55 protein-coding genes, 2 pseudogenes and 1 riboswitch (1 of these 58 running past the window's edge) are annotated in these 56,495 nt (G+C 67.1%); of the genes and pseudogenes, 32 read left to right on the top strand and 25 right to left on the bottom strand.

Annotated elements, in window-relative coordinates:
• The 3 genes and pseudogenes from TVH25_RS03060 to TVH25_RS03050 form a co-directional block, all read left to right on the top strand.
• Window positions 1–1,131, top strand: the 3' portion of a protein-coding gene (locus tag TVH25_RS03060) for a GMC oxidoreductase (protein ID WP_422423335.1). Its footprint begins 597 nt before the window's first position; the window shows 1,131 of its 1,728 coding nt (coding positions 598–1,728); its start codon lies beyond the left edge, outside the window; its stop codon occupies window positions 1,129–1,131.
• Between the two features lie 57 nt (window positions 1,132–1,188).
• The gene (gene guaA / locus TVH25_RS03055; protein ID WP_422423334.1) at window positions 1,189–2,760 is read left to right on the top strand and encodes a glutamine-hydrolyzing GMP synthase; all 1,572 of its coding nucleotides are present in this window, start codon (window positions 1,189–1,191) and stop codon (window positions 2,758–2,760) included.
• 161 nt (window positions 2,761–2,921) lie between these two features.
• Window positions 2,922–4,202, top strand: a pseudogene (locus TVH25_RS03050) (hemolysin family protein); the annotation flags it as partial.
• 310 nt (window positions 4,203–4,512) lie between these two features.
• On the opposite strand, the gene TVH25_RS03045 reads toward TVH25_RS03050, so the two are convergent.
• Entirely contained in the window at window positions 4,513–5,934 is a 1,422-nt protein-coding gene (locus TVH25_RS03045) for a PspC domain-containing protein (RefSeq protein ID WP_169619918.1), read from the bottom strand.
• A 130-nt stretch (window positions 5,935–6,064) separates the two neighbouring features.
• Between TVH25_RS03045 and TVH25_RS03040 the strand changes: the two genes are divergently transcribed.
• Entirely contained in the window at window positions 6,065–7,333 is a 1,269-nt protein-coding gene (locus TVH25_RS03040; RefSeq protein ID WP_296551772.1) for an ATP-binding protein, read from the top strand.
• Window positions 7,330–8,016 (top strand): response regulator, encoded by a 687-nt coding sequence (locus tag TVH25_RS03035; RefSeq protein WP_422423333.1) that lies wholly within the window; start codon window positions 7,330–7,332, stop codon window positions 8,014–8,016. The genes TVH25_RS03040 and TVH25_RS03035 overlap by 4 nt, the downstream gene beginning before the upstream one ends.
• A 7-nt stretch (window positions 8,017–8,023) precedes the next feature.
• Here TVH25_RS03035 and TVH25_RS03030 read toward each other — a convergent pair whose 3' ends face one another.
• Together TVH25_RS03030 and TVH25_RS03025 are read right to left on the bottom strand one after the other, a co-directional pair.
• Window positions 8,024–8,512 carry a hypothetical protein gene (locus tag TVH25_RS03030; RefSeq protein WP_422423332.1) on the bottom strand — a complete coding sequence of 163 codons (489 nt, stop codon included), beginning with the start codon at window positions 8,510–8,512 and terminating at the stop codon, window positions 8,024–8,026.
• 97 nt (window positions 8,513–8,609) lie between these two features.
• Complete coding sequence (locus TVH25_RS03025) at window positions 8,610–9,815, bottom strand: serine/threonine-protein kinase (RefSeq protein WP_169619915.1); 1,206 nt, start codon at window positions 9,813–9,815, stop codon at window positions 8,610–8,612.
• 204 nt (window positions 9,816–10,019) lie between these two features.
• On the opposite strand from TVH25_RS03025, the gene TVH25_RS03020 reads away from it, so the two are divergent.
• From TVH25_RS03020 to TVH25_RS02990, 7 genes are all read left to right on the top strand, one after another.
• Entirely contained in the window at window positions 10,020–10,790 is a 771-nt protein-coding gene (locus tag TVH25_RS03020) for a hypothetical protein (RefSeq protein WP_422423331.1), read from the top strand.
• Complete coding sequence (locus TVH25_RS03015; protein ID WP_422423330.1) at window positions 10,787–12,361, top strand: DNA polymerase Y family protein; 1,575 nt, start codon at window positions 10,787–10,789, stop codon at window positions 12,359–12,361. The genes TVH25_RS03020 and TVH25_RS03015 overlap by 4 nt, the downstream gene beginning before the upstream one ends.
• A 15-nt stretch (window positions 12,362–12,376) precedes the next feature.
• The gene (locus TVH25_RS03010; RefSeq protein WP_296551775.1) at window positions 12,377–13,138 is read left to right on the top strand and encodes an alpha/beta fold hydrolase; all 762 of its coding nucleotides are present in this window, start codon (window positions 12,377–12,379) and stop codon (window positions 13,136–13,138) included.
• Window positions 13,139–13,163: 25 nt separating this feature from the next.
• Complete coding sequence (locus TVH25_RS03005) at window positions 13,164–14,078, top strand: exodeoxyribonuclease III (RefSeq protein WP_422423329.1); 915 nt, start codon at window positions 13,164–13,166, stop codon at window positions 14,076–14,078.
• Window positions 14,079–14,798: 720 nt separating this feature from the next.
• Window positions 14,799–15,218: a MarR family winged helix-turn-helix transcriptional regulator gene (locus TVH25_RS03000; RefSeq protein WP_422423328.1), complete on the top strand. Its 420-nt coding sequence runs from the start codon at window positions 14,799–14,801 to the stop codon at window positions 15,216–15,218.
• Window positions 15,219–15,251: 33 nt separating this feature from the next.
• Window positions 15,252–15,707, top strand: a complete 456-nt coding sequence (locus TVH25_RS02995; protein ID WP_422423327.1) for a hypothetical protein — start codon at window positions 15,252–15,254, stop codon at window positions 15,705–15,707.
• Complete coding sequence (locus TVH25_RS02990) at window positions 15,704–15,970, top strand: hypothetical protein (protein ID WP_422423326.1); 267 nt, start codon at window positions 15,704–15,706, stop codon at window positions 15,968–15,970. Before TVH25_RS02995 ends, TVH25_RS02990 begins: the two co-directional genes overlap by 4 nt.
• Window positions 15,971–16,674: 704 nt before the next feature.
• Here TVH25_RS02990 and TVH25_RS02985 read toward each other — a convergent pair.
• Entirely contained in the window at window positions 16,675–16,938 is a 264-nt protein-coding gene (locus tag TVH25_RS02985; protein WP_422423325.1) for a hypothetical protein, read from the bottom strand.
• Window positions 16,939–17,060: 122 nt separating this feature from the next.
• Here TVH25_RS02985 and TVH25_RS02980 point away from each other — a divergent pair, with 122 nt between their 5' ends.
• The 4 genes from TVH25_RS02980 (at window position 17,061) to TVH25_RS02965 (ending at window position 19,492) form a co-directional block, all read left to right on the top strand.
• Entirely contained in the window at window positions 17,061–17,591 is a 531-nt protein-coding gene (locus TVH25_RS02980) for a hypothetical protein (RefSeq protein ID WP_422423324.1), read from the top strand.
• A gap of 59 nt (window positions 17,592–17,650) precedes the next feature.
• Window positions 17,651–18,547: a sucrase ferredoxin gene (locus tag TVH25_RS02975; protein ID WP_422423323.1), complete on the top strand. Its 897-nt coding sequence runs from the start codon at window positions 17,651–17,653 to the stop codon at window positions 18,545–18,547.
• An 88-nt stretch (window positions 18,548–18,635) separates the two neighbouring features.
• Window positions 18,636–18,998: an ArsR/SmtB family transcription factor gene (locus TVH25_RS02970; RefSeq protein ID WP_296551385.1), complete on the top strand. Its 363-nt coding sequence runs from the start codon at window positions 18,636–18,638 to the stop codon at window positions 18,996–18,998.
• The gene (locus tag TVH25_RS02965; RefSeq protein WP_169619903.1) at window positions 18,995–19,492 is read left to right on the top strand and encodes an SRPBCC family protein; all 498 of its coding nucleotides are present in this window, start codon (window positions 18,995–18,997) and stop codon (window positions 19,490–19,492) included. Before TVH25_RS02970 ends, TVH25_RS02965 begins: the two co-directional genes overlap by 4 nt.
• Before the next feature lie 41 nt (window positions 19,493–19,533).
• On the opposite strand, the gene TVH25_RS02960 is transcribed toward TVH25_RS02965, so the two are convergent.
• The 3 genes from TVH25_RS02960 to TVH25_RS02950 form a co-directional block, all read right to left on the bottom strand.
• Window positions 19,534–21,522 (bottom strand): SDR family oxidoreductase, encoded by a 1,989-nt coding sequence (locus TVH25_RS02960; RefSeq protein WP_422423322.1) that lies wholly within the window; start codon window positions 21,520–21,522, stop codon window positions 19,534–19,536.
• 54 nt (window positions 21,523–21,576) lie between these two features.
• Window positions 21,577–23,700, bottom strand: a complete 2,124-nt coding sequence (locus TVH25_RS02955) for an MMPL family transporter (protein ID WP_169619901.1) — start codon at window positions 23,698–23,700, stop codon at window positions 21,577–21,579.
• A gap of 309 nt (window positions 23,701–24,009) precedes the next feature.
• On the bottom strand, window positions 24,010–25,563 hold the full coding sequence (locus TVH25_RS02950) for a multicopper oxidase family protein (protein WP_422423338.1): 1,554 nt from the start codon (window positions 25,561–25,563) through the stop codon (window positions 24,010–24,012).
• A 128-nt stretch (window positions 25,564–25,691) separates the two neighbouring features.
• On the opposite strand from TVH25_RS02950, the gene TVH25_RS02945 reads away from it, so the two are divergent.
• Window positions 25,692–26,597, top strand: a complete 906-nt coding sequence (locus TVH25_RS02945) for a D-isomer specific 2-hydroxyacid dehydrogenase family protein (protein WP_422423320.1) — start codon at window positions 25,692–25,694, stop codon at window positions 26,595–26,597.
• 46 nt (window positions 26,598–26,643) lie between these two features.
• Here the strand turns inward: TVH25_RS02945 and TVH25_RS02940 are convergent, their stop codons facing one another.
• The 3 genes from TVH25_RS02940 to TVH25_RS02930 form a co-directional block, all read right to left on the bottom strand.
• On the bottom strand, window positions 26,644–27,012 hold the full coding sequence (locus tag TVH25_RS02940) for an ArsR/SmtB family transcription factor (RefSeq protein WP_169651646.1): 369 nt from the start codon (window positions 27,010–27,012) through the stop codon (window positions 26,644–26,646).
• Window positions 26,999–27,457, bottom strand: a complete 459-nt coding sequence (locus tag TVH25_RS02935) for an ATPase (protein WP_169619898.1) — start codon at window positions 27,455–27,457, stop codon at window positions 26,999–27,001. The genes TVH25_RS02940 and TVH25_RS02935 overlap by 14 nt, the downstream gene beginning before the upstream one ends.
• Window positions 27,458–27,556: 99 nt before the next feature.
• The gene (locus tag TVH25_RS02930; RefSeq protein ID WP_422423319.1) at window positions 27,557–28,090 is read right to left on the bottom strand and encodes a hypothetical protein; all 534 of its coding nucleotides are present in this window, start codon (window positions 28,088–28,090) and stop codon (window positions 27,557–27,559) included.
• A gap of 339 nt (window positions 28,091–28,429) precedes the next feature.
• On the opposite strand from TVH25_RS02930, the gene TVH25_RS02925 reads away from it, so the two are divergent.
• From TVH25_RS02925 to TVH25_RS02910, 4 genes are all read left to right on the top strand, one after another.
• On the top strand, window positions 28,430–28,867 hold the full coding sequence (locus TVH25_RS02925) for a tetratricopeptide repeat protein (RefSeq protein ID WP_422423318.1): 438 nt from the start codon (window positions 28,430–28,432) through the stop codon (window positions 28,865–28,867).
• A 137-nt stretch (window positions 28,868–29,004) separates the two neighbouring features.
• Window positions 29,005–29,649 carry a hypothetical protein gene (locus TVH25_RS02920; RefSeq protein ID WP_422423316.1) on the top strand — a complete coding sequence of 215 codons (645 nt, stop codon included), beginning with the start codon at window positions 29,005–29,007 and terminating at the stop codon, window positions 29,647–29,649.
• Window positions 29,650–29,811: 162 nt separating this feature from the next.
• The gene (locus tag TVH25_RS02915) at window positions 29,812–33,072 is read left to right on the top strand and encodes an error-prone DNA polymerase (protein ID WP_422423315.1); all 3,261 of its coding nucleotides are present in this window, start codon (window positions 29,812–29,814) and stop codon (window positions 33,070–33,072) included.
• A gap of 183 nt (window positions 33,073–33,255) precedes the next feature.
• On the top strand, window positions 33,256–33,564 hold the full coding sequence (locus tag TVH25_RS02910) for a rhodanese-like domain-containing protein (RefSeq protein ID WP_296550813.1): 309 nt from the start codon (window positions 33,256–33,258) through the stop codon (window positions 33,562–33,564).
• A gap of 177 nt (window positions 33,565–33,741) precedes the next feature.
• Here TVH25_RS02910 and TVH25_RS02905 read toward each other — a convergent pair whose 3' ends face one another.
• Both TVH25_RS02905 and TVH25_RS02900 read right to left on the bottom strand, forming a co-directional pair.
• Window positions 33,742–34,206, bottom strand: coding sequence for a tRNA (cytidine(34)-2'-O)-methyltransferase (locus tag TVH25_RS02905; RefSeq protein ID WP_422423314.1), 465 nt, complete (start codon window positions 34,204–34,206; stop codon window positions 33,742–33,744).
• Window positions 34,207–34,333: 127 nt separating this feature from the next.
• Window positions 34,334–34,474, bottom strand: coding sequence for a hypothetical protein (locus tag TVH25_RS02900; protein ID WP_169619887.1), 141 nt, complete (start codon window positions 34,472–34,474; stop codon window positions 34,334–34,336).
• Window positions 34,475–35,044: 570 nt separating this feature from the next.
• Here TVH25_RS02900 and TVH25_RS02895 point away from each other — a divergent pair.
• On the top strand, window positions 35,045–35,899 hold the full coding sequence (locus TVH25_RS02895; protein WP_169619886.1) for a bifunctional methylenetetrahydrofolate dehydrogenase/methenyltetrahydrofolate cyclohydrolase: 855 nt from the start codon (window positions 35,045–35,047) through the stop codon (window positions 35,897–35,899).
• Between the two features lie 20 nt (window positions 35,900–35,919).
• Window positions 35,920–36,204: a DUF3017 domain-containing protein gene (locus TVH25_RS02890; protein ID WP_169619885.1), complete on the top strand. Its 285-nt coding sequence runs from the start codon at window positions 35,920–35,922 to the stop codon at window positions 36,202–36,204.
• Between the two features lie 45 nt (window positions 36,205–36,249).
• Here TVH25_RS02890 and TVH25_RS02885 read toward each other — a convergent pair whose 3' ends face one another.
• Entirely contained in the window at window positions 36,250–37,575 is a 1,326-nt protein-coding gene (locus TVH25_RS02885) for an MFS transporter (RefSeq protein ID WP_169619884.1), read from the bottom strand.
• Between the two features lie 163 nt (window positions 37,576–37,738).
• On the opposite strand from TVH25_RS02885, the gene TVH25_RS02880 reads away from it, so the two are divergent.
• Complete coding sequence (locus tag TVH25_RS02880) at window positions 37,739–38,908, top strand: LLM class flavin-dependent oxidoreductase (RefSeq protein WP_422423313.1); 1,170 nt, start codon at window positions 37,739–37,741, stop codon at window positions 38,906–38,908.
• Window positions 38,909–38,916: 8 nt separating this feature from the next.
• Here the strand turns inward: TVH25_RS02880 and metX are convergent, their stop codons facing one another.
• Together metX and TVH25_RS02870 are read right to left on the bottom strand one after the other, a co-directional pair.
• Window positions 38,917–40,050 (bottom strand): homoserine O-acetyltransferase MetX, encoded by a 1,134-nt coding sequence (gene metX / locus TVH25_RS02875; protein ID WP_422423312.1) that lies wholly within the window; start codon window positions 40,048–40,050, stop codon window positions 38,917–38,919.
• Complete coding sequence (locus tag TVH25_RS02870) at window positions 40,047–40,208, bottom strand: hypothetical protein (RefSeq protein WP_422423311.1); 162 nt, start codon at window positions 40,206–40,208, stop codon at window positions 40,047–40,049. Before TVH25_RS02870 ends, metX begins: the two co-directional genes overlap by 4 nt.
• 11 nt (window positions 40,209–40,219) lie before the next feature.
• Window positions 40,220–40,331, bottom strand: a riboswitch (SAM riboswitch).
• A gap of 267 nt (window positions 40,332–40,598) precedes the next feature.
• On the opposite strand from TVH25_RS02870, the gene TVH25_RS02865 reads away from it, so the two are divergent.
• From TVH25_RS02865 to yhjD, 4 genes are all read left to right on the top strand, one after another.
• Window positions 40,599–41,816, top strand: a complete 1,218-nt coding sequence (locus tag TVH25_RS02865) for an NADP-dependent isocitrate dehydrogenase (protein ID WP_169619881.1) — start codon at window positions 40,599–40,601, stop codon at window positions 41,814–41,816.
• Between the two features lie 161 nt (window positions 41,817–41,977).
• A complete protein-coding gene (locus tag TVH25_RS02860; RefSeq protein ID WP_378527666.1) occupies window positions 41,978–42,799 on the top strand; it encodes an exodeoxyribonuclease III in 822 nt (273 codons plus the stop codon).
• Window positions 42,800–42,909: 110 nt separating this feature from the next.
• A complete protein-coding gene (gene trpS / locus TVH25_RS02855; protein ID WP_296548979.1) occupies window positions 42,910–43,950 on the top strand; it encodes a tryptophan--tRNA ligase in 1,041 nt (346 codons plus the stop codon).
• Window positions 43,951–43,966: 16 nt separating this feature from the next.
• Window positions 43,967–45,001 carry an inner membrane protein YhjD gene (yhjD, locus tag TVH25_RS02850; RefSeq protein ID WP_169651655.1) on the top strand — a complete coding sequence of 345 codons (1,035 nt, stop codon included), beginning with the start codon at window positions 43,967–43,969 and terminating at the stop codon, window positions 44,999–45,001.
• A 117-nt stretch (window positions 45,002–45,118) separates the two neighbouring features.
• On the opposite strand, the gene TVH25_RS02845 is transcribed toward yhjD, so the two are convergent.
• The 4 genes from TVH25_RS02845 to sdhC are packed head-to-tail and all read right to left on the bottom strand — an operon-like array spanning window position 45,119 to window position 48,514.
• Window positions 45,119–45,898: a succinate dehydrogenase iron-sulfur subunit gene (locus TVH25_RS02845; protein ID WP_169619877.1), complete on the bottom strand. Its 780-nt coding sequence runs from the start codon at window positions 45,896–45,898 to the stop codon at window positions 45,119–45,121.
• Window positions 45,898–47,649 (bottom strand): succinate dehydrogenase flavoprotein subunit, encoded by a 1,752-nt coding sequence (sdhA, locus tag TVH25_RS02840; RefSeq protein ID WP_296548981.1) that lies wholly within the window; start codon window positions 47,647–47,649, stop codon window positions 45,898–45,900. The genes TVH25_RS02845 and sdhA overlap by 1 nt, the downstream gene beginning before the upstream one ends.
• Window positions 47,650–47,664: 15 nt before the next feature.
• Window positions 47,665–48,105, bottom strand: a complete 441-nt coding sequence (locus TVH25_RS02835) for a succinate dehydrogenase hydrophobic membrane anchor subunit (RefSeq protein WP_169619875.1) — start codon at window positions 48,103–48,105, stop codon at window positions 47,665–47,667.
• 1 nt (window position 48,106) lies between these two features.
• Window positions 48,107–48,514, bottom strand: coding sequence for a succinate dehydrogenase, cytochrome b556 subunit (gene sdhC / locus TVH25_RS02830; RefSeq protein ID WP_169619874.1), 408 nt, complete (start codon window positions 48,512–48,514; stop codon window positions 48,107–48,109).
• Window positions 48,515–48,766: 252 nt separating this feature from the next.
• On the opposite strand from sdhC, the gene TVH25_RS02825 reads away from it, so the two are divergent.
• From TVH25_RS02825 to TVH25_RS02815, 3 genes are read left to right on the top strand one after another with little or no spacing between them, the layout of a single operon-like run.
• Window positions 48,767–49,186, top strand: coding sequence for a cytidine deaminase (locus tag TVH25_RS02825; RefSeq protein ID WP_296548984.1), 420 nt, complete (start codon window positions 48,767–48,769; stop codon window positions 49,184–49,186).
• A complete protein-coding gene (locus TVH25_RS02820) occupies window positions 49,179–50,462 on the top strand; it encodes a thymidine phosphorylase (RefSeq protein ID WP_296548985.1) in 1,284 nt (427 codons plus the stop codon). The genes TVH25_RS02825 and TVH25_RS02820 overlap by 8 nt, the downstream gene beginning before the upstream one ends.
• 46 nt (window positions 50,463–50,508) lie before the next feature.
• Window positions 50,509–51,591, top strand: a complete 1,083-nt coding sequence (locus TVH25_RS02815; RefSeq protein WP_422423337.1) for an adenosine deaminase — start codon at window positions 50,509–50,511, stop codon at window positions 51,589–51,591.
• Window positions 51,592–51,615: 24 nt separating this feature from the next.
• Here the strand turns inward: TVH25_RS02815 and TVH25_RS02810 are convergent, their stop codons facing one another.
• The 5 genes from TVH25_RS02810 to TVH25_RS02790 all read right to left on the bottom strand — a co-directional run bounded on the left by TVH25_RS02810 (window position 51,616) and on the right by TVH25_RS02790 (window position 54,976).
• Window positions 51,616–52,842 (bottom strand): primosomal protein, encoded by a 1,227-nt coding sequence (locus TVH25_RS02810; RefSeq protein WP_169651657.1) that lies wholly within the window; start codon window positions 52,840–52,842, stop codon window positions 51,616–51,618.
• 57 nt (window positions 52,843–52,899) lie between these two features.
• Window positions 52,900–53,199 carry a YbaB/EbfC family nucleoid-associated protein gene (locus tag TVH25_RS02805; RefSeq protein ID WP_169619870.1) on the bottom strand — a complete coding sequence of 100 codons (300 nt, stop codon included), beginning with the start codon at window positions 53,197–53,199 and terminating at the stop codon, window positions 52,900–52,902.
• 51 nt (window positions 53,200–53,250) lie between these two features.
• Window positions 53,251–53,556: a hypothetical protein gene (locus TVH25_RS02800; RefSeq protein ID WP_169619869.1), complete on the bottom strand. Its 306-nt coding sequence runs from the start codon at window positions 53,554–53,556 to the stop codon at window positions 53,251–53,253.
• Between the two features lie 71 nt (window positions 53,557–53,627).
• Window positions 53,628–54,605, bottom strand: a complete 978-nt coding sequence (locus TVH25_RS02795) for a C40 family peptidase (RefSeq protein WP_296548987.1) — start codon at window positions 54,603–54,605, stop codon at window positions 53,628–53,630.
• A complete protein-coding gene (locus tag TVH25_RS02790) occupies window positions 54,602–54,976 on the bottom strand; it encodes a type VII secretion target (RefSeq protein ID WP_422423309.1) in 375 nt (124 codons plus the stop codon). Before TVH25_RS02790 ends, TVH25_RS02795 begins: the two co-directional genes overlap by 4 nt.
• Window positions 54,977–55,120: 144 nt before the next feature.
• Here TVH25_RS02790 and upp point away from each other — a divergent pair, with 144 nt between their 5' ends.
• Complete coding sequence (upp, locus tag TVH25_RS02785; RefSeq protein ID WP_169619867.1) at window positions 55,121–55,744, top strand: uracil phosphoribosyltransferase; 624 nt, start codon at window positions 55,121–55,123, stop codon at window positions 55,742–55,744.
• 30 nt (window positions 55,745–55,774) lie between these two features.
• Here upp and TVH25_RS02780 read toward each other — a convergent pair.
• A pseudogene (locus TVH25_RS02780) lies at window positions 55,775–56,495 on the bottom strand (phospho-sugar mutase); the annotation flags it as partial.

Genomic DNA, 56,495 nt, shown 5'->3' with positions numbered 1-56,495 from the left:
TGCCGTCACGGCGCGAAGAACACCCTCGTCAAGAACTATCTCGGGCTCGCGGAAACCGCAGGAGCCGAGATCATTCCGCTGACCACCGTCACCGATCTCCGTGAGGCCGGCGACGGCACATGGGACGTGATCACCGAGCGCACCGGCGCGTGGCTGCGCAAGGGCCGCCGTACCTACACGGCCTCGCACGTCGTGCTCGCCGCCGGTACGTGGGGCACCCAGCACCTGCTGCACCACCTCAAGGACACCGGTGCGCTGCCCGCGCTCTCCGATCGCGTGGGCGAACTGACCCGCACCAACTCCGAATCGATCGTCGGCGCGGGCATGTACGAGGTGCATCCCGATCTGGACATCACGCAGGGCGTCGCGATCACGTCGTCGTTCCATCCGACGCCCGACACCCACATCGAGCCCGTGCGTTACGGCAAGGGCTCGAACGCGATGGGGTTGCTGCAGACCCTGATGACCGACGGCGACGGGCCCACTCCGCGCTGGATCAAGTTCCTCGGTCAGGTGGCGAAGAATCCGCGCAAGATGCTGCGGATGCTGTCGGTGCGGAACTGGAGCGAGCGGACGATCATCGCCCTCGTCATGCAGAACCTCGACAACTCGATCACCACCTACACGAAGAAGGGGCTCTTCGGCAGCCGGAAGGTCACCAGCAAGCAGGGCCACGGCCAGCCCAACCCCACGTGGATCCCCGCCGGAAACGAGGCGACCCGTCGCATCGCGGAGAAGATCGACGGAGTCGCCGGAGGTACGTGGGGTGAGATCTTCAACATTCCGCTCACCGCACACTTCCTCGGCGGCGCAGTCATCGGAACCGATCCCGAACACGGCGTGATCGACCCGTACCAGCGGGTGCACGGCTACCCCACCCTCAGTGTCGCGGACGGAGCGGCAGTATCGGCGAATCTCGGGGTGAACCCGTCGCTCACCATCGCAGCGCAGGCCGAACGTGCCGCGGCACTCTGGCCCAACAAGGGCGAGCAGGACCAGCGGCCGGCCCAGGGCGAGGCCTACCGCAGGCTGCAGCCGATCGCACCGAAGAACCCCGTGGTCCCCGAGGGTGCCCCCGGGGCGCTGCACCTGCCCATCGTCGGGATCACGGGCTCGACCGGGGCCGCCTGATCCTCCACCGGTCCGGCCGCGGCGGGGGCACCCGGCGCGGCCGCTTAGACTGTTCTGGTGTCGCAAACCCAGCAGTCCAGGCCGGTCCTCGTCGTCGACTTCGGAGCCCAGTACGCGCAGCTGATCGCACGGCGCGTCCGTGAGGCGAACGTGTACTCGGAGGTCGTGCCTCACACCACTGCCGTAGACGAGATCGCAGCGAAGGATCCGCTCGCAGTGGTGCTCTCCGGTGGTCCCTCCAGCGTCTACGAAGACGGCGCGCCCACACTCGACCCGAAGCTGTTCGATCTCGGCGTCCCGGTGTTCGGCATCTGCTACGGCTTCCAGGCGATGGCCCAGGCACTCGGCGGCACCGTCGGGCACACCGGCGCCCGTGAATACGGCCGCACCGAGCTCGAGGTCTCCGGCGGAGTTCTGCACGACGGTCTGCCCGCGACGCAGCCGGTATGGATGAGCCACGGGGACGGCGTCACCGCAGCTCCCGAGGGCTTCGAGGTCACCGCGACGAGCGCGGGTGCCCCGGTTGCCGCCTTCGAGGATCGCGCCCGGCGACTTGCGGGCGTCCAGTACCACCCCGAGGTCCTGCACTCACCGCACGGCCAGCAGGTCCTGAGCCGCTTCCTGCACGACATCGCGGGCATTCCCGGCAGCTGGACGGCAGCCAACATCGCCGAATCCCTCATCGAGCAGGTTCGGGCACAGGTCGGAGACGGACGCGCGATCTGCGGGCTGTCCGGCGGCGTGGACTCGGCAGTCGCGGCGGCGCTCGTGCAGCGCGCGATCGGTGACCGCCTCACCTGCGTTTTCGTCGACCACGGCCTGATGCGGGAGGGTGAGCGTCAGCAGGTGGAGAAGGACTTCGTCGCCGCCACCGGCGCCCGCCTCGTCACCGTGGACGCCTCGGACACCTTCCTCCGGGAGCTCTCCGGTGTCACCGACCCCGAGACCAAGCGCAAGATCATCGGCCGCGAATTCATCCGCAGTTTCGAAGGCGCGGTGTCCGAGGTGCTCGGCGAGGGCGCCGAGAAGGGCGAGACCGTCGAGTTCCTCGTGCAGGGCACGCTGTATCCCGATGTGGTCGAGTCGGGTGGCGGCTCCGGCACCGCCAACATCAAGAGCCACCACAACGTCGGTGGCCTCCCGGAAGATCTGCAGTTCGCACTCGTCGAACCGCTGCGCCTGCTGTTCAAGGACGAAGTGCGCGCCGTGGGACGTCAGCTCGGACTGCCCGAGGAGATCGTCGGCCGCCAGCCGTTCCCCGGCCCGGGCCTCGGTATCCGCATCATCGGTGAGGTCACCCGCGAGCGACTCGAGATTCTTCGTCGTGCCGACTCCATCGCGCGCGAGGAACTCACCTCTGCCGGGCTCGACGGCCAGATCTGGCAGTGCCCGGTCGTGCTGCTCGCCGACGTGCGGAGCGTGGGCGTGCAGGGTGACGGCCGCACCTACGGCCACCCCATCGTCCTGCGCCCGGTCTCGAGCGAAGATGCCATGACCGCGGACTGGACGCGACTGCCGTACGAGACGCTCGAGCGCATCTCCACGCGCATCACGAACGAGGTCACCGAGGTGAACCGCGTCGTGCTCGACGTGACGAGCAAGCCGCCGGGAACCATCGAATGGGAGTGAGTTCCCCGAACTCGTAGGACGCCCCGGGCCGGTCGAGCACCCTCGACCTGCTCCGGGACGCCGCGCCCTCCGCCTAGACTGAGAGGTCACCGGCGAGGAGCGCGGAACATGGACCACGGCCTGAGCTCTCAGTCCCGCCGCACCGGCAGCAGGTTGCCGACGTGACCGGCGGCACGCTCGTCAACGTGGTGGCGGTCCTCGTTTTCGTTCTGGTGGGCGGGGTGTTCGCCGCTACCGAAATGGCTCTGGTGTCGTTGCGTGAGAGCCAGATTCGGGAGTTGGCGCGGCGTGGGGGCCGGGGTCGCCGCACTGCCGCACTCGCGCGTGACCCGAACCGGTTTCTGTCGGCCGTCCAGATCGGCGTCACGGTCGCCGGGTTCTTCTCTGCCGCCTTCGGAGCGTCGACCCTCGCGCCCGATCTGGCACCGGTACTGCGGGGATGGGGTCTCGGGCCTGCCGCAGCCGATGCTGTCGCCCTGATCGGCACCACCCTGGTGATCGCCTACCTGTCACTGGTTCTCGGCGAACTGGTACCCAAGCGCATCGCGTTGCAGCGGTCGACGGGGATGGCGCTGGCCACGGCACCGGCCCTCGACCGGTTCGCCACCGTCATGCGGCCGGTCATCCGGTTGCTCTCGGTCTCGACCGATGCGCTGGTGCGCCTTCTCGGTTCCGACCCGTCACTCAAGAACGAGCAGATCACGCACGAGGAACTGCGCGACATGCTCGTCGGTCTCGAGGCGCTGTCCGAGGACGAACGCAGCGTGTTCACCGAGGTGTTCGACGTAGGTTCCCGGCATTTGGGGGAGGTGATGCGGCCCCGCACGGAAGTCGATTTCCTGCGGGCCGACACCACGATTCCCGACGCTCGCGCCCTCGCTCTCGGGCTGGGTCATACGAGATATCCCGTCATCGCGGACACTGCCGACCATGTGATCGGGTTCGTGCACCTGCGCGACCTGTTGCTGATCGATCGGCCCGACGGCACGGTCGCGGACCTGTGCCGGCCGATCGTGGCGTTGCCGGGATCGAAGCCGGCTCTTGCCGCTCTGACGGTGATGCGACGGGGCAATGCGCAGATCGCGTTGGTCGTCGACGAATACGGCGGCACCGCAGGCATCGTCACGGTCGAGGACATCGTGGAGGAGATCGTCGGCGAGATCGGTGACGAGTTCGATCCCGTCGACGGTGCGCCCGGTCCGGACGCGTCGGGCACGGGACGCCCGGCGTTGCGCGAAGACATCGACGGATTACTGCACGTCGAGGACTTCGCTCGGCGGACCGGTATCGCGCTACCCGAGGGCCCGTACGACACGGTCGCCGGCTTTGTCCTCTACCGGCTGGAGCACCTGCCGCAGGTGGGCGAAAGCCTCGCTCTCGACGGAAACCGGTTGACCGTCACCGAACTCGACGGTCGCCGCATCGCGCGCCTGCGCCTGACTCGCCCCCGGCACTCCGACCCGGACGACGCATCCCGGTCGCGAGCCTGCGACCGGTATGCGTCGGTGTCGGTGCCGCGTCTACTTGGAGCGCCTGTTCGGCAGGAACACCAGCACGGCACCGATCACGACGGCTACCCCGACCAGAATCCATCCCCCGTCGAACGTGGTGAGGAAATCCACGGAGAACGGTCCGACGAGTGCCCACGCGCTGACCAGAAGCGCGACGACGCCGGAGAGCAGGAGCAGGATCGAGGGGCCGCGCCGGCACCGGCCTTCCTGCGCGGATCCGGTATCGAATGCGGTGTCGTACTCAGCCACGATGCACCTCCAGGTTTCCGAAGTCGACAGCCGCGTCCAAGGTCAGGACCGGCCCCTTTTCGCCGTCACGCCCTCCGTCGAGGCCGGGCTCGGGGCATTGCGTGATCTCGCCGGCGTCGACCGAACACGTCGTGCGGACATCGAGATTCTCGGGCAGCAGCACCTCGACGTTGCCGAAGCTGCCGTCGACGTCGACCGTGTAGTCCTCGGTGAGCTCGAGGTTTCGCAGATCGAGTGTCATCTCACCGAAATGGGACGCGTAGGCGGGCTGGAGTTCTGCCGCCGAGGTCGGCGCCCAGTGGCGATTCCCCCAATTCGAATGATCCATCGGACCGATGATCGAGGCCAGGACCACGAAGCCGAGCAGCGGTCCGGTGACGACCAGCAGTCCGTGCCCGCGATGCAGGAACGCACCCACGATCATGCCGGCGCCGATGACCGCGAGTGCGATCGCGCCGACCCGGGCCGGTGTCATCCACGCGACATCGCCGGCCACGGCGACCGCTCCTGCGGCTGCCGCAGCGAGCACCGCAAGTCCGAGAACGGTGGTGGTCAGGCGCGAGCGCCTCTTTCCGGTGGGAACGAGATCACGGGCAGGTGCCGGTGCGGGAAGATCCCACGCGAACGGCGCGACGCCGAGGGGATCCCATGCCGGCGGACCCGGCGCAGCCGGCGAGGAGTCCTTCGTCGGCGCTCCGGGGTCCGGTTCCTTACGAAGGTTCGGCGTGCCGGACGGCGTGCTCATCGGCGTGGTTCCCTCCTGCGTCGTGCCCGCCGTCGCCTCCGGCGTGCCTGTCAGATAGCCGGGGTCGCCGGGGGCCAATCCGCTGGGGGGCGGAGTCGAGGTGGTCGTCTGCCCGAACGCGTTCCGCGTGAACATCTGGTGCATGAACATTCCGTGCGAGAAGATGCCCTGCTGGAAGGGCTGCTCCGGAGATGCGGACGGGTCAGCGGTGAATCCTCCTTCCGGCGGGAGGAATCCCACCGGAGGTTCCGGCTGGCGCTGGTACAGCAACCACCAGCCGCCGAGCATCAGGAACGCACCGATGAATCCGGAACCTCCGAAGCCGGCTCCGACCGGGCCTACAGCGCTCGCCGCGATCGCGAGGGCCACCAGGATGACGATCACCTTGGTGGACGAATCCGAACTGTTCCCCCGTCCCATCAGGGATTCGAGTGGCGACACCTGATCGCCGCGGCGCGTGAACAACACCCACGCTGCCAGGTACAGCACGATTCCGGCGCCACCGAAGATCGCCGATACGGTGAAGGCGACGCGGATGAGCACCGGGTCGACGCCGTAGCGCATTCCGATCCCCGTGCACACACCGGCGACATGTCCCTGTTCCGGCAGGCGCACCGGGCGGGTGCGCCACATATCCGACAGTTGCTCGGGGAAGCTCCTCGTGGTCATGGCACCATCCTGTCGTGAAGCAGCATCGGGCACATCGGGGAGAAACCCTGATTTCCGGCGCCGCGGAACACCCTGACATCAGGGTCCGTCCCCGATGCCGTACCGGGTGCAACCGTGTCAGTATCGATACGTGCAGCCTGTAGCCGGATCACCCCTCCCCGTCCCGCGCCTCGAGCGACGGGTGGGCGGACGTGTCGTGGGCGGCGTCGCCGGTGGACTGGCGGATCACCTCGGAATCGACGTCACCAAGGTGCGGGTCGCGTTCACGATCCTGGCCGCCCTCGGCGGCGTCGGCATCGTCGCATACGGATTGTTGTGGATGTTCGTGCCGCCGGGATCGGACAGTACCCGCCCCGAGCCGGGGGAACGTCGACGCGCGGTGGGGCTGGCGGTCATGGGAATTGCCCTCGCTGTGGGCCTGTCGTGGCTTTTCAGCGGGGGAGCGGCCTCGGTCATCACGCCGGTTCTGGTGGTCGCGGTGGGCGCGGCCCTGGTGTGGCGAGAATTCGACGCGGAAGGACCGAGATCGGTCTTCGGTCTGCCGGCCAGGCCGACGGTGCTCACGTGGGCCCGCGTCCTCGGTGGTCTCACGCTCGTGGTCACGGGACTGGGAGTGATAGTCCTCGCCCAGGTCGACGTGGCGGCATTGCGGTCCTCGCTCCTGGCGGTGGTGGTGACCCTGATCGGTGCCGCGTTGCTGTCCGTACCGCTGTGGATCCGGATGTGGCGGGCGCTCGAGTCCGAGCGTGCTGCGCGCGTCCGGAACGAGGAGCGCGAAGAAATTGCGTCCCACCTGCACGATTCCGTATTGCAGACCCTCGCCCTCATCCAGAAGCAGGCTGCCGATCAGCAAGAAGTCCTTCGGCTCGCGCGCAGCCAGGAACGCGAACTGCGACGCTGGCTGTTCGGTGGAGACGAGTCGCCGCGGACTTCCCTCGCAGAAGCACTGCGGACGATCGCGGGCGAGGTCGAGGATCAGCACGGAGTGTCGGTCGTGCCCGTCATCGTCGGCGACGTGGCACCGGACGACGACATGTCGCCCGAAGCTGTCACCGCCGTTCTCGGCGCCACGCGCGAAGCACTCGTCAACGCTGCCAAGCACGCGCAGGTCGACAACGTCGATCTGTTCGCAGAAGTCGAACCGGACCAGATCAGTGTGTTCGTCCGCGACCGCGGCGTGGGATTCGATCCCGATGCGGTGCCCGGAGATCGCCAGGGACTTGCTCGTTCGATCCGCACCCGTATCGAACGCCGCGGCGGACGGACGGTGGTGAAGTCGAATCCGGGCAAAGGCACCGAAATTCGCATCCACATGCCGCGCGCCGGACGCGAGCAGAGCGAGGAGACGACCTTAGAGTGGGAGGTGACCGACCCCCACCCCGAGGAGCAGACGCAGTGATTTCGACCCCGGTGACAGCGTCCGAGGTTTCCGAGCACGTCCGCCGTTTCCGCGTCTTCCTGGTCGACGACCACGCGGTGTTCCGGTCGGGTGTCCGCACCGAGTTGGGGCGCGAACACGACATGGACATCGTGGGGGAGGCCGGCGGTGTCGGTGAGGCCGTCGCCGGTATCGAGGCTGCCCGGCCCGACGTCGTGCTCCTCGACGTGCACATGCCCGACGGTGGCGGAGTGGCCGTGCTCAACCGCATCACCGACGGTCCGGTGTGTCTCGCACTGAGCGTGTCGGACGCAGCCGAAGATGTCATCGCCGTCATCCGTGCCGGCGCGCGCGGATACGTCACCAAGACCATCTCGGGACCCGACCTCGCCGACGCGGTACGCCGGGTGGCCGGGGGAGACGCGGTATTCAGCCCGCGGCTCGCGGGTTTCGTGCTCGACTCGTTCACCGGCAGGTCTTCCGCGCCGGAACCCCCGCTCGATCCCGAGTTGGATTCCCTGACGCCGCGGGAACTCGAAGTACTGCGATTGCTCGCCCGCGGTTACACCTACCGCGAGATCGCCGAAGAGTTGGTGATCTCGGTGAAGACGGTCGAAACCCACGCGTCGAACGTGCTTCGCAAGACCCAGCAGTCCAATCGCAATGCGCTGACGCGATGGGCACACCGGCGCCGCATCGATTGACCGGCCCTCAGTGTGTCGCCAGGCGCTCCGTAGTCCTCGCGGCGATCGCTGCGGCCACGTTGTCGATTCCGCCGAGGACGCCCGCTCCGTAGCCGTCGTCGGCGAGGGCATCGGCGTAGTCCCGGGCGGCCGCGAGATGACCGGCGGCCGAGTCGAAGTCGCCGAGGCGTCGGTAGTCGTCGGCGAGGTTGAGGTGCAGCGACGGGTAGAAGCCGCGGATGCGGAGGGACTCGTGGTGTTCTCGGACGCGTCGGTCGTCCATATCGTCGGCGGCGGCCAGTGCCCTGATGTCCCATTCCAGTGAGGCTGCCGCGTCGTCGTACAGGTCGGCCAGATAGTGGGCGAGGGTGCAGCGATGGAGCGGGTCGCCTCCGGGGCCGATCCCGGCCCACAGTTCTTCGAGCGCAGCACGAGCGTCGGAGGCGCGTCCCGCGCGAGCCAGAGTCACGGCGTCGGTGATCGCTGTCATGGTCGGATCCGCTGGTGGAGTGCTCACGGTCTGCTCCCTCTGTTGGGTGGGAGCCGGATCGTCACATACCCGTCCGACATTGCCGGGCGGACCGCAGATCCTGCCTACGCGGAATCGGGAAAGGTCAGGTCACGAGAAAGCTGATGACGAGGGCGGCCACGAGCGCTGCGACCAGCAGCGCGACCATGGCTGCCATCGCCAGCGGTGCGTAGGCGACGACCTTGTCCTGCAGTGAGTCGGGTACCGGGCCGTTCGGAAGGAGGCGGTCCAGCAGCCCGGAAGGGGGCGAACTTCTCCTGCTCGGCGACGGTCCCTGCGTCTTGTGCCCGGGCGGTATCTCGCCGAGCGGCCGGTCGACGAACGACCCACGACCGCGGAGAGGCTCCGCGAGAGGGGTCGCGCGCTGCGCCCAGGAGGGAACCGTCCCGTCCTCCGACACGATGGGTCGTCCGCGGAGTTGTGCGGCCGTGCCCCCGGGACCGAGCGTCACCGCGGCGAGCAGGTCGCGGGCCTGGGCCATCGTCGGCCGACGGGCAGGGTCCGGCTCGAGCATCGACAGGAGGATGTCGGTGAGGGGGCCCGTGTTCGTGGGCATGATGATCTCGGCGCGGGCGACCCGGTGCAGCAGAGCGATCGAGTCGGCCTCGAAACCGAACGGCGGCTGGCCCTCGATGGCGGTGTAGAGAGTCGCGCCGAGTGAGAAGACGTCGCTGGCCTCGGTCGGGTCGTTGCCGCGTGCGACCTCGGGGGCAAAATACGCGGGCGTTCCGATGATCACGCCTGCCGGGTCGTTGTCGCCCTTGACCCGCGCGATGCCGAAGTCGCTGATCTTCACGACGCCGGAGATCTCGCCCCGCTCGGCGATCAGGATGTTGCCGGGTTTGACGTCGCGGTGAACGATGCCGGCTGCATGTGCGGCGGTGAGAGCGTCGGCGACGTTCGCCCCGATCTGGGCCACGATGTACGGCGGCAGCGTGTCGACGGCGTTCATCACCTGCGCCAGGCTCCGAGAGGGCAGATGCTCCATGACGAGCCACGGCTCGCCGTAATGCAGAGCGACGTCGTACATGGAGATGGCGTGTTCGTGCGTGAGCTGGGCCGCGACCCGGCCTTCGCGTAGTGCCCGGCGGCGGATCTCCTCGGCTTCGGCGTGGTCGAGGTCGGCGGTGGAGATCACCTGCTTGACAGCTACGTTGCGGCCGAGTCTGGTGTCGCGGGCGAGCCAGACGGCTCCCATGCCGCCACCGCCGAGCTTGGAATCGAGTCGATACCGCCCGGCCACCAAGTGGTCCGGGCCGACGACTCGTCCTGCTCTGTCCTGATCGACCACCTTGCCAAGGGTAATCGATGGGGTCGGGGTCGCCGGAGGCGAGACTGCGAGGTGTGGCCGGTCGCTCACTTGACGGCGAGCGAGCGCATCGGGTCTACTGAAATGGTTCGAATGAATGTTCGAATACGAATTCGCGCTGGGCCACGTCTTCCCCGTGGTCGGCCGGTCGTGTGCAACGCGGCGGGCGGATGACAGGGGTGCAAGGTGGGCGAGGTAGCCGAATTTCCGATCGGTGACGAAGAAGCAGGGCTGGAGCGGGCGCAGCAGATAGAGACGCTGCGACGACGGATCGCCGCTGTCCCCTCGCGCGGTGAGGTCTCCCGCCCGACACCGGTGGCGGAGCCTGCCGAGGTCCCGTCCCGTGGAGTGCTTCCGGTACCCGGGCCGCTTGCCGAGTTGCTGCCGCACGGTGGTCTCGTCCGCGGCACCGTCGTCTCGGTTTCCGGTGCGGCCTCCCTGTTGCTGGGGGTGCTGGCCTCCGTGACCTCCTCCGGGGGGCACGCCGCGGTCATAGGTCAGCGGCGGCTGGGATTGCTCGCTGCGGCGGAAATGGGAGCGCATCTGCAACGCCTCGCGATGGTTCCGGATCCCGGGCCCGATCCCGTCGAGGTTGCGGCGGTGCTTCTCGATGGGATGGATCTCGTCGTCCTCGGGCTGGGCGGTGCCTCCGTCCCGCCGACCCGGGCACGTGCTGTCGCGGCCAGGGCCCGGAGCAAAGGGGCTGTCCTGATCGTCACAGACGGGAGATGGGAGGGGGCACAGGTCCGGCTCGAGGCGCAGGTCAGTGGTTATGACGGAGTGGACGGGCCCGGCCTCGGGAGGCTGTGCGGAACGCGACTGTCGGTACGGGCGCACGGGCGGGCTTTTCCTCCACGCACCACCCAGATCGATGTGTGCGCCGAGCGCAGCAGAGTGCTGTGGGAGGCCGGTGGACCCCGTCGCATCGGTGACGGTGCCGGGCGGGTGGCGCAATGAACGTGCCCGCGCAAGCTCCGGCTCGGGTGGTCGCGGTGTGGTGCCCGGACTGGCCGGCGGTGGCGGCCGCGGCGTCCGCAGAGCTGCCCGCGACCACCCCGATCGCGGTGATCGCTGCCAATCGGGTGATTGCATGTTCTGCTACCGCACGCGCCGCAGGAGTACGACGCGGCCTGCGCCGTCGGGAAGCACAAGCACGATGCCCGGAACTGTATGTGGCACAGTCGGACCCCGACCGTGATGCAATCCGGTTCGAGTCGGTGGTGTCCGCGATCGATGCGGTCGCTCCGGGGGTGGAGGTGCTGCGCTCCGGTCTGGTGGTGCTGGCTGCTCGCGGTGTCGTCCGATGGTTCGGCTCGGAGGAGACGGCAGCGGAAAGCTTGGTCGACGCCGTTGCCGCAGTCGGAGTCGAGTGCCAGGTCGGCATCGCCGACGAGTTGTCCACCGCGGTGCTCGCGGCCCGGCGCGGCACCCTCGTTCCCGTCGGTGCCGGTGCCGGATTCCTGGCGCCCCTGCCCATTTCGGAACTGGCGGTGGAACCGGCACTGGCAGCTCCCGAGCGTACGGAAACGGTGGACCTGCTGCGTCGGCTGGGAATGCGCACGATCGGAACGTTCGCCGCATTGACCCCGGCCGAGGTGGCCTCCAGGTTCGGTTCCGACGCGGTCGCCGCGCACCGGAGTGCGCGAGGCTTGCCGGAACGCCCACCGTCGGGCCGGGCGATCCCTCCCGACCTGGTGGTGGAATATCCGTGCGATCCGCCGATCGATCGGGTGGACGCGGCCGCGTTCGCCGGTCGCACGCTGGCCGGGCTACTGCATGTCCGCCTTGCCGCGGCGGGGGTGGCATGCACGCGATTGCTTGTCGCCGCGCGCACCGGAAACGGCGAGGAGCACTCCCGGACCTGGCGCTGCGCCGAACCGTTGACTCCGGACGGGACCGCCGATCGGGTGCGCTGGCAACTCGACGGATGGCTCACCGGCCGCAGCGTTTCCCGCCCCACCGCGGGGATCGTGATGCTGCGTCTGGAACCGGTGGAAGTGGTGGCCTCGGGTGCGTTGCAATTGGGATTGTGGGGTGGGGTAGGAGACGAGGACGAACGGGCCAGACGAGCGCTGGTCCGCGTCCAAGGGCTTCTCGGCGGCGATGCGGTGCAGATGGGAGTGCTCAGCGGCGGTCGCGGACCGGGCGAACGCGTCGTCCTCGTGCCCGTGGGGGACGAAGCGGTGCCGGCGTCCGACCCGGACGCTCCCTGGCCCGGTCGGCTCCCCCCGCCCGCGCCCGCCATGGTCCTGCACGAACCGCCCGTCGTGGCACTGGACGACGAGTCCGGTGCGCCGGTGACCGTCACGGAACGGGGTGTGCTCGACGGGCGGCCGGCCCGGTTGCGATGGGGAAGTCGCAGCTGGACGGTGATCGGATGGGCGGGCCCGTGGCCGGTGGACGAGTACTGGTGGGATCCGGCGTCGGCTCGGCACGTCGCCCGGCTCCAGGTGCTGCTCGACGGCTCGCGTGCACTGCTCGTCATCTACGGCGCGGACGGCTGGCGGGTGGAGGGCGTCTACGACTGAGTAGGCTCGGCGGTCGTGGACAGTCTCGTGCGTACGGCCGAACCGAACGGTGTCGTGGTCTCGTACCGCGAGACCGCGCCGACCGGTCGCGCGCACCCGGTGCCGGTCGTGCTGGTGCACGGACTCGGCGGTGACGGTCGCACGTGGGCGCGTTTCTCCCGGATTCTGGCAAAGGCGGGGCGACGTGTCGTCGCTGTCGATCTGCGCGGCCACGGCCGAAGCGGTCGCGCGCAGTCGTATAGGTTCGACGATTTCGCCGCAGATGTCGCGGGTGTGTGTACCCACCTGGGATTCGACACGATCGATCTGGTCGGCCACTCACTCGGGGGACACACCGGCTCGTTGATCGCACAGCGGCACCCGGAGCTCATCCGGCGGCTGGTACTCGAGGAAGCCCCGTTGCCCTTGAGAGCGGGTGATCCGGTTCCGCAGATTCCCGCCGGCCGTCCGACGCCCGCCGAACTGTGGCATGCCACCAGCAGCATGATCCTCAATCCGCGCGCCCTCTTCACTTTCGATCGGTCGATGACCGAGACCGTGGTGAGCCAATTCCATACCCCGAATCCTTTGTGGTGGGAGCAACTTTCACACGTCCGATCGTCGACCCTGTTGCTGCGTGGCGTCCGCCGCGGCAGTATGGTCGACCCGACGCTGCTCGCTGCGGCGCTGTCGTCGCTACCGGACGGAACGGCGCGGGAGATCGGGTGCGGCCACAGCATCCACCGCGATCGCGCCGGAGATTTCGCGGCCGCGGTCCTGCCGTTCCTCATGGACTGACCTTCGGTCCCTACACTGGTACTCCGTGCGTATCGCGACCTTCAACATCAACGGAATCCGTGCGGCACAGCGCCGCGGATTCGAAGAGTGGCTACGTGAGCGCCAGCCCGACGTGGTTGCACTGCAAGAGGTGCGTGCTCCTGCCGCGGCGGTTCCGCCCGGAGTATTCGGCAAATACCACTTCAGTTACGAAGAGGGAGTACTCCCGGGCCGCAACGGTGTGGGGATCCTGACGATGCATCCTCCCGCGGCGGTGCGCACATGGAGCGGTAGGGCTTTGGTGCGGGCACCCGGTGAAGATCACAGCGAGCCGATCGAACTCGAGCGAGTGCCGTTGGCGCGCGGACTGAAAGAATTCGCAGACGAAGGCCGCTACATCGAAGTCGATCTCGCAGATGCGCCGATCACTGTCGCGTCGCTGTATCTGCCGAAAGGTGGCGTCCCGGCGCACCTGCAGAAGCCTGGCCGCATGCGGGACGAACCCGACGGCGGCGTCCGGTACGCGCGCAAGATGCGTTTTCTGGACGCATTCGCACGACAACTGGGGAGGTCGCGTCGCGCGGCACGCGCGCAGGGCAGAGAACTGCTGCTGATGGGCGACCTCAACATCGCACACACCCGCTACGACGTCCGGAACTGGCGGCGCAGCAATCAGGCCGAGGGGTTCCTCCCCGAGGAACGTGAATGGCTCGATTCACTACTCTCGCCGCGCACCCTCGTCGACGTCGTCCGCCGGCACTACCCGGGTGTCGACGGACCGTACTCGTGGTGGTCGTGGATCCCCGGATCGTTCACGCGCGACGTCGGGTGGCGGATCGACTACCACCTTGCGACCCCGGGCCTGGCCCGAACCGCCGTCGCTGCGGGCACCGATCGGGAACCCGCGGAGGATCGACGGATGAGTGACCACGCACCGGTCGTCGTGGACTACGACATCTGATCCAGCGCGATGCTTTATCTCCTCGTCCCGAGAAGTCGGGGTGTCCATCGCGTCGGCGTCCCACCGCGTCGACGCCACCGACCCGTGTCATAAACCCTCGACGCGCTGGGGTCATCCGGGAGCGGAAGACCGGGCAACCGGAGGAGTCTCGAGAGGCTGGTCGCGGGCGAAACTTCCGTTGCTGGGCGGATATCCGTGCGGCAGTAATCGAGAAGCGCGTGATCCTCGGGTCTACCAGCAGAGAAGAAGGCACGGTCCCTGCTCGTCCTGAGACGTAACTCCCTGCCCTCGAAGATATTCCAGGTCGGGTGTGAAGTGCGGACCGCGGGGTTCACCCGAGCACCCGGATCATTCCAACCGGTGCGTGGATAGGTTCGCCGATTGTCGGCGATGGGATACGGCACCGCCTCGGCGAATCCTTCATAGGACGTCGGGACCGCGGGGATCGCACGGCGAGGCTCTTCTCGGTCGTCCACGATGTCAACCGGCCGACGATATATGTATGGCTGAGATGTCGGTGGCGGACGCGTCGACGGTGCTCGGGGTCACCGGTCGGCAGGCCGACCGGCTTGCTCTGGCCGTTGACGTCGCGGTGACACGCCGGGTTGGGCGGTCGTTGTGAACCGTCTCGGATACGTCCCTCCGGATGAATTCGACCTTCCGCGGCGGCACCGCTGATTCTCGTGAGCTGTGGTCGTGTGGTCTGGGTAGCCTGCTTCCATGTCTGAGCCGCCTCCCTTCAGTCCCACAGTCACGTTGCTCACGGTGGGCCGGGTGTGGGAGGCCGCGTTCACCGAGGCGTTGAAGCCGCTCGGGTTGACCACCCGCAAGTACGGGTTGTTGGGGCACATCCGCGGAACGCCGGGCATCTCGTTCAGCGAGCTCGCCCGGCGTTCACGCATCACCGTGCAGAGCGCCCACACCGTGGTCGCGGCGTTCGTCGAGGCCGGGTTCGTCGACGACGCGACGGCGCGCGCGGGGGCGGCGTCCACATTGTTGATCACTGCGGAGGGTGAGTCGCTACTGGCTCGGGCTTCCGAAGTGGTCGGGCGCCTCGACGCGGAGTTCGCCGCGCAGCACCCCGAGCTGACCGAGGCGCTGCGGGTGCACATGCTGCGGGTGATGTCGGCTACCGAGTGACCTCTTCCATAACCTTCAGCTAAGCTGAAGGTTATGGAATCGCTGTTACTTTCCGCCCATGTAGTGGCGGGCATCCTCTTCGTGGGTCCCGTGGCGGTGGCCACGAGCCTGTTTCCCAGGTACGCGCCCGTGACAGTCGCGGTAGGCGGTCCGCAGCGGGTCGAGCGGAGCATGGACACCGCCCGCGCGCTGCACCGCATCACCCGCGTCTACGGCCTGCTGGCGATCGCGGTCCCGGTCGTCGGCCTCCTCCTCGCCTCGGTCCAGGGCCGCACGACCGAGGTCTGGGTCGTGGTCGCGATGGTGTTGACCGCCGTCGCCGGGGGACTGCTCGCCCTGCAGCTCGCCCCAATCCAAGGGGAAGCGCTCACCGCACCCGACGACGGTGCCCGGCTCCGGCGCCTCGGCATGCTGACCGGCCTGTTCAACGCGCTGTGGGTGGTCGTTGTCGTGCTCATGATCGTGCGGCCCGGATCGAGCTACGCATGACCGGGTTGCTGCGCACGCTGGCTGTGCTCTCGGCACTCGAGACCGTCAGCGTCTTCGCGCTGCTGGTCAACGTCGCCACCGTGCGCGACGGCACGCTCGCGGACGTCCTCGGTCCGGTCCACGGTGCGCTCTACCTGGCCGTCGCCGTCACGGCGCTCCTCGGTCGCGGTCTGACGACGCGGACCCGCGTCAGTGCGCTCGTGCCCGTGCTCAGCGGCCCCCTCACGATGGTCAATCTGCGTGTTCTGGCCAACTTGCCGTGACGGCGCAGGGTCCCCGCGTGGACGGCAGCGTCGACCATTGGCGGGCGGGCCCATCGGGGGCGTCACCGGGACGCACACGCGGGGAACCGGGACGGGGATGCTCGACGTCGGCAGTAGCGCCTGGACGGACAGGACTTGTCGGAACCTCTCGCTACGGTCATTGAAGTAAGACGTGATCGCGGTGATACGGCAGGTCCTGCATTGCACGGGTTACAGGGGAGAAGCGCGTGGGATACACCTCCATGCTTGCGCACTACCCGGCGGCACGATTCGACATTGATGAGGCTTATCGAAAGAGGATCTGGCGCACATTTCGTGAAGGAGCCGATCTGCCGCTGACCTGTCGCGACACGGAATAGACCAAGGTCATTATGGTGTGACCTCGAGCCCCTGGCAGCTTTGCTGCCGCATCTGACCGGTGTTGTCATCGACGCCGTCCGCCTCTCGATGCCACGATCCGGATCACGGTCCACCCGCGAGGCGGTGAGGGACAGTGCCCGACCAGCGGCACGGGTTCGAGCCGGGTGCATTCGCGGTACCGCCGCCGACACACCGACACCACGAGCGGCGCACTCCCGGTCGTGGTCGAGTTGACGATCCGCCCGCTCTTCTGTGACAACAGCGCCTGCAGAGCAACCACTTTCGCCGACCACTGTCGTGGAGCACCGCGGGCTTCCAGTTGCGGACATCGGTGATCGTGGGGATCACTCGGGAACTGCCCGCGCCGATCCGGCGGCGAAGTACTCGTCGGTGTTCTCGTAGTCCGCGGCGACCAGGTCGATGGTGTCGGACGTCGACCAGGCACGGTCGGCGAGGAGTGAGACCGAGCGTCGCGACGCGGACTCGACTGCTGCAAGTGCCTCGACGATCGCAGCACCGCCGGAAAATCCCTCAACGGACCCCGCCGAGATCGCGCGGGTGTCGATACGGGCGATACGCCGTGCAATTCCTCGGAAAGCCGTTGACAAAGAGAATAATTCGTCGATATCGGCCCTGATCGTATCCGCCATCGTCCCCCCAGACGTTCGGTAGCGCGGAAACCATAACGCACAAATCCGACACCCGGGAAGTGGGCGCTACCATCATGGGCATGGCACTGACCGAATCGGATCGTCGGCTCATCGGATCGTCGCTGTTGTTCCTGGCGTCCCAGGCAAACATGGGCCGCGTCCTCGGCCCCACCGCGCTTACCGTCGGCACGATTCAGGCCACCTTTTCGGCGGACAAGTATCGGAAGATCCTCGACAACCTGGGTCCGGACGAGATCAGCCGGTACCGGCAGCACTACTACTGGGACATGGTGCATCCGTTGACGTTCGCCATCGCGCTCCGGGACGGTGCCCGTGCCCTCGACCACCACCGCCCGCTGGCACCCCGCACGCGCAGGCTTCTCGCTGCCGCACCTGTGATCGCTGCGGCCGGGGATTACGCAGAGAACATTACCGGGCTGTACCTGCTCGACCATCGCAGTCGCATCGACGACACGACCGTTCGTGCCGCGACGACGATCAGCCTCACCAAATGGGTGCTGGCCCTCGGTTGCTTGGGCTACCTGACGCAAGGTTTCCTACGGGTGTGGGGGAGAGCCGGACTGCGGCGGATACGAGGAAAACGGCGCTGACCGGGGAAACTCGCAAGGGCGCCGATTCCGTGAATGATCCGAGCGGCGACAATGAACCGGTGACGATCGCTGCGACAACCTGCTCCGCGCTGTCCGCTCTCGACGAGCCGTTGCCCGGCACCGCCGCAACGGCGCCCGGGTACGTGTGCCTGGAGTTCCCCTCGGGCTGGGGGCGGGACGTTCTCGACGGCACGGCACTCGGCCCGGAACTCGCTGCCGAACTCTCGGCCCGCGCAGATGCGGCGGGGGTCCGGTTCATGTTCATCCGCCGCCCGGGGCGCGACGTGGGGCGTGCGACCCGGACGGTTCTGCTCGCACGCACCGAACCGGGCGCTACGTGGTGCGAGCGCCTCAAGATCACACACCCGGCAGAACTGCTCGACATCGTGCCGCAGGTGGTGGCCGGGCCCGCCCTCGGTCTCGGCACCCCGGTCGGCGAACCGGTCGTGCTCGTCTGCGCCCACGGCAAGCGGGACCAATGCTGCGCGGTGCTGGGCCGTCCGGTCGCTGCGGCGCTCGCCGCCGAATTCGGTGACGCGGTGTGGGAGTGCTCTCACACCGGAGGACATCGCTTCGCCCCGTCGATGATTCTCCTGCCGACCGGTTACACCTATGGGCGCCTCGATGCCGCACAGAGCGCAGACGCAGTGCGCGCCGCGACAGCCGGCCGGGTATATCTCCCGGGTCTTCGTGGACGCAGCACGTGGGATGCGTCGAACCAGGTTGCAGAGATCGCGGTGCGCGCGCTCACCGGCGCCGACGAACTCGACGACTTCACCGTCGATGAGGCCGCTGTCCCGGTCGTGCGTCACCGCGACGGCCGGGCATGGCGAGTCGAGATGGACAAACGCGACCTACCGCCGCGGCCCGCGAGCTGCGGTGCCGCACCCAAACCGGTGTATCCGGTGGTGGCAACCCGGGTGACGCCGATCGTTGGAGGGTTCGACCGGAGCTGATCCCGGCCACGCGGGCGAGAACGTGCAGTCCTCGCCGGCATCTATCGAACTCACGCGAATGCGTAGCCAATCGGTTACGCTTTCCGGTGTGGAGGGAGCGCGAGCGATAGCGGACCCGGTACGCAGGGAGATTCTCGAGTTGCTTCGCGCTGCACCGCTGTCGGCCGGGGGGATCGCGCAGCGCTTTGCGATCAGCCGACCCGCCGTCAGCAAACACCTCCGGGTCCTGATCGAGTGTGGCGTGGTCGAGGTGACCGTCGACGGTCGCCGGCGCATCTACACACTCCGTACGGAGCCGCTGGTGGAAGTTGCCGACTATCTCGACAGGCTCATCGGGCCTGCTCTGCCGCAACGGTTCGATGCCTTGGCCACCGAGGTTGCGAGAACCCGGCGTGAACGAAAAGCGGCATCGAACATGCCGAAGTTCGAGAACGGAAGGAAGAGAGCATGACAACTCCGAAACCGACCGGAAAGCTCGTGAACGGTTCCGAAGGGCTCGACCTCGTAGTGACGCGCACACTGCCCGGCTCTGTCTACGACGCCTGGGCAAGCATCACCGAACCCGAACGCACCGCGCGGTGGGTCGGACGATGGGAAGGTACCGGCGCCGTCGGCGAAACGATCAGGGTGCAGATGGGTTTCGAGGAAGGCGCGCCCTGGGAGGACGTCGAGATCACCGAATGCGATGCCCCACATCGACTAGGCCTCCGGACGATCTCCGAGCAGGGCGCGTGGGACGTCTCGTTCGAACTGTCCGAAGACGGGGAGCGATCCGAGATCCGCTTCGTGCACCACCGCGTCGCGGCGGCAGAAGTCGGTGATGTCGGTCCCGGCTGGGAGTACTACCTGGACCAACTTGTGGCGTCGGTCTCCGGGGCACCGTTGCGGTCCTTCGACGACTACTTCCCCGCTCAGCGCGAGTACTTCGAAGAACAGACGCGATAACGCACGGAGGAGTGTCGGCGGGAGGCGCGGTGGGCTCGTCGCTACCAGTGCACGCCCGGCAGCAGTCGTCCGATCCGCCGCAAGGTTGCGCCTCCGGTCAGTGCCGGAAGCACGCCGAAAGGCGCGGGTGGAGTCGGTTTCCGTTCTTCGGTTTCACCAACGGGTGCACCGGAATCCGATGACGCGCGATGCAACCGGGATCGGACGAGATTCGCGATCGACGGGGCGAAGAGGCTACCGAACTCGGCGAGGGTCGAGACCGGGACGTCGATGCGCGTGGGTCTTTCGATCAGGGCGCGCACGATCATCGCCGCCGCAGCCTCCGGGCTCGCCGCCGGTGCGTCGGTGTACTCGTCGGTGGGCGCGATCATCGGTGTGCGCACGAGCGGCATCCGGACTGTGGTGAAGGTGACTCCGTCGCTCAGGGTTTCTCCCGCGGCGACCTCCGCAAATGCTTCGAGGGCTGATTTGGAGGCCAGGTAGGCCGCGAACCGAGGCGTGCGGGCGGGCACACCCGCGCTGGTGATGTTCACGATGTGCCCGAAGCGTCGCCGGCGCATCTGCGGAAGAAGCGCGAGCACCAGACGCACTGCGCCGAAATAGTTGACCGCCATGGTTCGTTCGAAATCGTGCATCCGGTCCGTCGAGTCGTACAGCCCGCGACGGATCGATCGACCGGCATTGTTGACGAGCATGTCCACGTGCCCGTGGTCCGTGAGGATAGCCGCGACGGTGTGTTCGACGGAGTCTGGGTCGGTGAGATCGCAGGGGTAGGCGTGGCCCCGCCCGCCTCCGGCACAGATCTGAGCGACTACGGCGGCGAGTTCCTCGTCGCGGCGAGCCACGAGAATCACCCGCGCCCCCTCCTGTGCCACTGCGAGTGCGGCGGCTCGGCCGATCCCCGACGAGGCGCCGGTGATGACTACATTCCGGCCGGCAAGCGGTCCGGGCCCGTCCCCGCGTCGCGCGCGGTTCGGATCCAGATTCTCTTCCCAGTACCGCCAGAGCGCCGGTGCGTACGTCGAGAGATCCGGAACCGTGATACCGCTGTCGCGCAACACTTCCCGGGTTCGCGCGTCGTCGAACACGGTCGGCAGGGCGAGATGGTCGAGCATCACCGGTGGGATGCCGAGACGGTGCAGTGCGAAACGGCGAACAGCGTCGAGCCCGGGCAAAGCTGTCGACGACAAGAGCGTGCGCACGAAACCGCCGGGAACGGTGGCGACCGGAAGCGGGGCCCCCGCCGCGGAAGCGAACGCGGCGAAGACTTCACGCAGCGGTTGGGGCCGGGGAGCGACGAGGTGGAAGGCCCGGCCGTCGAGGTGCGGGCGGTGCACGAGTTCGACGATCGCAGCGGCGACATAGTCCACGGGCACCAGGTTGGTGTCGCCCAGATCGGGTACGACGAGGGGCAACCCGGAGGGCAGCGCTCCGAGTCGCGCCAGTGCGGGGAAGAAGAAGTACGGCCCGTCGATCTTGTCGATCGCACCGGTGACGGAATCGCCGACGATCGCGGACGGGCGGTAGGTGCGCCAGCGCATGTCACTTCCGCGCACCGCCTTCTCGGCCTCGAACTTGGTGCGGTGGTATGGCGTCGGGAAGTGCTGCCCGAGGTCGAAATCATTCTCGGTGAAGGTCCCGCGGTGGTCGCCGGCGACCGCGATCGACGAGACATGATGCAACGTCGCGTCGAGTTGCCGTGCCAGCGCGATCACGGCGTGGGTGCCGTCGACATTGGTGACGGTCTGCTCGTCACCGGCGGTCAGGTCGTAGATCGCGCCGAGGTGCAGAATGTGATCGGCCTGCGGGATCGTCCCCGGTTCGAGGCCGAGCTCGCTTGCCGTCAGGTCTCCGATCAGGGCGTGCAGCCGCGCGCCACCCGGCAGGGAGTCGGCGAGCGCCTCGAGCTTGGTGACGGAGCCCCGCCGCACCAGCACATGCACTTCGGCGTCGGGCCGGGTGGCGAGCAGTCGTGCGAGGACCTGCCGACCGAGAAATCCTGTTCCACCCGTGACCAGGTAGGTTGCCATGCCCGAGAACTTACTCTGAGGTAAGTATCGCGGGCCGGAAATCGGGGTCGCGCCCTAGTGGCCCAGCCCGACCTTCTCGTGAATTCGTTTCATCCATGCCGGCGCCCACCAGTTCGCCTCACCCATCAGCTTCACCAGCGACGGGACCAGAAGCATCCGGATGATCGTCGCGTCGATGATGAGCGCGATGATCATGCCGATGCCCAGGAACCGCATGATCGACAGACCGGAGATCGTGAACGCACCGGTCACCACGATCAGCAGCAGGGCAGCCGCAGTGACGACCCGGCCGGTCCGCGCGGTGCCGTATTCCACGGCTTCGACCGTGGTGGCGCCCGCTGCGCGGGCCTCGACCATCCGGGACATGAGGAACACCTCGTAGTCCGTGGAGAGGCCGAACACGACCGCCAGGATCAGGACGACGAATGTCGGCTCGAGCGCACTGGGTACGACACCGATCCACGATGCGCCGTGCCCGAGCTGGAACACCCAAGTCAGCACGCCGAACGTGGCTGCCAGGCTCAATCCGGCCATCAGGACCGCCTTGATCGGCAGCACCACGGAGCCGAACGCGAGGAACAACAGCACCAGCGTCGAGGCCACCATGATCGCGATCATCCACGGCAGAGCGTCGGCGATCGCAGCATTGGCGTCGTCGACGAGCGCGCGTCCGCCACCGACGAGCACCTCCGTTCCGGCGGGTTCGGGCACGGCACGCAGTTCGTCGGTGATGGCACTCGCCCGGGGCGTGCCGTCGACCCCCTGCCCGTACAGCGCTTGCAACACCGCGACGTCGCCCTGGGAGCCGACGGTGACGGTTTGCTCGATGCCGTCGAGGGCGGTCGCCGCGCGCGACACCTCACGAACTGCCTCGGCCGACGGGGTCTGTCCGTTGTCGCCGCGTACCACCAGGGTGGCGCCGTTCCCGCTGCTGGAGAAGTCGTCGAGGAGTTTCTGCGTTGCGGCGCGTGCGGGACTGTCTTCCGGAAGGGCCGTGTACTCGATCTCGCCGAAGCCGGCCTTGAAGACCGGTGTGGCAAGCACGAGCAACCCAGCGGTGATGACGATCGCGATGGTCGCGGGTCGCCGCATCACGTTCCGCACCACACGGCCCCAGAAGCGCACGGCGCGGGCCTCGCTGCGAGCGGACGCCTCCCTGTCCCAGGTCCAGGCGTTGATTCGGTGACCGAGCAGTGCGAGCACGGCCGGCACAGCGGTCAGGGACAGCAGGGCAGCGCTGAACACGGACGCCATCGCGCCCAGGCCGAGCGACCGCAGCACCGACTGCGGGAAGACGAGCATGCCCGCGAATGCGCAGATCAACAGGGCCGCGGAGAACATCACCGTGCGCCCCGCAGTGAACATGGTGCGTTTCGTGGCGGCGATGACCTCGGCTCCGGCGTTGAGTTCTTCGCGGAACCTACTGACGATGAACAGGCCGTAATCGATCGCCAGGCCGAGCCCGATCAACGAGGTGATGTTCAGCGCGTACGAGGACACGTCGGTGAACATCGTGAGGAATCGCAGCGTCGCGAGCGAGGAGAAGATCGCAAGGACACCGACGAACACCGGCACCGCTGCGGCGACCACCCCACCGAAGATGAACACCAGCAGGAGGAGTGTCACCGGAATCGCGATCGCCTCCGAGACGATCAGGTCGTGTTCGAGGGTTCCGGTGAATTCCACTCCGACGACGGTCCCGCCGGCGAACTGCGAATCGACTCCGGGAACCTCGAGCATCTCGAGGACCGCCGGGAAAGTAGCGTTCGTGACCCCCGATTCCTCTCCGAGGATGATCGAGGCCGCGACACTGCGCTGGTCTGTGGAGACCAGCAGCTGGTTCATCGGCGGCGGTGCCGTCCAGTAGGTCGAAATGGACGTGACCGTCACCTCGTCGGAGAACTTCCCGAGGGTTTGCTCGACGTCGTCTCGGATGTCGTCGATGGTCTGGCCTTCGGGAGCGGTGTACATCGCGATGATGTCTGCCGTCTGCGGACCGAAGGTGTCGTAGATGATCTTCTGGGCCTGCACGGATTCGCTGCCCGCCACGTAGTAGCCGGTGCCGGAGAGTTTTCCGAACACCCCCACTCCCCAGATTCCGGCAGCCAGGACCACCAACAGGACCGCGGCGAGAACCCACCGACTTCTGGTCACCACGATGTCGGCCCAGCGGTTCATGCACACTCCCGTTTCGGTTGCCTCGGTTACCGAACGGCAACTGTACTGGCGGGAGAATCGAGCGCCACAGCGATACCGGTCATAACGGAAATGGGAGCGCAATCCACCCGGCAGTCACAGCACGGGAGGGCGAAGAGAGAGGCGGACCGACGCGCCCGATGCCTCACGGCGTCTCGCGCAACGTGGCTCCAGCCGGACGGTATTCCACGAAGGCCGTTCATACTGGCTCCGGGGCGTACTGACGCGCCGATCCATGCGGTTCCAACACAGCCACCCCGGGATGTATTCCCCGGATATTTCCGCTGGTTATCAGCCGTGCGTGCCGTGCCCACCGGTGGATGAGTGATCGGTGACGCCGTCCACCCGGGCCGCATCGTCCGGACCCACGACGACGAACTGTCCCATCATCCCGCTGTCCTCGTGCCACAACAGGTGGCAGTGATACATGTAGGGCATCGCGGGGTTGCTGTGCTCACCGAACCGCACGAGAAGGCGCACCGTCGAGTTCGGGGGTACGAACACTGTGTCCTTGCGTCCGGCGAGGAGGGGACGGTCGTTTCGGGTGCCCGTCGCATCGACAACCTTGAATTGAACGTCGTGAATATGGAAGTTGTGGTGGGTGGACGACGCGTTGCGGACCTCCCACATCTCGGTGGCGCCGGCGGGAACCACGTCGTCGATGCGGGTCATGTCCACGGTCCTGCCGTTGATCATGTTCGTCCCGTTCAGATCGATGCGGCGGGTGGTGCTCGGCTCGCCGAACTCGTCGAATGTGGTGAGTCGGTCGGGCAGCGCCGTCGAAGGTGCGAGTTCCGGGGCCGCGCGCATCTCGAGGATGTCGAAGCTGTCGTCGCCGCCGGAGAAGCGGCTCTGGAAGAAATCGGAACCGAGCGCCGGCGGGGTGCTGCGCAGGACATCCCGAGACCCGGGCACAGGACGCACGACGATCTCGGCGCGCTCGCCGGGAGAGAGCTGAACGTTGCGTACGGGGGTGGGACGTTCGAGCAGGCCGCCGTCGGTGCCTACGAGAGCGAACTCCTGACCGGACTCGAACGAGAAGTCGAAAACCCGTGCGTTCGACGCATTGAGCAGTCGCAACCGCACTGCTTCGGTCGTGACATCGAGAAACGGCCCGGGCGTGCCGTTGACCAGGATCTCGTCTCCGACCGTCCCGGAGATCCCGAAAACGCCGGGGTTCTCGTCGAGCTGGTCACCGTCGAACTTCTTGTCCTGGACGATCAGCGGAATGTCGTCGACCCCGTACGTCTGGGGCAGGGCCCGAGCGCCGGGGGTGGTCGGGTCGGCCGGATCATCCACCAGGAACATCCCCGCGAGGCCTCGGTACACGTGTTGCGCGGTGGCGCCGTGGAGGTGCGGGTGATACCAGAGCGAGGCAGCGGGCTGGTCGATGGTCCACGTCGGGGACCACGTGTCGCCGGCGTCCACAACCTGATGGGGGCCACCGTCCATCGCCGCGGGAAGACGCATGCCGTGCCAGTGCACGGTGCTGGTTTCGCCGAGCTGATTGGTGACATCGACGCGAACCTTGTCGCCGCGCGCGGCGCGGAGGGTCGGGCCGAGATAGGAGCCGTCGAAGCCCCACGTCCGAGTCGCCGGGCCGTGGCCGAAATCGCTCGTGCCACCCTGCAGCGTCAGATCGAATACGCGGGTGCCGTCGGCGGTCACGGTGCCGGTCTCCAGCGGAGGGATCTGCAGTGGCCGGTCGAAGTCGACCCGGCCGAGCGTGTCCACGTCGGCCGTCGTCCACGTATAGGCCACCACGGAGGCGCCGGTCGCAGCCGCCACCAGGACGAGGGCGAGTGCCGCCACGACCAGCCGCACCAGAAGTTTCATACTCACCATGCTCGTCCGCGGCACGACGCGGCACCTCCGGTGTGATACCCGATCTTGCCCTCGGGGAGAACCCCGAAGATCACCCGCTGCGCAGGCGCAGCCGTCCGTTTTCCCGCGGCGGCACTAGGGTTTTCGTCATGCGAATTCATCTCGGCCCGGACCACGACGACTACCTCGCTGCGGCGATCACCGACGGTGGCGCCACGGTGTCGTCGCTCGAGGACGCCGACGCCGTCGTCTGGTACGGCAGTGCGGAGGACTTCCCCGCCCTGCCCGAACGGGTGCGCTGGGTGCAACTCGCCTACGCGGGCATCGAACCGTTCTTCCGTGCCGGCCTGGTAGACCGCACCAGGGTGTGGACGAACGCGTCCGGGGTCTATGCCGACAACGTGGCCGAGTACGCGGTCGGAGCCCTGCTGGTCGGCCTACGGCAATTCCACACCGCCGTCGCGGCGAACCGGTGGAGCAAAGATCGCATCGATCCCCTCGTCCGCCCGCTGCACGGATCGACCGTGGCGATCGTGGGATGCGGGGGAATCGGCCGGGCGATGATTCCGAGACTCCGTGCCTTCGGGGTGGAGGTCGTCGCGGTCACCCGTTCCGGACGTCCGGTCGACGGAGCGTCGGTGACGTTGCCGGCACACCGCACCTCGGAGGTGTGGACGATGGCCGACCACTTCGTCGTTGCGGCGCCCGCGACCGCCGACACCGACCGGCTGGTCGGCGCTGCGGCGTTCGATGCCATGCCGGATACGGCGTGGCTGGTGAATGTGGCGCGCGGCAACCTGGTCGACACCGATGCGCTGGTCGATGCATTGCGCGCGGGCACGATCGCCGGGGCGGTGCTCGACGTGACCGAACCCGAACCGCTGCCGGACGGGCATCCGCTGTGGGCACTCGACAATTGCGTGATCACCCCGCACGTCGCGAACACTCGGAGCGGTCTGACCGCCACCTTTGCGCCGACGCTCCGTGAGAATGTGCGGCGGTTCATCGCGGGGGAGGACCTCGTCGCGCGCGTCGATCCGTCGGCAGGCTACTGAGCTCTCGTGTCGCGCAGGTCTTCGACGGTCTGACAGCATTCCGTTCTCACACGGAGCGTTCCGCAGCCTTCTTGATGGCGTCGAGCCGTCGGTCCCATCCCGAGCCCACCGCTTCCAGCGCCCTGCCCACCGCGCTCAGCCTGGAACCGGCTGCGGAGAAACGGAGTTCGCGGCCGACACGTTCGGACGTCACCAGACCGCAGTCTTCCAGTATCGACAAATGCTTGGCGATCGCTTGACGCGAGACCGTGAATTCCCCCGCCAGACCCGACGCGGACGCCGGGGATCGGGCGAGTCGTTGCAGCAGTTGCCACCTCGTGTCGTCCGCGAGTGCCGCGAATACGCGAGTCGGGTCGGTTACTGTGCCCGCGTCGGAGCCGCCGTCGTCGAACGTTCCCGTTTTACTGTGCGGCAACGATTTTCCTGCCCTCCAGGTGCTGTCGTGCGAGATCGAGTTCGATGGTCCACCCTTCGACGTTCCCCTCGTACTTCGCGCGACGCTCGGCGGCGTCTCCGGGAAGCGACTCGAAGCCGGTTTCCGTCACATGCAGGACGGTGGAGGAGTCGGAGACGGCATCGACCCGGAATTCGACGAGCGTGGACGGGCTGTCGGGGTCGGTGCTGTCGGCCAACCAGCGGAACGCTGCGTAGTGCGGTTTATCCAGCGCCACCGTGCGGAACAGGAAGGCGCCGTGGACGGGATCGTGGACGACGGTGAGGTCGCCGTCGCGTTCGAGTCGGTGTTCGGTGATCGTGTGGTCGTTGATGTACCACCCGGGTTCGGCTACGAGTTCCCAGACCCGTGCGGCCGGTGCTTCGATGGCGATCTGTCGTTCGATGCGGTCGAGTTCGTCGGTCATGACGTCTCCTCGTTCGATGCGATCGGGGTGCAACCCCATGGTTGCACCCCGATCGTCTATCGGCAACCCCTTGGTTGCAGTTGAGCCGACGCACCCAGTTCAGGACGGGGGAAGTACGTCGATGGTGCCCTGGCACACGGCGTTCTGTGGATTGACGAACCACCACCCCGCGCCGGTCTGGAGCGTGACAGTGAAGTTGATCGTTCCGGACCCGGTGAGGGTGCGGTTCACCGGGACGCTCGGCTTCTGTTTCCACGCTTCCTGATCGCTGACGCTCCGTCCGGACTGGCCGGTGCTGGTGTTGTGCCAGTCGACCAGCACCTGCGTGCCGTACCAGTTCGGTCCGATACTCGGGATGAGACCACCAGGAGGAGTGGGCAAGTCGTTGTTGCCGCTGAGCAGGAGAGACGGCAAGAACTCGCCCTCGCCACCGGGACGGGACGCCCCCGACGAGGCGGTGACGGTCCAGGTGAACGGCGGCGCCCAAAATAGCGGGTTGGCGCTTCCGCACGTCATGGTGGTGGAAGTCGGCGCGGCGTGTGCTGCTCCGACGCCTCCGACAGTCATCGCAACACCCACCCCCGCTGCCATGGCTGCCGCCGCACCCACGCGGCGAAATGTTCGTTCGGCCATGTACATACTCCGTTCGATCGCAGGAAACAGAACAGAACACGCCATTCCTATCGAATATGCGAGGCGCTCGGTCGCATTCTGTACAAATCGACCTGTGCTGAACCGTGCGCGCGGGATTGTCGACCGGAGCGGCGTGCAGGTTCAATGAGTCGCCAAGTTCACCGTAACTTGGTTATGTTGCGCTGGAATGCAAGTGCAGGCTTCGGTATGAGTCTGCACCCGTTCGAGTGGACGCCGAGGCGCGGTCGCTGCAATAGTCGGGGTGTGTCGAATTCTGAGAACTCCCCCGAGTTGGAGGCGGCCATCATTGCCGGATTCGACGCACGAGACCGCGCGAACATGAGCCCGACGATCGAGTATTTCGCGGCACTTCTCGAAGCCAACCCCGGAAATGCGGCAGTACTGTACGAACTTGCCGGCGCGTACGACACTGCGGGACAAGAGGGTAAGGCCGAGAAGTACTACCTGGAGGCCTTCGATGCTGGGCTCTCCGGGGATCGACACCGAAGAGCGTTGCTCCAGTACGGCAGCACATTGCGAAACTTGGGACGGTTCGAGGAATCCCTGATCGTGTTCGCCGACGCTCGACAACAATACCCGGAATCCGACTCGCTGCGGGTGTTCGAGATGATGTCACTTCACGCAGCCGGTCGTCCGAATACTGCTTTGGCAGAGGCGCTATCGCTCATCGCGGACCGGGTGGACTCAGCCGAGATTAAACGTTACGAGGCGGCTGTGCGCGGAAACGCGGAATACCTGGCGTCACTCGACGAGTGACGACACGTCGGTAATCGGAGGGCGAGTGGCTCGGCGTTGTGTTCGTCCGGGTCGCCACCAAAATATTCGGCTCGAGGTTCGGGTCGGGCGATGGTCGGGTGGGTGAGTTCGGACATCGACCGGCCGGTCGGTACTTGATGGGTTCGCGGACCCTCGTCGATCTCAGCTCCGACACCCCGGACAACACCGCCTCGGCGGCCGAATGGGTGGCCCGGCGCGGAGGCCGGTTTGTCGCCGGCGGAATCATGGTGCCGGCACCGATGCTGGGTACCGACGCAGCCTACGTCTACTACAGCGGTGACCCCGAGGCCTTCCACGGTGTGGAACCCGTGGTGCGGGCGCTCGGGACACCTCGGTACCTGGGCGGCGATATCCGGCTCGCCCAGCTCTTCTACCTGGCGAACCTGGACGTCTTCCTGACTGCACTCGCAGCGGTCCTGCATGCGGCGGCCCTCATCGAGTCGGTCGGCGGTCCGGTCGACCACGCGCTCGAGGACCTGTACGAACACCTCACGCTGATACCCGACATGATCGGACCGAGCGGCGACCTGGCCGCGGACCTGGCCACGGGCCGGCACCCGGGAGACCTGAGCACAGTCACCATGATGGGTGCCACCGCCGACCATCTGGTGCAGGCCAGTATCGATACCGGTGTTGCGCAAGAGTTGCCGGCAGCAGTCGAACACCGCTACGACGCCGCGATCGTCGCCGGGCACGGGAAAGACAACTGGACCAGCCTGTTCGAGGTGATCAAAGCCGGTCGTGAGACGCGCGGACGCTGATCCGGCCGCTCGGAGGGTTCGCACCGGCCATCCCGGTACCCGCGACGAGGCCGCCCGCTACCAACACGTAGGCACGAACAGCACCTGAACCACGCCGGGGTTGCACAACTATCGAACATACGTGCGATAATTGTGGTGAATACGTGCAGTTGGAGGTGCGGAATGGGATGGGGAAACGGCCCGCCGACCTGGTCGGAGATGGAGCGTGTCCTGTCCGGCAGGCCTCCGTCCGGCGCATCCCGCCGCGATCCCGTCCACCCCGGCGACGGCAACGACAGCCCGGCGTGGAGCCGCACCCGAGGCGAGTACGAAAGTCGGGCCCGGCCACCCGACGGCCCGGTGGTGCCGTATGCCGAGCTGCACACGCACTCGGCGTTCAGCTTCCTCGACGGTGCCTCGACCCCGGAGGAACTCGTCGAAGAAGCGGTGTGTCTCGGCCTCGAGGCTCTCGCGATCACCGACCACGACGGCCTGTACGGCGCCGTGCGTTTCGCCGAAGCCGCGCGGGAACTCGATATGCGGACGGTGTTCGGTGCGGAGTTGACGCTCGACGATGCACATCTGCTGGTGCTCGCCCGCGGACAGGAAGGGTACCGCCGGTTGTCTCGGCAGATCGCCGATGCACACCTGGTCGGAGGGGAGAAGAACGAACCTCGTTACGACTACGACGCGCTCACCGATGCGGCGGGCGGCCACTGGCAGATCCTCACCGGGTGCCGTAACGGACACGTGCGCTGTGCCCTCGACAGCGGGGGTCCGGGAGCCGCCGAAGCGGCTCTGCTCGATCTCGTCGACCGGTTCGGGTCCGACCGCGTGACCGTCGAACTCACGTGGCAGGGAACTCCCGACGACTACGAACGCAATGTCGCACTGTTCGGGCTCGCGGAGCGCCACGGAATTTCGTCTGTCGCCGGTACCGCCGCACACTTCGCCCGGCCGGAGCGCCGGCGACTCGCCATGGCCATGGCGGCCATCTCCGATCGGCAGAGCCTCGACGACGCGGCGAGTCGCCTCCCTCCCGCCGGTGGCGGTCACCTCCGCTCCGGAGCCGAGATGGCCCGGTTGTTCACGGCCTTTCCCGGCGCCGTGCACACCGCGGCGGAACTCGGCCGCGAATGTGCTTTCGACCTGCGGCTCATCGCCCCGAAGTTGCCTCCGTTCGACGTGCCCGACGGGCACACGGAGTTCACGTGGCTGCGCGCCCTCACCTACGCGGGCGCACTCCGACGGTACGGACCGGTCGAGCACAACCGGGATGCGTACCGGCAGATCGAACACGAACTCGGCATCATCGGCAGTCTCGGCTTTCCCGGTTACTTCCTGGTCGTTCACGACATCGTCGAGTTCTGCAGGAGCAACGACATCCTCTGCCAGGGAAGAGGTTCGGCTGCCAATTCTGCTGTTTGTTACGCCATCGGCATCACCAACGTCGACCCCGTGCGCAACCGGTTGCTGTTCGAACGGTTCCTGTCACCGGAGCGCGACGGACCTCCCGATATCGACCTCGACATCGAATCCGATCGGCGCGAAGAAGCAATCCAGCATGTCTATGCGAAATACGGCCGGACCCACGCCGCGCAGGTCGCCAACGTCATCACCTACCGCGGGAGGTCGGCGGTTCGCGACATGGCACGCGCGCTCGGTTACTCGCAGGGGCAGCAGGATGCGTGGAGCAAACAGATCAGCAGATGGGGAGGAGTGAGCGTCGAAACCGACGCAGACATCCCCACTGCGGTTCTCGATCTCGCCGAGCAGATCGAAGGCCTGCCACGACATCTCGGAATCCATTCGGGCGGCATGGTGATCTGCGACCGGCCCGTCTCCGATGTGTGCCCTGTCGAATGGGCGCGAATGCCGGGCCGCACCGTCCTGCAATGGGACAAGGACGATTGTGCCGCCGCAGGACTCGTGAAGTTCGACCTACTCGGACTGGGAATGCTCTCCGCGTTGCATTACATGATCGATCTCGTTGCCGAACATGAAGGTGTCCGGGTCGATCTCGCGCAACTCGACCTGACCGAGGACGGCGTGTACGAGATGCTGCGCCGCGCCGACTCGGTGGGTGTGTTCCAGGTGGAGTCGCGCGCGCAGATGGCAACCTTGCCGCGTCTGAAACCCCGGAACTTCTACGACCTCGTCATCGAAGTAGCGCTCATCCGGCCCGGACCCATCCAGGGCGGGTCCGTGCATCCGTACATCCGCCGTCGCAACGGACTCGAACCGGTCACCTACGACCATCCGTGTCTCGAGAAGTCGCTCGAACGCACCCTCGGTGTCCCGCTGTTCCAGGAACAGTTGATGCAGATGGCAGTCGATGCCGCCGGGTTCAGCGCAGCCGAGGCCGATCAGTTGCGACGGGCGATGGGATCGAAGCGATCGCCCGAGAAGATGGAGCGCCTGCGCGACCGCCTCTACGACGGGATGCGCGAGTTGCACGGCATCACCGGCGCCGTCGCCGACGGCATCTACGAGAAACTGCATGCGTTCGCGAATTTTGGTTTCCCCGAAAGCCATTCACAGAGTTTCGCGTCGCTCGTCTTCTATTCCGCCTGGTTCAAACTGCATCATCCCGCCGCATTCTGCGCGGGTCTGCTCCGGGCGCAGCCGATGGGCTTCTACTCTCCGCAGTCGCTCGTCGCCGACGCACGCCGGCACGGAGTGATCGTGCACGGTCCCGACATCGGTGCGAGCCTCGCGCAGGCGACGGTGGAGAACGCGGGGAAGGAAGTGCGGCTCGGTCTTGCGTCGGTGCGGCACATCGGCGAAGACCTTGCCGAACGGATCGTCACCGAACGGCAGGAACACGGCCCGTACACCTCGTTCCTGGACCTCACCGCGCGTATCGAATTCACCACTGCGCAGGCCGAGGCACTCGCGACCGCCGGAGCGCTCGGCGGGTTCGGCGTCACCCGGCGTGAGGCGCTGTGGGCTGCTGCCCCCGCTGCCACTCAGCGCCCGGGGCGACTGCCCGGTGTGGGGGCGACCGCCGTGGCGCCGGCACTGCCGGGCATGAGCGCCCTCGAGCTGGCCGCCGCCGATGTCTGGGCCACGGGGGTGTCCCCGGACAGTTACCCGACGCAGTTCCTGCGTGCACGGCTCGACGCGCTCGGCGTGGTTCCGGCGTCGCGACTGCTCGACGTGCCGGACGGAACGAGGGTGCTCGTCGGAGGGGCGGTGACGCACCGGCAGCGACCCGCAACGGCCGCAGGCGTCACCTTCCTCAACCTGGAGGACGAAACCGGCATGGTGAACGTGGTGTGTTCGGTCGGGCTGTGGGCGCGGTACCGCACCCTCGCCCACACCGCCTCGGCGTTACTCGTCCGGGGGCGACTCCAGAACGCCGACGGCGTGGTGACGCTGCTCGCCGACCACCTGGAACCTTTGGACCTGCGGATGCCGGGCAAGTCGCGCGACTTTCAGTGATGCCCACAACTGTCGGTGGCCTGTATCGGGTGCATGGAGGGTGGCCTGCGGGGTCGCGCTACCGTGGGGACGTTCCCGATCGTGTGCCCCCGGAATCGTCAACCTGGTCGCGTGGCTCGTCATGCGCCTGCGATGCTCGTCCGGAGTACCCGACGAAACCCTTGATCGAGAGGACCCACACCGATGCGTGAGGTCGACCTGGTTGCCTTCGAGACCGCACTCGCCGACGGAGCACCCGTCATCGATGTACGCGAACGCGACGAATACGCCCAGGTGCGGGTGCCCGGCGTCACCAATATCCCGCTCAGTGAGTTCGTCGCCCGCGTCGACGAGATTCCCACGACCGGGACCGTGTACGTGATCTGCGCCGTCGGCGGACGCAGCCTCCAGGCCGCCAACTATCTCGCGGGCCGGGGAATCGACGCGGTGTCCGTCGCCGCGGGCACCGACGGGTGGGCGCGTTCGGGCAGGCCCACCGAGAGCGGCGAGTAAGCGGTAGCGGCGCGGGGCCGCAGCACTCAGTGAGCGGCAGCGGTGCCGAGCAGTGCTGCGGCTCCCGCGACCAACCCGTCGCGCCGTTGAACGTTGTCGTGACCGCCGCAGAATTCGCGGTAGTCTACGTCGAAACTCTTCGCGTGCAGCAACATCCCGATTCGAGAGGGAAGCGAATCAGACAGCGCCCGCGAAGCCGTTCTGGCGCCAGGCTTCGTAACTGACCACCGCGGCGGCGTTCGACAGGTTCAGCGAGCGCCGGCCCGGCAGCATCGGGATGCGGACCTGCGCGGTGATGTGCGGGTCGGACAGGACCTCTTCCGAGAGCCCCGTCGGCTCCGGTCCGAACAGCAGCACGTCGCCCGGCCGGTACTCGATCTCTGCGTAACCGGTGGTGCCGTGAGCGGTGAAGGCGTACACGCGCTCGGGGCGCAGAGCCTCCCACGCGGCAGCAAGGTCGGCGTGAACCGTGACCGACGCGAGGTCGTGGTAGTCGAGACCCGCCCGGCGCAGTTTCGGCTCCGAGAGGTCGAACCCGAGTGGTTCCACGAGGTGCAGTTCGGCACCCGTCGCGGCAACCAACCGAATGGCGTTGCCGGTGTTGGGCGGAATGCGTGGTTCGTGGAACATCACTCTGAACATAACCAGAGAAAGATAGCACCACGACGGTAAACGCCCTGGGCCTGGGAGGGGGGGGGGGCGCCCCCCCCGGCTCCGAGTCGCCCGCAGAAGACGGATGTTTCCGGACGGCGAGCACATGCGCTGCCGACTAGAAGGATCCCCCCAGCAGGAGGTGGATCACCGCGAACGGCATCCCGAGGAAAGCAATAGCGGTGAAGAGCGCGGACTGTATCGGCTCTCCTGCGACGTACCCGTCGCCGATCCATTGCAAGATTTCGACCGAGCCCATGGTGTGCCTCCTGTTTTCGGTTGTGTGTCAACGGGATTGTCGCGCGCACACGACAATCCGTTACTGATTGTGTATCGGCTTCGGCGAGGTTCGCGACGGCAGATGTGGCCCGGCGGTCTCGATGCCGCGGCAAGGTTGTGAAAAGTCTTCTACGTCAAAGGGTTCGAAGACAGACTGTCGAGCTGTGTCGGGGAGTGGTGGGCAGGTCGTGTCCATTTCGCGCACGCTCCGTCATCGAATGTTGTTGTGCGAAAGCAACATCTTGCGGTTTCGTTCCGATCCGTGTCGGCAGCGCAACAACCCCTTGGCGCGCACGCTGACAAGTGACACCGCGGTGGTGCCGGTGGATGTTCCGGAATGGAGTCGCCCGGGAGTATCCGGCCCGAGTTCTGCCGGGCCTGCTCACGCTGCAACAGCCCCGAGGCGGCAACAGTAGGTAAGCCGGGCACCGCTCATGACATGACCCCGCCCCGGGCCCTACACGGCGGACGGCAACCGGAATCGGCAGACCGCGACCCGCGCACGCGGGCTGACGATCCGCGGCGCGCAGTCGCCTGGAACAATGGAACCGTGACTGCGACGATCCTGGACGGCAAAGCAACCCGCGACGAGATTTTCGAGGACCTGAAGGCACGAGTGGCCGTGCTGAGGGAGCAGGGCATCACGCCCGGCCTCGGCACCATCCTCGTGGGCGACGACCCGGGATCGGCAGCGTACGTGCGGGGCAAGCACAACGACTGCGCGAAGGTCGGCATCACGTCGATCCGCAAGGACCTGCCCGCCGACATCACCCAGGAACAGCTCGAGCAGGCGATCGACGAGCTCAATGCGGATCCGGCCTGCACCGGATACATCGTGCAGTTGCCGTTGCCCCGGCACCTCGACGAGAACGCTGCCCTCGAGCGGATCGACGCAGACAAGGACGCCGACGGGCTGCATCCGATCAATCTCGGTCGTCTGGTGCTCGGCAAAGAGGCGGCACTGCCCTGCACGCCGCGAGGAATCCTGCACCTCCTGCGGCGCTACGACGTGCCGATCGCGGGATCGCACGTGACGGTCGTGGGCCGCGGTGTCACCGTCGGCCGCCCGATCGGGCTGCTGTTCACGCGCCGCAGCGAGAACGCCACCGTCACGCTGTGCCACACCGGCACCCGGGACCTCGCCGCGGAGGTGCGCCGGGCCGACATCGTGATTGCGGCGGCCGGCGTACCCGGACTCGTCACCGCCGACATGGTCAAGCCGGGCGCGGCAGTCCTGGATGTGGGCGTCTCGCGCACTCCGGACGGGCTGCGCGGCGACGTCGCCGACGATGTGCGCGAGGTCGCGGGTTTCGTCTCCCCGAACCCCGGCGGCGTCGGACCGCTCACCCGCGCCTTCCTGCTCACCAACGTGGTGGAGCGGGCAGAGCAACTCGCGGCGCGCTGACCGGGCACGGGCACACAGTCATGGGCCGGGCCTTGCGGTTCGCACGTCTGAATCTGCCGCTCATTGCCGTCACTCTGGTGATCGCGATCGCGGTGGCGCTCGTTCTCGCAGACCGGTGGCGGCGCGGCGCGTTCGTCTTCGGGGGTGCCACGATCCTTGCGGGGCTGCTGCGGTGGGTTCTCGACGACAGTCGGGTCGGTGTACTCGCGGTGCGCAGCAAGGGCTTCGACGTGGGGGCGCTCCTCGTCGTCGGAGGGGTCATCGTCGCGCTCGCGGCGTCCATCGATCCGCTCGGCACCGGATAGCCGGCTGCGGGTGGGCCGGGCGGTATCCCGCCCGCAGCCCCCGGTTCAGAGGTGCAGATCCTGCTTACGGATCAGGGCGGTCGCGATGACGCTGACCGCGGCTGTCCCGACGAGGTAGGCGCATGCGATCCAGGGGCTGCCGCCGCCGACGGCGATGAGCGCGGTCAGGATCATGGGGGTGACGCCCGACGCGTAGATGCCGGAGAACTGGTAGACCACCGACAATCCCGTGTACCGGATTTCCGCGGGGTACAGGCTCGCATACAGAGTTCCCTGCGCGCCGTAGAAGAGGGCGTGGACGATGCCGAAGACCACGACCATGGCGACCGCGAACCAGACGAGGCTGTTCGTTCCGAAAAGCCCGAACGCGGGGAACACGGCGACGCCGTAGGCCGCGATGCCGATGAGGTAGATCCGTTTCGCGCCGAACCTGTCCACCAGCAGGCCCGACAGCGGCAGCAGCGCAGCCATCACGAGCGCGGCCACGGTGACCACCAGCAGCACCGGCACCTTCTCGAAGTTCAGATCCTTGGTGGCGTAGGCGATCGCGAACACGCCCCACGTGTTGAAGGCGGCACCTTCGCCCCATCTCGAGAGCAGACCCAGAACCGTGCCGCGGCGGACCGCCGGCCGGAAGACGTCCAACAGTGGCGCCGCCGACCTCTTCGCGAGGTCTTGGACCTCACGGAACGCGGGGGTCTCGTCGACCTTGAGCCGGACGACGAACCCCACGACGACGAGAACAAGACTGAGAAGGAAGGCGATGCGCCATCCGTACGCCAGGAACTGCTCGTCGTCGAAGATCACCTGTAGTGCTGCGAAGACCCCGGTGCCCAGTGCGAGACCCAGGGCCAGACCGACCTGCGGAATGCTCCCGAACAGGCCCCGCTTCTTTTCCGGACTGTGCTCCACGGCGAGCAGCACCGCGCCGGCCCATTCGCCGCCCAGGGCGAAGCCCTGCAGGATGCGCAGCACCAGCAGCAGGACCGGTGCGAGAACTCCCACCTGTTCGTGGGTCGGCAGAATTCCCATCAGGGCCGTGGCGATGCCCATGATGAACATCGTGAGCGCGAGTGTCTTCTTGCGGCCGATGCGGTCGCCGATATGGCCGAAGACGACGCCGCCGATCGGTCGCACCAGGAAGCCCACCGCGAAGGTGGCGAACGCGAGCATCGTTCCGACGAAGGAACTCTGGTCGGGGAAGAAAAGCTGGTTGAACACCAGGCTCGCGGCGGTGGCGTAGAGGAAGAAGTCGTACCACTCCACGGTGGTGCCGAGCAGACTGGCCGCGACGACGGTGCGCAGGCGTTTGCGGCGCTCCGGATCCGATTCGATCCCGGGCGCGGGAGTGGGCTGGGACAGCGTGGTCATGGGCTCGATCCGTCTGTAGAGGTCTGCAACCCGGCGACGCTAACCACCACCGGGACTGCACCGCACCGGTTCTGCTCACGCTGATTCCAACTGTCGCTCCACACCGCGGAGCCCTGATGTACTGAGCTCCGTTTCATGCCTGCCGTCGACCCGAGGATGTCGCGTGTCTTTGCATCTGCACTGGTTTCTGCCCACCTACGGGGACTCCCGGAATCTCATGGCAGGAGGTCACGGAAGCTCGATGGCGGGAGATCGTCCCGCAACCCTGCGCTATCTGAACCAGATCGGAGCCGCTGCCGAGTCCAGCGGGTTCGAATCGGTGCTCACGCCGACCGGAGCGTGGTGCGAAGACGCGTGGCTGACCACGGCGATGATGATCGACACCACGGACACTCTCAAGTTCCTCGTCGCGTTACGTCCCGGGCTCATCTCCCCGACCCTCGCCGCCCAGATGGCCGCGACTTTCCAATGGCAATCACAGGGCCGGCTGCTCCTCAACGTGGTCACCGGCGGTGAAGATCACGAGCAGCGCACCTTCGGCGACTTTCTCGACAAGAACCAGCGCTATGCGCGGTGCGGCGAGTATCTCGACGTTCTCCGCCGGCTGTGGGCGGGCAACGGACCGGTCGACTTCGACGGCGACTACATCAAGGTCGAGAACGCACAGCTTCAGCGCATTCCCGACCCGGCACCGCCGTTGTTCTTCGGCGGGTCTTCTCCCGCCGCGGGAACCGTCGCGTCGAGGTACTGCGACACCTACCTCACCTGGGGTGAGCCGCCGAGCGCGGTCGCCGACAAGATCGCCTGGATCCGTGGGCTGGCCGACATCCAGGGACGCACCCTCGACTACGGCATCCGGCTGCACGTCATCAGCCGGGACACGTCGGAACGGGCGTGGGCGGAGGCCGACCGGCTGCTCTCGCAACTCGATCCCGCGACGATCGAGAAGGCGCAGCAGAGTCTGGCCCGCTCGGGATCGGAAGGGCAACGGCGGATGGTGGAACTGCACGGGGGAGGGGCCGCCTACTCCGCGGGCCGCGACGCGCGCAGTCTCGAGGTGTCGCCGAACCTGTGGACCGGTGTCGGCTTGGTTCGGGGTGGCGCGGGCACGGCGCTGGTCGGCTCACACGAGGAGGTCGCCGATCGGATCGCCGAGTACGCGGCGGTCGGGCTCGACCACTTCGTGTTCTCCGGGTATCCCCACCTCGAAGAGGCATATCGGTTCGGTGAGGGTGTGCGGCCGATCCTCGAGCGACGCGGCCTGGTGGCGCCGCGCGAGGATCGGCCGGGCGATCTGTCGGGTTCGACGGCGTTCCTGCCGTCCGCCCGGTAGGGCCGCGGTCAGCCCTGCGCCAGCACCATCAATTCGTCGAGGAGTTTCGCCACGGCTTCCGCTTCGGTAAGGAAGCCGTCGTGGCCGTTGCGGGAGACGAGGACGCGCAGTCGGTCGGCTCCCGGGAGCCCGTCCGCGATCTCCTGCTGTAACCGCAGCGGATACAGGCGGTCCGAGTCGACGCCGGCGACGATGGTCTTCACGGGAGTTGAAGCGAGCGCAGCGTCGACGCCACCGCGGCCGCGGCCTACGTCGTGCCGGTTCATCACTTCGGACAGCACGACGTAGGTGCCCGGATCGAACCGTGCCACGAGCTTGTCGGCCTGATGCTCGAGGTACCCCTCCACCGAGTACCGCCCCCCGCGCCACGGGTCCTCGCCGTCTTGCGGGTGGTTCGCGAACCGGGCATCGAGTTCGAGTTCGGTGCGGTAGGTCAGGTGCGCGATGCGGCGGGCGATGCCGAGACCGGCCGCGGGGATGCGGCCGGTGCCGTAGTAGTCGCCTCCCTGCCAGTCCGGATCCGCGGTGATCGCGGCGATCTGCGTGCTCTGCATCCCGATCTGGTCGGCGGTCGCGCGTGCGCCGGTCGCGAGCACGAGGGCAGCGCGTACCCGGTCGGGGTGGGTGACGATCCACTCGAGTGTGCGCATACCGCCCATGGAGCCGCCGGTCACAGCGGCGAGGGTGTCGATGCCGAGCGCGTCGAGCAGTGCGGCTTCGGCGGCGACCTGATCGCGCACGGTGATCTGGGGGAACCGTGAACCCCAGGCCGTGCCGTCGGGTGCGAGGCTTCCCGGGCCGGTGGTGCCGCGGCAGCCGCCGAGCACGTTGGTGGAGATCACGCACCACCGATCGGTGTCGAGCGGGGCTCCGGGACCGACCATTCCCGACCACCAGCCCGGCGACGGATGATCCGGACCGGCCTGGCCGGTCACATGCGAATCACCTGTCAGGGCGTGCTCGATGAGGACGACATTGTCGCGGGCAGCAGAGAGCGCACCCCATCGCTGAACCGCGATCGTGACGTCCGGAAGCGACTCGCCGCTCTCGAGCTTCAGGGAGCCGATGCGGATCTTTTGCAGGCGTCCGTCGGCGGGCGGCAGTTCGACGTGCGCCGGCTGCGTGTCCGTGTCTGTGGTCAAGGCGTGACCGCCTCGGCGTGGGGAGAGAACGAGGCGCCACGGGCAAGCGTGATCGACTCGACGGCCCGGCCGCTCGGGGGGAAGATGTACTGGCTGTCGCTCATCATGTCCTTCGAACCCTGGGGGAGGGCGCGGAGCAGGAGCTGTTCGCTCGTCATCTCACCCTCCCGAAACCGGCTTGCCGTCGGCCTTCCGACGACCGTGTCCTCACCCGGAGCACCCCACCCTGGCTGGAGGGTTGCCGGCCAGCAAGCCGGGGCTTCGCGCTGGCACTCATGACCTCGCCGAAAGTCTAGCGACTCTCGCGCGCGAAGGGGCATGGGGTCCCGCAGCGGCTGTGACCAGCGGCAAGGTTACCGGTCGGTAGTAGTCGAGGGCGGTATTGCCGCTTTGCGGACGCGTCGGATAGCAGTACGCTTGTCTTGTTTGGTCGCTGTCAGTACGCGGGACAGGGCCATGCTCGCTCGTACCGAGCCGATGGCGACTGCGCTCACAAAGCACAGTCGATTGGGGACCAAGTAAACGTCCTAGGAGGACAAGAAGCGCACATGTCCAAGATCAAAGTTGAGGGTAAAGTCGTCGAACTCGACGGCGACGAGATGACCCGCATTATCTGGCAGTTCATCAAAGACAAGCTGATCCATCCGTACCTGGACGTGGATCTCGAATATTACGACCTCGGTGTGGAGCACCGCGATGCCACCGACGATCAGGTGACCATCGACGCGGCCAACGCCATCAAGAAGCACAACGTCGGCGTCAAGTGCGCGACGATCACGCCGGACGAGGCGCGGGTCGAAGAATTCGGCCTGAAGAAGATGTGGCGTTCGCCCAACGGCACCATCCGTAACATCCTCGGCGGCACCATTTTCCGCGCGCCGATCATCATCTCGAACGTGCCGCGCCTGGTGCCGGGCTGGACCAAGCCCGTCATCGTCGGCCGCCACGCATTCGGTGATCAGTACCGCGCCACCGACTTCAAGGTCGACCGTCCGGGCACCGTGACGATCACCTTCACCCCGGAGGACGGCAGCGAGCCGATCCAGCACGAGGTGTGCCAGATCCCCGACGACGGCGGCGTCGTCATGGGTATGTACAACTACAAGAAGTCCATCCAGGACTTCGCGCGCGCATCACTGTCGTATGGTCTGCAGCGCAACTACCCCGTGTACCTGTCGACGAAGAACACGATCCTCAAGGCCTACGACGGCATGTTCAAGGACGAGTTCCAGCGCATCTACGAGGAAGAGTTCAAGGCAGAGTTCGACGCCGCGGGCCTGACCTACGAGCACCGCCTCATCGACGACATGGTCGCCTCCTCGCTCAAGTGGGAGGGTGGGTACGTCTGGGCCTGCAAGAACTACGACGGCGACGTCCAGTCCGACACCGTCGCGCAGGGCTACGGCTCGCTCGGCCTGATGACGTCGGTCCTGATGACCCCGGACGGCAAGACCGTCGAGGCGGAGGCCGCACACGGCACCGTGACCCGCCACTTCCGCCAGCATCAGCAGGGCAAGCCGACGTCGACGAACCCGATCGCGTCGATCTTCGCCTGGACCCGCGGTCTCGAGCACCGTGGCAAGCTCGACAACACCCCCGAGGTGATCGAGTTCGCGCAGCAGCTCGAGGACGTCGTCATCAAGACCGTCGAGAACGGCCAGATGACCAAGGACCTCGCTCTGCTGGTCGGCCCCGAGCAGGCCTGGCTCACCACCGAGGAGTTCCTCGGCGCGCTCGACGAGAACCTGCAGAAGGCTCGCGCCTGATCCTGCTCTCCGGTTAGGCAGCACAGGCACGGGGCGCCCTTCGGGGCGTCCCGTTTCGTGTCGGGCAGGCTGTTCCTGCCACCCGTGTGTTCTGGTCGCGGGGTTCGTCGGGGCGTGGCGGGAGCCACGAACGAGGACGCCGTGCGTCGGACTCGTCCGACATGTCGGATACGGTGACCGCCGTGTCGCTCATCATCACCACCGTGAATGTCAACGGCGTCCGCGCGGCCGCCGGCAAAGGCCTGCTGGACTGGTTGGCCGGGACGGCAGCCGACATCGTGTGCCTGCAGGAGGTGCGCGCCACCGAGCAGCAGTTCCACGCCGCGATCGCGCCCGCGCTGGAATCCGGCTGGCACTGTGTCGGAGCCGAATCGTCGGCCAAGGGACGTGCGGGTGTGGCGATTCTTTCCCGCATCCCGGCCGACGCGGTGCGTGTGGGGTTCGACGCCGAGGAGTTCTCGGCGGCGGGCAGGTACATCGAAGCGGATTTCGGTGCCGTGACCGTGGGCAGCCTCTACCTGCCCACCGGGGAGGCGCAGACGCCCAAGCAGGACGACAAGGAGCGCTTCATGAAGGGCTTCGGGGCCTACCTGGCGGAGCGGTCGGCGGCCGTGACGGCCCAGGGCAGGGACATGGTCGTGTGCGGGGACTGGAACATCGCCCCCACGGAGCGCGACATCAAGAACTGGAAGGGCAACGTCAAGAAATCGGGCTTCCTTCCGGGCGAGCGAGCCTGGGTGGCCGAGTTGCTCGATGCCGGGTGGCGGGATGTGGTCCGCGACGTGCACGGCGACGTGCCCGGGCCGTATTCGTGGTGGTCGTACCGTGGTAAAGCCTTCGACACCGACGCGGGGTGGCGGATCGACTATCACCTCGTGACCGCGGCCCTGGCCGCGCGCGTGACCGATGCCCGAGTGGAACGTGCCGCAACATACGCCGACCGCTGGTCGGATCACGCACCCGTGACGGTGACCTTCTCCTGACGCTCTCCGACGAACCCTCGACGCTCGGCTGACGCACCCCTGACGCATCGCAGGAGCGCAGGCGGACCTCGGTGGCATCACCGAAACCGTTTCGTGAAATTATCGAGCACATGTCCAGCACCGCAGATTCGAACACCACGAAGCCGAAGGCACGCCCCCGCGTGCTGTCCGGCATCCAGCCCACCTCGGATTCGTTCCACCTCGGGAACTTTCTCGGTGCGCTGGCGCAGTGGGTTCCCGCGCAGGACGAGAACGACGCGTTCTACTTCATCCCGGATCTGCACGCGATCACCGTTCCCTACGAACCCAAGCTTCTCCGCAAGCGCGTTCTGGTCTCCGCCGCACAGTTGCTCGCCATCGGGATCGACCCGGAGAAGTCCGTGCTGTTCGTGCAGAGCCAGGTGCCCGAGCACGCCGAACTGTCGTGGGTTCTGAGCTGTATCACCGGGTTCGGTGAAGCCTCGCGAATGACGCAGTTCAAGGACAAGGCTGCCAAGCAGGGCACCGACCACGCGGGCGTCGGGTTGTTCACGTACCCGATCCTGATGGCCGCCGACATCCTGCTCTACCGCGCCAGCCACGTTCCGGTGGGCGAGGATCAGCGCCAGCACCTCGAACTCACCCGCGACCTCGCTCAGCGGTTCAACTCCCGTTTCGGCAAGACCTTCGTCGTACCCGAGCCGATGATCGTCAAGGAAACCGCCAAGATCTACGACCTGCAGGACCCGACCTCGAAGATGAGCAAGTCCGCCGCGACCGACGCCGGCCTGATCAATCTTCTCGACGATCCGAAGGTGTCCGCGAAGAAGATCCGCTCGGCGGTGACCGACAACGAGCGCGAAATCCGGTTCGACCGGGAGACCAAGCCGGGTGTCTCGAACCTGCTCACGATCCAATCGGCCCTGTCCGGGCGGAGCATCGACGACCTCGTCGCGGGTTACGAGGGCAAGGGTTACGGCGATCTCAAGGCCGACACCGCCGAGGTGCTCACCGAGTTCGTCACTCCCATTCGCGCGCGCGTGGACGAGTACCTGAGCGACGAGGCGGAACTGCTCCGCATCCTCGATCACGGCGCGGATCGTGCGCGCGAGGTTGCGTCCCGCACGCTGGCTCAGGTCTATGACAGGGTGGGATTCTTGCCCCGAAAGTAGATGAAGGAGTGCCCTGATGGCCGGCGAGCCGGACGGCGACAACAAGCCGAGTTTTCTCGAGCGCCAGCGCGCCGCACATCCTTCGTTCGACCGGCTGATGCGGGCAGCCGACCGTTATCAGAGCCAGAAGGGCGACTACTACGCCGCCGGACTGACGTACTTCACGGTGCTCGCGATCGTCCCGATCATCATGGTCGGGTTCTCTCTCGTCGGTTTCGTGCTCGCCGGGCGTCCCGAGTTGCTCGACGACGTTCGCGACATCATCGCTCAGAACATCCCGGGGGAACTCGGCGACACAGTCCAGAATCTGATCGACTCGGCGATCAACGCGCGCGGCACGGTGGGCGTGATCGGTTCGCTCACCGCGGTGTACGCCGGTCTCGCCTGGATGGCGAACCTCCGGGACGCGCTGACCGCGATGTGGGACTACGCGCGGGACAAACCGAACTTCGTGATCGTCAAGCTCAAGGACGGTGCGGCGCTTCTCGGTCTGGCCCTGGCGATGGTGGTGTCGCTGGGCTTGTCCGCGGTCAGCAGCGGCCCGATCATGCGCCGGGTGGTCGAGGTGCTCAACCTGCAGAACATCGTCGGTATCGGAGTGGCGCTGCGCATCGCGGCGCTGCTCTTCTCGATCGCCGCGACCGCCGCCGTGTTCACCTGGGTGATCGCGCGGCTCCCGCGCGAACCCGTTGCCTTCCGCAGCGCGATCTTCGCCGGAACCCTCGCCGGAATCGGATTCGAGATTCTCAAGCAGGCCGGTTCGCTGTATCTCGAGAGGGTGCTGGTCGGGCCGGCGGGCGTCGCGTTCGGCCCCATCCTCGGTCTGCTCGTGTTCGCCAACCTCACCGCGCGGCTGGTGTTGTTCTGTACGGCCCTCGCGGCATCGTCGCGCGCGAATCTCGCGCTGGCACACCGTCCCCCGCCCGAGTCCGCATTCATCTCGCCGCGACTCGAGGTCCGCGAGGGGCTCGATGCGCGACGCGGTGTGGCGATCTTCGGAGCCGGCGTCCTCGGTGGTGTTCTCGCGGCGGCGCGCCTGCGCCGCAAGTGATCCCGTAGACGCGCGTGCGTCGCACGTGAGGGTGCGGGCGCGTCTGTGACACATGGGCAGACGACAGCGCGGGCCCGTCCCCGAGGGGCCGGACCCGCGCTGCGCGGTGTGTGCGTGTCAGCGAGCGAACATCAGCGCGCGCTTGACTTCCTGGATCGCCTTCGTCACCTGGATGCCACGAGGGCAGGCGTCGGTGCAGTTGAAGGTGGTGCGGCAACGCCACACGCCTTCCTTGTCGTTGAGGATGTCCAGACGCTCGGCAGCACCTTCGTCACGCGAGTCGAAGATGAAGCGGTGAGCGTTGACGATGGCAGCGGGACCGAAGTAGCTGCCGTCGCTCCAGTACACCGGGCACGACGTGGTGCAGCAGGCGCAGAGGATGCACTTGGTGGTGTCGTCGAACCGCGCACGGTCGGCCTGCGACTGGATGCGCTCGCGGGTCGGCTCGTTGCCCGTCGTGATGAGGAACGGCTTCACGGCGCGGAACGCGTCGAAGAAGGGTTCCATGTCGACGATCAGATCCTTCTCGACCGGCAGGCCGCGGATGGGCTCGACGGTGATGGTGACCGGCTTGCCGTCCTTGGGGAGCATGTCCTTCATCAGGATCTTGCACGCCAGGCGGTTGACGCCGTTGATCCGCATCGCGTCGGAGCCGCAGACGCCGTGTGCGCAGCTACGACGGAACGTCAGGGTGCCGTCGAGGTAGCCCTTCACGTACAGCAGCAGGTTGAGCATCCGGTCCGTGGGGAGCGCAGGCACCTGGAACGAATCCCAGTGCTGGCCCTTGTCGTCCTCCGGGTTGAACCGTGCGATCTTGAGCGTGACCATCACGGCGCCCTCGGGAACGGGAGGCAGATCCGCGGCGGCGGTGTCGTTGATTCTTTCGACAGTTGTCATCAGTACTTCCGCTCCATCGGCTCGTACCGTGTCTGGACCACTGGCTTGTAGTCCAGGCGGATATCGGAGATAAGGTCCTCACCTACTTTGTACGCCATCGTGTGCTTCATGTAATTGGCGTCGTCGCGGTTCGGGTAGTCCTCGCGAGCGTGACCGCCGCGGGACTCCTTGCGGTTGAGAGCACCCACCACGGTGACCTCGGCCATTTCCAGAAGGAAGCCGAGTTCGACCGCCTCGAGCAGGTCGCTGTTGTAGCGCTTGCCCTTGTCGTGGACGGTGATTTCCTTGTAGCGCTTCTTCAGCTCGTGGATGTCGTCGAGCGCCCGCGTGAGGGTTTCCTCGGTGCGGAACACCGACGCGTTGTTGTCCATCGTCTGCTGCAGGTCGCTGCGGATGTCGACGACGCGTTCCTTGCCGCCGGCGTGCAGGATCCGGTCGAGCCACTCGTCGACGTACTTCGTCGGGGCCTCGGGGAGCTCGGCGAACTCGTGGCTGTTCGCGTACTCGGCAGCTGCGATACCGGCGCGACGGCCGAACACGTTGATGTCGAGGAGCGAGTTGGTGCCGAGACGGTTGGCGCCGTGAACGGACACGCAGGCGCATTCGCCGGCGGCGTAGAGGCCCTTGACGACGTCGGTGCTGTTGCGCAGAACCTCGCCGTCGACGTTGGTGGGGATGCCGCCCATCACGTAGTGGCACGTCGGGTACACGGGGACCAGTTCGGTGACCGGGTCGACGCCGAGGTAGGTCCGCGCGAACTCGGTGATGTCGGGGAGCTTCTCCTCGAGAACGTCCTCACCGAGGTGGGTCACGTCGATGTAGACGTAATCCTTGTTCGGTCCGGCACCGCGACCCTCGAGCACCTCGAGCACCATCGACCGGGCGACGATGTCGCGGGGCGCGAGGTCCTTGATGGTGGGCGCGTAGCGCTCCATGAACCGCTCGCCGTCGGCGTTGCGGAGGATACCGCCCTCGCCGCGGACCGCCTCCGAGATGAGGATGCCCAGGCCCGCGAGACCCGTCGGATGGAACTGGTGGAACTCCATGTCCTCGAGCGGCAGGCCCTTGCGGAAGATGATGCCCATGCCGTCACCGGTGAGGGTGTGCGCGTTGGACGTCGTCTTGTACATCCGGCCCGAGCCGCCCGTGGCGAACACGATCGACTTGGCGTGGAAGACGTGGATCTCGCCGGTGGACATCTCGTACGCGATCACACCGGTCGCGACGGGGCCGTCCGGGGTCTCCGTGAGGGCGATGTCGAGCGCGTAGAACTCGTTGAAGAACTCGACGTCGTGCTTGACGCAGTTCTGGTAGAGCGTCTGGAGGATCATGTGGCCGGTGCGGTCGGCGGCGTAGCAGGCGCGGCGAACCGGAGCCTTGCCGTGATCGCGCGTGTGGCCACCGAACCGGCGCTGGTCGATCTTGCCTTCGGGGGTGCGGTTGAAGGGCAGACCCATCTTTTCCAGGTCGAGCACCGCGTCGATGGCTTCCTTCGCCATGATCTCGACAGCGTCCTGGTCGGCGAGGTAGTCGCCGCCCTTGACGGTGTCGAAGGTGTGCCATTCCCAGTTGTCTTCCTCGACGTTGGCGAGGGCTGCGCACATGCCGCCCTGGGCTGCGCCGGTGTGGCTGCGCGTCGGGTAGAGCTTGGTGAGTACCGCGGTGCGGGCGCGGGGGCCGGCTTCGATGGCCGCGCGCATGCCGGCGCCGCCGGCGCCGACGATGACTACGTCGTAACGATGTTCCTGCATGGAGTTCTAGCTCCCCTAGCTCGCGGTGATGTTGGGGTCGAAGGTGAAGATCACGTAGGTACCCAGGCCCATGATCAGGATCATCGACACGAGCAGAATCGTGTTGAGCCAGAAACGGGTGGAGTCCTTGCGTGCGTAGTCCGCGATGACGGTGCGCAGGCCGTTACCGCCGTGCAACTGCGCAAGCCAGAGCATCGACAGATCCCAGATCTGCCAGAACGGGCTGGACCAGCGACCCGCGACGAACGCGAAGTTGATGCGGTGCACGCCGTCGTCGAGCATCAGCATGATGAACAGGTGACCGAGCACCAGAATGATCAGGGCGAGGCCGGAGAGGCGCATGAACAGCCACGCGTAGAGCTCGAAGTTGTTGTTCGAGACGCGACGCGGCGAGCGCGGATTGTCCAGGCTCGCGGGGCGGTCGTGCGAGGTGCCCAGGGTCTTTGCTTCGGTCATGTCAGTGCCCCGCAAACATGTTGTAGAAGATGCGTCCGGCCGCGGGGATCATCACCACGAACCAGATCGCGAGAATGGTCCAGAGCATCACTCGCTGGTACTTCGGGCCCTTGGACCAGAAGTCGATGAGCATGACCCGCAGACCGTTCAGCGCGTGGTAGAGCACCATCGCGACGAGACCGAGTTCCATGAGACCGACGATGGGGTTCTTGTAGGTCTCGATGACGCTGTCATAGGTCTCGGGATTGACCCGGACGAGTGCCGTGTCCAGGACGTGGACGAATAGGAAGAAGAAGGTCGCCACGCCGGTGATCCGGTGTAGAACCCAGGACCACATGCCGGGGTCCCCCCGGTAAAGCGACCGTGTGCGCCCCGCCTGTGCGGGGGCGGCTTCAGTCGTGCTGCTCATCGAGTGCTGTGCCTCCAACGTCAATGGTGGACGCGTCGAGCCGTTCATTACTGTCGGGGAATACCGCAGCACGGGCTCGACGAACCGGAACCGACTTGGTTCGACTCTAAACCCAACGCAAACCCGGGAACTAATCTCATCCCCGATTCGTACGGCCCCCAAATAACAAGTTAGGTATGCCTTTCCAACTGTGACGGCGACCGGTGGGGGTACCGCAACGTTGCCTGTACCACCGTGACAGGATGATCAACCATGCCGGACATCGACTGGAAAATGTTGCGCGCCAAAGCACATGACGTTATGACCCGTGCCTATGCGCCCTATTCGAACTTTCCCGTCGGGGCGGCGGGCCTTACGGTCGATGGTCGCATGGTCACCGGGTGCAATGTGGAAAATGTCTCACATGGGCTGGGACTTTGTGCCGAAACTGTACTCGTCGGTAACTTGTTTTCCGAAGGTGGCGGGCGTCTTCTCGCCGTGACCGTGTGCGACGCGCGAGGCGAAATTCTGACGCCCTGCGGACGCTGTCGCCAACTCCTCCTCGAACACGGCGGACCCGGTCTCGTCGTCGACTCCGCTCCGCATCCGCGGACCATGTCCGAATTGCTTCCCGATGCCTTCGGTCCCGAGCAACTCGCGGCCGTGCGGGTCGAGCGAGGCCGCGATGCCTGACATCATCGGCATCATCCACCGCAAGCGTGACGGACACGAGCTTTCCGGCACCGAGATCGACTGGGTGATCGAAGCGTTCACCCACGGCATCGTCGAGGACGCGCAGATGTCCGCGCTCGCGATGGCGATCTGGTTCCGGGGGATGACCCGCGCGGAGATCGCCCGGTGGACCACCGCGATGACCGACTCCGGACGTCGGCTCGACTTCACCGGACTCGGCCTGCGCACCGTCGACAAGCATTCGACCGGCGGGGTCGGCGACAAGATCACCTTGCCGCTCGCTCCGCTTGTCGCCGCGTGCGGCGTCGCCGTTCCGCAGCTGTCCGGCCGGGGTCTCGGCCACACCGGCGGCACCCTCGACAAGCTCGAGGCGATTCCGGGGTGGCGCGCCGATCTGAGCACCGTCGAGATGGCCGAGATACTGACCGACCCCGCCGTCGGAGCGGTCGTGTGCGCCGCGGGCGCCGACCTCGCTCCCGCCGACCGCAAGCTCTACGCGCTGCGCGACGTCACCGGGACGGTCGAATCGATCCCGCTCATCGCCAGTTCGATCATGAGCAAGAAGATCGCGGAAGGCGCCGGCGCCCTCGTGCTCGACGTCAAGGTCGGCACCGGTGCCTTCATGACCGAACTCGGCGAGGCACGCGAACTCGCACGGATCATGGTCGAGCTCGGTAGCGACGCCGATCTCCCGACCACCGCGTTGATCACCCGGATGGACACTCCGCTCGGACGTACCGCGGGCAACGCCCTCGAAGTGCGCGAGGCGGTCGAGGTGCTCGCCGGGGGAGGGCCCGGCGACGTCGTGGAACTCACCCTCGCCCTGGCTCGGGAGATGCTGGCAGCCGCAGGGATCGACGATGTGGACCCGGCCGAGCGGTTGCGCGACGGCAGCGCGATGGACCGGTGGCGGTCGATGATCGCGGCGCAAGGCGGCGATCCGGACGCACCCTTGCCGACCGCGACGCACGCCGAGACGCTGTATGCCGACGCAGACGGTGTGCTCGCCGAACTCGACGCTCTCGCCGTCGGGAAGGCGGCGTGGCGGCTCGGCGCCGGGCGAGAACACCAGGGCCAGGCCGTGCAGCCGGGCGCGGGAGTCGAACTGCACGCCGTCGTCGGCGACACCGTCCGCAAGGGACAACCCGTCGCGACGCTCCACACCGACACGCCCGGGCGGTTTCCCGCCGCGCTGGGTGCGTTGCGTGGCGGGCTCAGCGTCTCCGAGACGGCGCCGCCGCCGCGCCCGCTGATCGTCGAGCGGATCACGCCGTAGCGGACTACCGTCCCGAAACATGAGTGACGAGTCGGTGGTTCCCGGAATGTTCGACGGCAGGGCCGAGTCGGTGAAGCTCGCGCCGAAAGTGCTCCTGCACGACCACCTGGACGGCGGGCTGCGCCCCGGGACGGTTCTCGAACTCGCCGACGCGTGCGGCTGGTCGCTTCCCGCCGACACCGAAGAAGACCTGGCCCGCTGGTTCCGGGAGTCGGCCGACAGCGGCACCCTCGTCCGGTACCTCGAGACGTTCGAACACACCGTTGCGGTGATGCAGACGCCGGAAGGTCTCGAGCGCGTGGCACGGGAATGCGTGATGGACCTGGCGGACGACGGGGTCGTGTACGCCGAGGTCAGGTTCGCGCCCGAACAGCACCTCGAGCGCGGACTGACGCTCGACGAGGTGGTCGAGCATGTCCTCGAAGGCTTCCGCGCCGGCGAGTCGGAGGCGCGTGCCGCCGGGCGCCCCATCATCGTCGGGTGTCTGCTCACGGCGATGCGCCATGCCGCGCGATCCCGGGAGATCGCAGAACTCGCGGTCCGGTTCCGTGACCGGGGAGTGGTGGGTTTCGACATCGCCGGCGCGGAGGCCGGTAATCCGCCCAGCCGCCACCTCGATGCCTTCGAATACACGCGAGCAGCCAACGCGCACTTCACTATTCATGCGGGCGAGGCATTCGGTCTGCCGTCCATCCACGAGGCCGTAGCTTTCTGCGGTGCCGACCGGCTCGGTCACGGCGTCCGCATCCTCGACGACATCGTGCTGGGCGAGAACGGCGAGCCACGGCTCGGGCTGCTGGCGAGCTACGTCCGCGACAAGCGCATCCCGCTCGAGCTGTGCCCGAGTTCCAACGTGCAGACCGGGGCCGTGCCGACACTCGCGGAACATCCGTTCGACCTGCTCGCGCGGTTGCGTTTCCGCGTCACCGTCAACACCGACAATCGGTTGATGAGCGACACCACCATGACCAAGGAGATGGTGCAGCTCGCCGACACGTTCGGGTACGGCTGGGCCGACCTCGAGCGTTTCACGATCAACGCGATGAAGTCGGCGTTCCTGCCGTTCGATCAGCGGCTCGCCCTGATCGACGACGTCATCAAACCGGGTTACGCCGTCCTGATCGGCTGAGCGGGCCGAAGCGGTGCGAACGCGTCAGTTCTTGTTCAGCCGTGCTTCGAACTCGCGCTCGAGTTCACGCCACGCGAGAGCTTCGGCGTCGAACGGTGCGCTCGGAGCGAGGCGGCCCGGGTCGGGTTCGAGAACGTAGTTGACGAACCATCCCAGCTCCGTGGATGCCGCGAGGGCCGCTTCGGTGCTGTCGTCGTTCGCGTAACCGGCGGCGTCGGTGAACAACTCGACGGCGAGCTCGAGTTGTTCCGGGTCGACGGCGGCGATGCCCTCGGCGATGTCGTCGGCGATGCCCGTGAGCACGTAGACGTTGTCGTCGATGACAGCGACCTCGAGCGACCCGTCGACCGCAGCGATCCGGATCTCCTCGTACGTTTCGAGCTGGGACATGTCGTGGTCGTGGTTGTCGGCGAGATACCGCGCGAGAACACGCTCGGACGGGAAGACGAAGATCCGTCCCTCCTGCCCGAGGAACACCGCGTCGTCGTCGAGGTAGCAACGCAGGGTGAACCACGTACCGTCCGACGTGATGATCTTGATGGGGTCGATGCCGACGGAGGCCCAGAAGTCGTCTTCGTCGTCGTCGAGGAACTCGTACTCGTCGTTGTCGACCTCGTCCTGGACCGTGTCGTCGGCTTCCAGTTCGTTCTCGTCCGAGGCCACCAGTTCCGACTCGATCTCGGCCACGACCGCCTCGTCCACCGCGGGCGTGGTCACCACGGCGTCGAGTGCGTCGATCACCGCGTCCCAGTCTTCGGCGATCGCGGTGCCGATGCTGTTCCACAGCTCGTGTCCCTCGCGGCCCGCGACGGCCGACGCGCCGTGGCGGAGCAGGGTATCGACTTCGGTCCGCTCGAAGAACTTGGTGACGACATCGAGTTCGCACACGTCGCCAAGGATGCTGACGATGTCGAACGTGTCCTGCAGTTCGGAGATCGACTCGGCGTCGGGATCGGCGGCCGCGAGTTCCGGTACGCCGATCAGGTCGTACGAGTGCGCGTCGTCGGGTTCGAACTCGACAGCGGCGAGCTTGGCGACCACGGGCCACGCGGGATGCTCCACGAGATCGTTGTCGCCACCGGAGCGGACGAACGCCACCATCGCGGCCACGCTCGGGAATCCGTACAGGTCGTCGCCGTGGCCGAGAAACGCCTCCCATTCGTCGTCGCCCTCACGCCAGCGCGGTGCCCACAGGGTCACGAGGTCGCCGTCGGTGAGACCGAGCTCTATCGGGACGATGTCTCCAGCCATGGCGCGAAGCCTAGCCATGTCGTCGCCGAGAATATAGCCGGGGTGGCAAGCAGCACGTCATCGAAGCGCACCCCGAAGGTCGTCGACGAGTGCGACCCGCTGTGCGGCGGCTGCCTCGGCCGCCGCATGGACTGTCGTGAGGATGGATGCCGCGAGCTCTCGCGCGTCCATGCGGCATGCTGCTTCCTCCAGCCGAAGATCCGCGAGGGCGCCCGTCCCGTCGACGCGCGCGGCGATCCGGCCGTCCGGACTCTGCGCGGTCGCCCGGATGCCGTGTATCCCTTCCAGGGTGCTCTCGAGAGCGTCGAGTTTCGTGCGGACGCGATCGACGATCGCCGTCACCTGCTGTTCACTCATCGGTGGTCCCCCTTGTTCTCGTCGGATTCGGGCGTGCGGCTTCCGGCTCGGTCACGACCGGTGGGCGGCCCGCGCGTCGCCGTACGAAAAATGCCGCATCCGGTCGAGCACTTCGCGTGGGACGCCCTGTTCGTGCAGTTCTCGGTGACGGAGAGTCGCGGCTTCCTGTGCGGCGACGCGATTCAGGGCGAGGATCTCGTCGGCGAGCGCACCCGCGCCGTAGCGAAGTTCGCGGGGATCGATGCGCAGCTCGACCGGGAGACCGTCGTCGGTGGTCCGCACCGAGATCGTGCCCGCGCGATTGTGGGCGATCGCGGTGATCGGGGCGGTCGGCGGAACGGGAGTCGTGAGATCCATATCCGGTTGGACGCAGGGACTGCCCGGGTGGTTCCCGGCCCGGACGATTCCGGTCGGCCGGCGTACACCGCTCACGCAGTCGTCGGCCGGTAGAACCCCTGGAACGCCATGCCGCCGTTGCCGGTGCGGATCGGGGTGACCGCGACGGGATCGCCTGCTTCCACCATCATTCCGTTGCCGACCACCATCGCGACGTGCCCGTCCCAGACCGCGAGGTCGCCCGGCAGGACCGATCCCGGATCGACGCGTTGCCCGACGTCCTGCTCCTGCGCCAAGCGTGGGATCTCCACGCCCGCTTCGGCGTAGGCGTACTGCGTCAAACCGCTGCAGTCCAGTCCGCTGCCGGGCGACGTGCCGCCCCACAGGTACGGCGTGCCCTGCTGCTCGAGCGCGCGGCGGACGGCCGTCGCCGCGGCGGCATTGGGGGCGGTGCTGACGCTGCCGTCGGGAAGGACCACCTCGGTTCCGGTGTCCCCGGATCGGCTTCCCACCATCGCGTGCGCGGCGGGGTCGGCCGCGGACGGCGCGTCCACCGGGGTGTGCTCGGGGAGCAGCGCGGTCAGCCGGTCGGTGAGATCCGCGAGGGTCGACACGACCCGGGTGAGCACCCGCAGACCCTCGGCGATGTGCTCGACCGCGACGGTGAGCAGCATCAGCTGACCGTGCGGCAGACCCGCCACGGGTGCCGCCCGATTCGCGAACGCGAGGAACGAGTCGACGAGCCGTTGGAGTTCGGCGGTGCCGGTCGCGACGGTGACCGTCGCCTCCAGCGCGACGGCCGCGATGCCGAGTCCACGGTCGGCGGCCACCAGGACATCGGACACCACCCGTTCGGCGCCGGCGACGGCATTCTCCGCGGCGGGCCCTGCCCACGCCCACGCAAGCTCGGCGACGGCGTCCCGCCCGGCCGCATGAACCTCCTCCGCGAGTTGTGCTCCTACCCGTAGGAGGGCGCCCGGATCCGGTGCCGGGGCAGAAGCGGAACCGAAGGCGTCGAGCAACTCCCTCAGGGGCGCTGTCAGCAGGTCGCCGCCGACGGCCGCGATCACGCGTCGTCCTGCACGGCCAGCAGTCGACGCGCCACCGCGTCGACCGAACGCTCGTATGCCGCCGCCGACGCCGTTGCTGCCGCACTCATCCCGGCGAGGGCGCCGCCGAGGCGATCGAGGTCGCGTCCGTGGGCGTCGTGCGTCGCAACGAGCGCGGCGAAGAACGTCGCACCCACGGGGCCGAGCACCGGACCGAGCAGGGCGGGGTCACCGTCCCGGGTGTGTGCTGCCGCACTGTGCATGCGTTCGGCCAGTGCGGCAGCCCGGTGCCCGAACGCCGTGATCGTCGCGGTGTCGGCGCGGACCGCCACCACGGTTCCTTCGTGCGGTCCGCCGCCGAATTGCCGGTCCCTGTCGAGTTCTTCCGACACTCGTCCCCCCGTGGTCGATTGCGGTGTCCACCGTCACGTCGAGTGCGGCGCGAGGTGGACATTCCTCATCGGGGTTCGACGCATAGCGGACGGGTCCGGTTCCCTCGTACCTGCACGTGTCGTGAGCGCTCTATCCTTTTCTGCATGGACATGCTCGTTGTCGACCACCCGCTCGCTGCTTCTCTCCTCACCATTCTTCGCGACGAACGCAGCGACAACGCTGCATTCCGAGACGCGTTGAGCCGGCTCACCCAGATGCTCGTCTACGAGGCGGTGCGCGACGCGCCGGTCGAGAAGTTCGAGGTCAAGTCGCCGGTGGCGGTCACCGAGGGCGTGCGGTTGCAACAGCCGCCGTTGCTCGTCCCCGTCCTGCGCGCCGGACTCGGCATGGTCGACCAGGCCCACGCCCTGATCCCTCAGGCTCGGGTGGGATTCGTGGGTCTCGCCCGCGACGAGAAAACCTTCGAGCCGGTGCCGTATCTCGAGTCGCTGCCCGAGAACCTGTCCGGGTTGCCCGTGTTCGTGCTCGATCCGATGCTCGCGACGGGAGGTTCGATGGTGCACACCCTCGACCTGCTCGTGGCGCGCGGCGCCACCGACATCACCGCGGTGTGTGTCGTCGCGGCACCGCAGGGGGTCGATGCGCTGGCAGCGTCCGGTCATCCGGTCCGCCTGGTGACCGCGTCGGTCGACGAGGGTCTCAACGACAACAAGTACATCGTGCCGGGTCTCGGCGATGCCGGAGATCGCCAGTACGGTCCCCGGTAGTCCGGGGAAGTCGCATCCCGAGCCGGTCGGTCAGAGCACCGAGTCGCCGAGCGCGGAGGCCCACTCGCGGAGGGCTCCGAGAGTTGTCTCCGCGGTGGAGCGGTCGATGTCGGTGACGACCTCGAGGTAGAACTTCAGCTTCGGTTCGGTGCCGGACGGCCGCACCACCACGCGCACGGTCGGGCCCTCGAACACGAGAGCGTCGGTGTTCAGCGGTCCGTCGGCCGCAGCCAGGTCGGTGACCGTCACCGCCTCGCCCGCGAGCGTGCGCGGTGGCGACGACCTCAGATGCGCCATGATCTCGTCGATGCGGCTCAGATCGTCGACGCGCAGCGAGACCTGGTCGCCCACGTGGATACCGAACTCGCGGTACAGGTCGTCGAGGGTATCGAGAAGCGTGCGCCCCGACGCTTTCAGAGCCGCAACGAAGTCCGCGACCACGACGGCGGTGGCGATGCCGTCCTTGTCGCGCACCGCGTCGGGGTCGACGCAGTGACCGATCGCCTCCTCGTATGCGTAGACCAATCCGTCCCCGGCGCGGGCGAGCCACTTGAAGCCGGTCAGGGTCTGGGCGAACCGTGCGCCGCGCGCCGCGGCGAGCTTGCCGAGCAGCGTCGAGGACACGATGGTCGTGGCGACGAGCGGGTCGGGCGGCGCCGAGCCCAGGATGCGCTCGCCGAGCAGCACCCCGGTCTCGTCACCGCGCAGCATCCGCCACCCGTCCGCGGTGGGTACTCCGACCGCACAGCGG

It is taken from the genome of Rhodococcus sp. 7Tela_A2 (genome assembly GCF_049311045.1).
Taxonomy (GTDB): domain Bacteria; phylum Actinomycetota; class Actinomycetes; order Mycobacteriales; family Mycobacteriaceae; genus Rhodococcus.
Note: the sequence above shows the minus strand (reverse complement) of the source record. Positions and strands in the feature narration are given on the sequence as shown.

Bases quoted from the DNA above. Each gene is read 5' to 3' on its own strand.
- TVH25_RS02885 (WP_169619884.1), bottom strand. From the start codon at position 37,575: ATGACCACGCTGTCCCAGCCCACTCCCGCGCCCGGGATCGAATCGGAT.
- upp (WP_169619867.1), top strand. From the start codon at position 55,121: ATGGACATGCTCGTTGTCGACCACCCGCTCGCTGCTTCTCTCCTCACC.
- TVH25_RS02955 (WP_169619901.1), bottom strand. From the start codon at position 23,700: ATGAACCGCTGGGCCGACATCGTGGTGACCAGAAGTCGGTGGGTTCTC.
- TVH25_RS02930 (WP_422423319.1), bottom strand. From the start codon at position 28,090: ATGGCCGAACGAACATTTCGCCGCGTGGGTGCGGCGGCAGCCATGGCA.
- sdhC (WP_169619874.1), bottom strand. From the start codon at position 48,514: ATGAGCAGCACGACTGAAGCCGCCCCCGCACAGGCGGGGCGCACACGG.
- TVH25_RS02920 (WP_422423316.1), top strand. From the start codon at position 29,005: ATGGGTTCGCGGACCCTCGTCGATCTCAGCTCCGACACCCCGGACAAC.
- TVH25_RS02995 (WP_422423327.1), top strand. From the start codon at position 15,252: ATGGAATCGCTGTTACTTTCCGCCCATGTAGTGGCGGGCATCCTCTTC.
- TVH25_RS02980 (WP_422423324.1), top strand. From the start codon at position 17,061: ATGGCACTGACCGAATCGGATCGTCGGCTCATCGGATCGTCGCTGTTG.
- TVH25_RS02835 (WP_169619875.1), bottom strand. From the start codon at position 48,105: ATGACCGAAGCAAAGACCCTGGGCACCTCGCACGACCGCCCCGCGAGC.
- TVH25_RS02890 (WP_169619885.1), top strand. From the start codon at position 35,920: ATGGGCCGGGCCTTGCGGTTCGCACGTCTGAATCTGCCGCTCATTGCC.
- TVH25_RS03045 (WP_169619918.1), bottom strand. From the start codon at position 5,934: ATGACCACGAGGAGCTTCCCCGAGCAACTGTCGGATATGTGGCGCACC.
- TVH25_RS02910 (WP_296550813.1), top strand. From the start codon at position 33,256: ATGCGTGAGGTCGACCTGGTTGCCTTCGAGACCGCACTCGCCGACGGA.
- TVH25_RS02870 (WP_422423311.1), bottom strand. From the start codon at position 40,208: ATGACGAGCGAACAGCTCCTGCTCCGCGCCCTCCCCCAGGGTTCGAAG.
- TVH25_RS02805 (WP_169619870.1), bottom strand. From the start codon at position 53,199: ATGAGTGAACAGCAGGTGACGGCGATCGTCGATCGCGTCCGCACGAAA.
- TVH25_RS02915 (WP_422423315.1), top strand. From the start codon at position 29,812: ATGGGATGGGGAAACGGCCCGCCGACCTGGTCGGAGATGGAGCGTGTC.
- TVH25_RS02865 (WP_169619881.1), top strand. From the start codon at position 40,599: ATGTCCAAGATCAAAGTTGAGGGTAAAGTCGTCGAACTCGACGGCGAC.
- TVH25_RS02860 (WP_378527666.1), top strand. From the start codon at position 41,978: ATGTCGGATACGGTGACCGCCGTGTCGCTCATCATCACCACCGTGAAT.
- TVH25_RS02925 (WP_422423318.1), top strand. From the start codon at position 28,430: ATGAGCCCGACGATCGAGTATTTCGCGGCACTTCTCGAAGCCAACCCC.
- TVH25_RS02820 (WP_296548985.1), top strand. From the start codon at position 49,179: ATGCCTGACATCATCGGCATCATCCACCGCAAGCGTGACGGACACGAG.
- TVH25_RS02905 (WP_422423314.1), bottom strand. From the start codon at position 34,206: ATGTTCAGAGTGATGTTCCACGAACCACGCATTCCGCCCAACACCGGC.
- sdhA (WP_296548981.1), bottom strand. From the start codon at position 47,649: ATGCAGGAACATCGTTACGACGTAGTCATCGTCGGCGCCGGCGGCGCC.
- TVH25_RS02965 (WP_169619903.1), top strand. From the start codon at position 18,995: ATGACAACTCCGAAACCGACCGGAAAGCTCGTGAACGGTTCCGAAGGG.
- TVH25_RS02845 (WP_169619877.1), bottom strand. From the start codon at position 45,898: ATGACAACTGTCGAAAGAATCAACGACACCGCCGCCGCGGATCTGCCT.
- yhjD (WP_169651655.1), top strand. From the start codon at position 43,967: ATGGCCGGCGAGCCGGACGGCGACAACAAGCCGAGTTTTCTCGAGCGC.
- trpS (WP_296548979.1), top strand. From the start codon at position 42,910: ATGTCCAGCACCGCAGATTCGAACACCACGAAGCCGAAGGCACGCCCC.
- TVH25_RS02960 (WP_422423322.1), bottom strand. From the start codon at position 21,522: ATGGCAACCTACCTGGTCACGGGTGGAACAGGATTTCTCGGTCGGCAG.
- TVH25_RS02815 (WP_422423337.1), top strand. From the start codon at position 50,509: ATGTTCGACGGCAGGGCCGAGTCGGTGAAGCTCGCGCCGAAAGTGCTC.
- TVH25_RS02950 (WP_422423338.1), bottom strand. From the start codon at position 25,563: ATGGTGAGTATGAAACTTCTGGTGCGGCTGGTCGTGGCGGCACTCGCC.
- TVH25_RS02825 (WP_296548984.1), top strand. From the start codon at position 48,767: ATGCCGGACATCGACTGGAAAATGTTGCGCGCCAAAGCACATGACGTT.
- TVH25_RS03015 (WP_422423330.1), top strand. From the start codon at position 10,787: ATGAACGTGCCCGCGCAAGCTCCGGCTCGGGTGGTCGCGGTGTGGTGC.
- TVH25_RS03000 (WP_422423328.1), top strand. From the start codon at position 14,799: ATGTCTGAGCCGCCTCCCTTCAGTCCCACAGTCACGTTGCTCACGGTG.
- TVH25_RS02800 (WP_169619869.1), bottom strand. From the start codon at position 53,556: ATGGATCTCACGACTCCCGTTCCGCCGACCGCCCCGATCACCGCGATC.
- TVH25_RS02990 (WP_422423326.1), top strand. From the start codon at position 15,704: ATGACCGGGTTGCTGCGCACGCTGGCTGTGCTCTCGGCACTCGAGACC.
- TVH25_RS02935 (WP_169619898.1), bottom strand. From the start codon at position 27,457: ATGACCGACGAACTCGACCGCATCGAACGACAGATCGCCATCGAAGCA.
- TVH25_RS02945 (WP_422423320.1), top strand. From the start codon at position 25,692: ATGCGAATTCATCTCGGCCCGGACCACGACGACTACCTCGCTGCGGCG.
- TVH25_RS02810 (WP_169651657.1), bottom strand. From the start codon at position 52,842: ATGGCTGGAGACATCGTCCCGATAGAGCTCGGTCTCACCGACGGCGAC.
- TVH25_RS02900 (WP_169619887.1), bottom strand. From the start codon at position 34,474: ATGGGCTCGGTCGAAATCTTGCAATGGATCGGCGACGGGTACGTCGCA.